The sequence below is a fragment of the Brenneria populi genome (assembly GCF_036016195.1).
Taxonomy (GTDB): Bacteria; Pseudomonadota; Gammaproteobacteria; order Enterobacterales; family Enterobacteriaceae; genus Brenneria; species Brenneria populi.
Map to the genome: position 1 here is coordinate 517531 of NZ_JAYWTM010000004.1, position 57671 is coordinate 575201.

Annotated in this window: 54 protein-coding genes (2 of these 54 only partly in view); 15 read left to right on the forward strand and 39 right to left on the reverse strand. The window is 57.7% G+C overall.

The window, feature by feature from the left end:
- The 6 genes from VSX58_RS07180 to VSX58_RS07205 all read right to left on the reverse strand — a co-directional run.
- Positions 1–410, reverse strand: the 5' end (the start) of a protein-coding gene (locus tag VSX58_RS07180) for an ABC transporter ATP-binding protein (RefSeq protein WP_327617482.1). 457 nt of this gene lie to the left of the window's left edge; the window shows 410 of its 867 coding nt (coding positions 1–410); its start codon is at positions 408–410; its stop codon lies beyond the left edge, outside the window.
- On the reverse strand, positions 403–1338 hold the full coding sequence (locus tag VSX58_RS07185) for an ABC transporter permease (protein WP_407654854.1): 936 nt from the start codon (positions 1336–1338) through the stop codon (positions 403–405). Before VSX58_RS07185 ends, VSX58_RS07180 begins: the two co-directional genes overlap by 8 nt.
- On the reverse strand, positions 1335–2408 hold the full coding sequence (locus VSX58_RS07190; protein WP_407654855.1) for an ABC transporter permease: 1074 nt from the start codon (positions 2406–2408) through the stop codon (positions 1335–1337). Before VSX58_RS07190 ends, VSX58_RS07185 begins: the two co-directional genes overlap by 4 nt.
- A gap of 14 nt (positions 2409–2422) precedes the next feature.
- Entirely contained in the window at positions 2423–4018 is a 1596-nt protein-coding gene (locus VSX58_RS07195; protein WP_327617483.1) for an ABC transporter substrate-binding protein, read from the reverse strand.
- A 30-nt stretch (positions 4019–4048) separates the two neighbouring features.
- Positions 4049–5476 carry an amidohydrolase gene (locus VSX58_RS07200; RefSeq protein ID WP_327617484.1) on the reverse strand — a complete coding sequence of 476 codons (1428 nt, stop codon included), beginning with the start codon at positions 5474–5476 and terminating at the stop codon, positions 4049–4051.
- A 412-nt stretch (positions 5477–5888) separates the two neighbouring features.
- A complete protein-coding gene (locus VSX58_RS07205; RefSeq protein WP_327617485.1) occupies positions 5889–6809 on the reverse strand; it encodes a LysR family transcriptional regulator in 921 nt (306 codons plus the stop codon).
- 821 nt (positions 6810–7630) lie between these two features.
- Here VSX58_RS07205 and mutS point away from each other — a divergent pair.
- The gene (gene mutS / locus VSX58_RS07210) at positions 7631–10195 is read left to right on the forward strand and encodes a DNA mismatch repair protein MutS (protein WP_327617486.1); all 2565 of its coding nucleotides are present in this window, start codon (positions 7631–7633) and stop codon (positions 10193–10195) included.
- An 81-nt stretch (positions 10196–10276) separates the two neighbouring features.
- Here the strand turns inward: mutS and nlpE are convergent, their stop codons facing one another.
- A complete protein-coding gene (nlpE, locus tag VSX58_RS07215) occupies positions 10277–10969 on the reverse strand; it encodes an envelope stress response activation lipoprotein NlpE (protein WP_327617487.1) in 693 nt (230 codons plus the stop codon).
- A gap of 78 nt (positions 10970–11047) precedes the next feature.
- A complete protein-coding gene (locus VSX58_RS07220; RefSeq protein WP_327617488.1) occupies positions 11048–11593 on the reverse strand; it encodes a YaeQ family protein in 546 nt (181 codons plus the stop codon).
- Positions 11594–11821: 228 nt separating this feature from the next.
- Between VSX58_RS07220 and VSX58_RS07225 the strand changes: the two genes are divergently transcribed.
- Together VSX58_RS07225 and rof are read left to right on the forward strand one after the other, a co-directional pair.
- On the forward strand, positions 11822–12022 hold the full coding sequence (locus VSX58_RS07225; RefSeq protein ID WP_327612657.1) for a YaeP family protein: 201 nt from the start codon (positions 11822–11824) through the stop codon (positions 12020–12022).
- Positions 12009–12269, forward strand: coding sequence for a Rho-binding antiterminator (gene rof / locus VSX58_RS07230; RefSeq protein WP_327617489.1), 261 nt, complete (start codon positions 12009–12011; stop codon positions 12267–12269). Before VSX58_RS07225 ends, rof begins: the two co-directional genes overlap by 14 nt.
- 44 nt (positions 12270–12313) lie before the next feature.
- On the opposite strand, the gene tilS is transcribed toward rof, so the two are convergent.
- Together tilS and VSX58_RS07240 are read right to left on the reverse strand one after the other, a co-directional pair.
- Positions 12314–13648 (reverse strand): tRNA lysidine(34) synthetase TilS, encoded by a 1335-nt coding sequence (gene tilS, locus VSX58_RS07235; protein WP_327617490.1) that lies wholly within the window; start codon positions 13646–13648, stop codon positions 12314–12316.
- Positions 13638–14027 carry a VOC family protein gene (locus VSX58_RS07240; protein WP_327617491.1) on the reverse strand — a complete coding sequence of 130 codons (390 nt, stop codon included), beginning with the start codon at positions 14025–14027 and terminating at the stop codon, positions 13638–13640. The genes tilS and VSX58_RS07240 overlap by 11 nt, the downstream gene beginning before the upstream one ends.
- A gap of 168 nt (positions 14028–14195) precedes the next feature.
- On the opposite strand from VSX58_RS07240, the gene VSX58_RS07245 reads away from it, so the two are divergent.
- From VSX58_RS07245 to VSX58_RS07260, 4 genes are all read left to right on the forward strand, one after another.
- The gene (locus VSX58_RS07245) at positions 14196–15728 is read left to right on the forward strand and encodes an L-lactate permease (protein ID WP_327617492.1); all 1533 of its coding nucleotides are present in this window, start codon (positions 14196–14198) and stop codon (positions 15726–15728) included.
- A gap of 99 nt (positions 15729–15827) precedes the next feature.
- Positions 15828–16547, forward strand: a complete 720-nt coding sequence (locus VSX58_RS07250) for a (Fe-S)-binding protein (RefSeq protein ID WP_327617493.1) — start codon at positions 15828–15830, stop codon at positions 16545–16547.
- A gap of 10 nt (positions 16548–16557) precedes the next feature.
- Positions 16558–17979, forward strand: coding sequence for a LutB/LldF family L-lactate oxidation iron-sulfur protein (locus tag VSX58_RS07255; protein ID WP_327617494.1), 1422 nt, complete (start codon positions 16558–16560; stop codon positions 17977–17979).
- Complete coding sequence (locus tag VSX58_RS07260; RefSeq protein ID WP_327617495.1) at positions 17979–18683, forward strand: LutC/YkgG family protein; 705 nt, start codon at positions 17979–17981, stop codon at positions 18681–18683. The genes VSX58_RS07255 and VSX58_RS07260 overlap by 1 nt, the downstream gene beginning before the upstream one ends.
- Positions 18684–18765: 82 nt before the next feature.
- Here the strand turns inward: VSX58_RS07260 and accA are convergent, their stop codons facing one another.
- The 17 genes from accA to rpsB form a co-directional block, all read right to left on the reverse strand.
- Complete coding sequence (accA, locus tag VSX58_RS07265; RefSeq protein ID WP_327617496.1) at positions 18766–19725, reverse strand: acetyl-CoA carboxylase carboxyl transferase subunit alpha; 960 nt, start codon at positions 19723–19725, stop codon at positions 18766–18768.
- A gap of 12 nt (positions 19726–19737) precedes the next feature.
- On the reverse strand, positions 19738–23220 hold the full coding sequence (gene dnaE / locus VSX58_RS07270) for a DNA polymerase III subunit alpha (protein ID WP_327617497.1): 3483 nt from the start codon (positions 23218–23220) through the stop codon (positions 19738–19740).
- Between the two features lie 186 nt (positions 23221–23406).
- Positions 23407–24006 (reverse strand): ribonuclease HII, encoded by a 600-nt coding sequence (rnhB, locus tag VSX58_RS07275; RefSeq protein WP_327617498.1) that lies wholly within the window; start codon positions 24004–24006, stop codon positions 23407–23409.
- Entirely contained in the window at positions 24003–25148 is a 1146-nt protein-coding gene (gene lpxB / locus VSX58_RS07280; protein WP_327617499.1) for a lipid-A-disaccharide synthase, read from the reverse strand. Before lpxB ends, rnhB begins: the two co-directional genes overlap by 4 nt.
- Positions 25149–25151: 3 nt before the next feature.
- Entirely contained in the window at positions 25152–25940 is a 789-nt protein-coding gene (gene lpxA / locus VSX58_RS07285; RefSeq protein WP_327617500.1) for an acyl-ACP--UDP-N-acetylglucosamine O-acyltransferase, read from the reverse strand.
- A gap of 4 nt (positions 25941–25944) precedes the next feature.
- Complete coding sequence (gene fabZ, locus VSX58_RS07290) at positions 25945–26418, reverse strand: 3-hydroxyacyl-ACP dehydratase FabZ (RefSeq protein ID WP_183092042.1); 474 nt, start codon at positions 26416–26418, stop codon at positions 25945–25947.
- Positions 26419–26607: 189 nt separating this feature from the next.
- Positions 26608–27630, reverse strand: a complete 1023-nt coding sequence (gene lpxD, locus VSX58_RS07295; RefSeq protein ID WP_327617501.1) for a UDP-3-O-(3-hydroxymyristoyl)glucosamine N-acyltransferase — start codon at positions 27628–27630, stop codon at positions 26608–26610.
- Positions 27631–27633: 3 nt separating this feature from the next.
- Entirely contained in the window at positions 27634–28131 is a 498-nt protein-coding gene (gene skp / locus VSX58_RS07300) for a molecular chaperone Skp (RefSeq protein ID WP_327617502.1), read from the reverse strand.
- Positions 28132–28333: 202 nt separating this feature from the next.
- The gene (gene bamA / locus VSX58_RS07305) at positions 28334–30757 is read right to left on the reverse strand and encodes an outer membrane protein assembly factor BamA (RefSeq protein ID WP_327617503.1); all 2424 of its coding nucleotides are present in this window, start codon (positions 30755–30757) and stop codon (positions 28334–28336) included.
- A gap of 35 nt (positions 30758–30792) precedes the next feature.
- The gene (rseP, locus tag VSX58_RS07310) at positions 30793–32148 is read right to left on the reverse strand and encodes a sigma E protease regulator RseP (protein WP_327617504.1); all 1356 of its coding nucleotides are present in this window, start codon (positions 32146–32148) and stop codon (positions 30793–30795) included.
- Between the two features lie 22 nt (positions 32149–32170).
- On the reverse strand, positions 32171–33028 hold the full coding sequence (cdsA, locus tag VSX58_RS07315; RefSeq protein ID WP_327612640.1) for a phosphatidate cytidylyltransferase: 858 nt from the start codon (positions 33026–33028) through the stop codon (positions 32171–32173).
- Between the two features lie 9 nt (positions 33029–33037).
- Positions 33038–33799, reverse strand: a complete 762-nt coding sequence (gene ispU / locus VSX58_RS07320; protein ID WP_327617505.1) for a (2E,6E)-farnesyl-diphosphate-specific ditrans,polycis-undecaprenyl-diphosphate synthase — start codon at positions 33797–33799, stop codon at positions 33038–33040.
- Between the two features lie 198 nt (positions 33800–33997).
- Entirely contained in the window at positions 33998–35194 is a 1197-nt protein-coding gene (ispC, locus tag VSX58_RS07325; RefSeq protein WP_327617506.1) for a 1-deoxy-D-xylulose-5-phosphate reductoisomerase, read from the reverse strand.
- A gap of 212 nt (positions 35195–35406) precedes the next feature.
- On the reverse strand, positions 35407–35964 hold the full coding sequence (gene frr, locus VSX58_RS07330; protein ID WP_327612637.1) for a ribosome recycling factor: 558 nt from the start codon (positions 35962–35964) through the stop codon (positions 35407–35409).
- Between the two features lie 137 nt (positions 35965–36101).
- On the reverse strand, positions 36102–36833 hold the full coding sequence (gene pyrH / locus VSX58_RS07335) for a UMP kinase (protein ID WP_327612636.1): 732 nt from the start codon (positions 36831–36833) through the stop codon (positions 36102–36104).
- A 151-nt stretch (positions 36834–36984) separates the two neighbouring features.
- Positions 36985–37842 (reverse strand): translation elongation factor Ts, encoded by an 858-nt coding sequence (gene tsf, locus VSX58_RS07340; RefSeq protein WP_327612635.1) that lies wholly within the window; start codon positions 37840–37842, stop codon positions 36985–36987.
- Between the two features lie 116 nt (positions 37843–37958).
- Complete coding sequence (gene rpsB / locus VSX58_RS07345) at positions 37959–38684, reverse strand: 30S ribosomal protein S2 (RefSeq protein WP_327612634.1); 726 nt, start codon at positions 38682–38684, stop codon at positions 37959–37961.
- A 359-nt stretch (positions 38685–39043) separates the two neighbouring features.
- Here rpsB and map point away from each other — a divergent pair, with 359 nt between their 5' ends.
- From map to VSX58_RS07365, 4 genes are all read left to right on the forward strand, one after another.
- Positions 39044–39832: a type I methionyl aminopeptidase gene (gene map, locus VSX58_RS07350; protein WP_327617507.1), complete on the forward strand. Its 789-nt coding sequence runs from the start codon at positions 39044–39046 to the stop codon at positions 39830–39832.
- 140 nt (positions 39833–39972) lie between these two features.
- Positions 39973–42657 carry a bifunctional uridylyltransferase/uridylyl-removing protein GlnD gene (gene glnD, locus VSX58_RS07355; protein WP_327617508.1) on the forward strand — a complete coding sequence of 895 codons (2685 nt, stop codon included), beginning with the start codon at positions 39973–39975 and terminating at the stop codon, positions 42655–42657.
- Positions 42658–42685: 28 nt separating this feature from the next.
- Positions 42686–43513, forward strand: a complete 828-nt coding sequence (dapD, locus tag VSX58_RS07360) for a 2,3,4,5-tetrahydropyridine-2,6-dicarboxylate N-succinyltransferase (RefSeq protein WP_327612631.1) — start codon at positions 42686–42688, stop codon at positions 43511–43513.
- 160 nt (positions 43514–43673) lie between these two features.
- Positions 43674–44063, forward strand: coding sequence for a DUF3461 family protein (locus VSX58_RS07365; RefSeq protein WP_327612630.1), 390 nt, complete (start codon positions 43674–43676; stop codon positions 44061–44063).
- A gap of 46 nt (positions 44064–44109) precedes the next feature.
- On the opposite strand, the gene VSX58_RS07370 is transcribed toward VSX58_RS07365, so the two are convergent.
- The 4 genes from VSX58_RS07370 to syd form a co-directional block, all read right to left on the reverse strand.
- Positions 44110–44571: a flavodoxin gene (locus tag VSX58_RS07370; RefSeq protein ID WP_327617509.1), complete on the reverse strand. Its 462-nt coding sequence runs from the start codon at positions 44569–44571 to the stop codon at positions 44110–44112.
- Between the two features lie 43 nt (positions 44572–44614).
- Entirely contained in the window at positions 44615–45388 is a 774-nt protein-coding gene (gene truC / locus VSX58_RS07375) for a tRNA pseudouridine(65) synthase TruC (protein ID WP_327617510.1), read from the reverse strand.
- A complete protein-coding gene (locus VSX58_RS07380) occupies positions 45381–45734 on the reverse strand; it encodes a YqcC family protein (protein WP_327617511.1) in 354 nt (117 codons plus the stop codon). Before VSX58_RS07380 ends, truC begins: the two co-directional genes overlap by 8 nt.
- Positions 45735–46370: 636 nt before the next feature.
- Positions 46371–46919, reverse strand: coding sequence for a SecY-interacting protein (gene syd / locus VSX58_RS07385; RefSeq protein ID WP_327617512.1), 549 nt, complete (start codon positions 46917–46919; stop codon positions 46371–46373).
- 71 nt (positions 46920–46990) lie between these two features.
- On the opposite strand from syd, the gene queF reads away from it, so the two are divergent.
- The 3 genes from queF to xni all read left to right on the forward strand — a co-directional run bounded on the left by queF (position 46991) and on the right by xni (position 50341).
- Positions 46991–47839, forward strand: a complete 849-nt coding sequence (gene queF, locus VSX58_RS07390) for an NADPH-dependent 7-cyano-7-deazaguanine reductase QueF (RefSeq protein ID WP_327617513.1) — start codon at positions 46991–46993, stop codon at positions 47837–47839.
- 277 nt (positions 47840–48116) lie between these two features.
- Positions 48117–49481: a nucleotide 5'-monophosphate nucleosidase PpnN gene (gene ppnN, locus VSX58_RS07395; protein WP_327617514.1), complete on the forward strand. Its 1365-nt coding sequence runs from the start codon at positions 48117–48119 to the stop codon at positions 49479–49481.
- A 95-nt stretch (positions 49482–49576) separates the two neighbouring features.
- Positions 49577–50341 (forward strand): flap endonuclease Xni, encoded by a 765-nt coding sequence (gene xni, locus VSX58_RS07400; RefSeq protein ID WP_327617515.1) that lies wholly within the window; start codon positions 49577–49579, stop codon positions 50339–50341.
- Between the two features lie 39 nt (positions 50342–50380).
- Here the strand turns inward: xni and VSX58_RS07405 are convergent, their stop codons facing one another.
- From VSX58_RS07405 to VSX58_RS07430, 6 genes are read right to left on the reverse strand one after another with little or no spacing between them, the layout of a single operon-like run.
- The gene (locus tag VSX58_RS07405; protein WP_327617516.1) at positions 50381–51031 is read right to left on the reverse strand and encodes an HAD family hydrolase; all 651 of its coding nucleotides are present in this window, start codon (positions 51029–51031) and stop codon (positions 50381–50383) included.
- Between the two features lie 11 nt (positions 51032–51042).
- Positions 51043–52035, reverse strand: coding sequence for an ABC transporter ATP-binding protein (locus VSX58_RS07410; protein WP_327617517.1), 993 nt, complete (start codon positions 52033–52035; stop codon positions 51043–51045).
- Between the two features lie 4 nt (positions 52036–52039).
- Entirely contained in the window at positions 52040–52825 is a 786-nt protein-coding gene (locus tag VSX58_RS07415) for an ABC transporter permease (RefSeq protein WP_327617518.1), read from the reverse strand.
- Positions 52826–52858: 33 nt separating this feature from the next.
- On the reverse strand, positions 52859–53698 hold the full coding sequence (locus VSX58_RS07420; RefSeq protein WP_327617519.1) for an ABC transporter permease: 840 nt from the start codon (positions 53696–53698) through the stop codon (positions 52859–52861).
- Positions 53695–54492, reverse strand: a complete 798-nt coding sequence (locus tag VSX58_RS07425) for an alkaline phosphatase family protein (RefSeq protein WP_327617520.1) — start codon at positions 54490–54492, stop codon at positions 53695–53697. Before VSX58_RS07425 ends, VSX58_RS07420 begins: the two co-directional genes overlap by 4 nt.
- Positions 54493–54507: 15 nt before the next feature.
- Positions 54508–55575 carry an ABC transporter substrate-binding protein gene (locus tag VSX58_RS07430; RefSeq protein WP_327617521.1) on the reverse strand — a complete coding sequence of 356 codons (1068 nt, stop codon included), beginning with the start codon at positions 55573–55575 and terminating at the stop codon, positions 54508–54510.
- A gap of 144 nt (positions 55576–55719) precedes the next feature.
- Between VSX58_RS07430 and VSX58_RS07435 the strand changes: the two genes are divergently transcribed.
- Positions 55720–56451, forward strand: coding sequence for a UTRA domain-containing protein (locus VSX58_RS07435; protein ID WP_327617522.1), 732 nt, complete (start codon positions 55720–55722; stop codon positions 56449–56451).
- A gap of 66 nt (positions 56452–56517) precedes the next feature.
- Here the strand turns inward: VSX58_RS07435 and rlmM are convergent, their stop codons facing one another.
- Both rlmM and VSX58_RS07445 read right to left on the reverse strand, forming a co-directional pair.
- Positions 56518–57618 (reverse strand): 23S rRNA (cytidine(2498)-2'-O)-methyltransferase RlmM, encoded by a 1101-nt coding sequence (gene rlmM, locus VSX58_RS07440; RefSeq protein ID WP_327617523.1) that lies wholly within the window; start codon positions 57616–57618, stop codon positions 56518–56520.
- On the reverse strand, positions 57611–57671 hold the final stretch of the coding sequence (locus VSX58_RS07445) for a DUF423 domain-containing protein (protein WP_327617524.1). It continues 335 nt past the right edge of the window; only the last 61 of its 396 coding nucleotides appear in the window; its start codon lies beyond the right edge, outside the window; the stop codon is at positions 57611–57613. The genes rlmM and VSX58_RS07445 overlap by 8 nt, the downstream gene beginning before the upstream one ends.

Genomic DNA, 57671 nt, shown 5'->3' on the forward strand with positions numbered 1-57671 from the left:
TCCAGCATCGCCAGCGCTTTTTCACGGGCGACCTTGTAACCGACGCGCGTATGCAGACGATAGGCCTCGGTGATCTGGTGGCCGATGCGCATCAGCGGATTCAGGGAAAATTTGGGATCCTGCAAAATCATCGAAATGCGATTGCCGCGCACGGCGCGCATCTGTTTTTCGCTGGCGTTCAGCAGATCGATCTCGCCGAAGCGGATCGCCCTGGCGCTGATGCGGCCGATTTTCGGCGTCAGCTTGAGCAGCGCGCGGCAGGTCTGCGATTTACCGGATCCCGACTCGCCGACAACCGCCACTTTTTCGCGCCCGACCTGAAAGGAGACGTCCCGCACCGCGTGGTTGTCCTCATGAGCGCCTTTAAACACAATATTCAGACCCTGTACGTCAAGCAGAATGTCACTCATGGCGAAGATCCATTACGTCGCGCAGGCCGTCGCCAAGCAGGTTGAAGGCCAGACTGGTGAAAAGGATGGCTAAACCGGGGATGGCGGCGATCCAACCGTTATTGAGCATAAACTCGCGTCCCGACGCCAGCATGGCGCCCCATTCCGGGCTGGGCGCCTGCGCGCCTAATCCGAGAAAACCAAGCCCGGCGGCGGTCAGAATGATGGCCGCCATATTCAGCGTCACCCGCACCACCACCGACGGCAGACACATGGGAATGATATGGAACAGAATAATGTGCCAGGAGGAGGCGCCCTGTAAGCGCACCGCCGCAATGTAATCCATCTTGCGGATCGACAGCGTTTCCGCCCGCGCCAGACGGGCGATAGGCGGCCAGGACGACAGGGAAATGGCGATAATCGCGTTTTCGATGCCCGGCCCGAGCGCGGCGACAAACGCCAGCGCCAGAATCAGGCTGGGAAACGCCAGAAAAATATCCACCAGGCGCATCAGCACCGTATCCACCCAGCCGCCGAGGTAGCCCGCCGTGGTGCCGATCGCCAGCCCCAAGGGCGTAATGATGACGGCGGTCAGCGCCGCGATATAGAGCGTGATGCGCGCGCCGTACAACAGCCGGCTGTAGATATCCCGCCCCAACTCATCGGTGCCGAGCCAGTTTTCCAGGCTGGGCGTTTGCAGACGATTGCCCAGATCCTGCGTATAGATGTCGTGGCTGGCCAGCCAGGGGGCGAACAGCGCGGCGAAAACGATGACCAATAGCACTATCAGACCGAAGAGAGCCGAATGATTGGCGCAAAAACGGCGCCATTGGATCCACATTTGCTGCATACGCGCCTGAAACGGCGTGGCCGGCGCCGGCGCGCTCAGCCAATTGCGCAGAGACGAACGGGATTGGGCGGCAGGCGATTTATTCGTCAAATCAGTCATTGGTCCTCCTGGCGCGTGCGGGGATCGAACAGGCGGTACAGTAAATCGCAAATCAGATTAAGCACGACGAAGATCGCGCCGGTTAACAGCGCGCAGCCCACCACCGCGTTCATATCGCCCGCCAGCAGCGCATTGGTGAGATAGCGGCCGAACCCCGGCCAGGCGAAAACGGTTTCGGTCAGTACCGCCCCCTCCAGCAGCCAGGCCCAGGAGAGCGCGACCACCGTCAGCGTCGGCACCGCGATATTGCGCAGCGCGTGCACCCAGACGCAGCGCGCCCAGGACAATCCTTTCACCCGCGCGGTGATAATGTACTCTTGGGATAACTGTTCGATCATAAAGCTGCGGGTCATACGGCTGATATAGGCCAGCGAACTCAGGCCGAGAATCGAGGCCGGCAGGATAATATGGCTGAAAACGTTCTTGAACATCGCCCAGTTACGGGCAAGCGCGCTGTCGATCAGCCAGAAGCCGGTGACCGGGCGCAGATCGAATTCATAGATAAAATCGATACGTCCCGGCCCGCCGATCCAGCCCAGCGAGGCGTAGAACAGCAGCAGCCCCATCAGGCCAAGCCAGAAATGCGGCGTCGAGTAGCTCAGCAGGCCGATAAAACGGATCAGATGATCAAACCAGGAATTGCGGTACATGGCGGACAGCACCCCGGCCGGGATGCCCAGTCCGGTGCCGACGATCGCCGCCAGCGTGGCCAGTTCCAGCGTGGCGGGAAACACGCGCGCGATATCCTGCGCGACCGGGTGGCTGGTGGTCAGGGCCGTACCGAAGTCAAGATGCGCCAGCTGCCAGAGATAATCGGCGAACTGTTTCCACAGCGGCTGGTCAAGCCCCAATTGGACATACATGGTGTCATAGGCTTCCTGACTGGCGTTGTCGCCAATCACCGCCACCACCGGGTCGATCGGCAGCAGCCGGCCGATAAAGAAGGTCAAGGCCGCCAGTCCCAGCAGCGTACAGAAGATGGAGATCGCGCCTTTTATCAGCCTCAGCAAGCGGCGATAGCGTAACGCCCATACCAGGTTCATCGGTTGTTGCGAACATACCTGCGACATTGACGCCCCTCCGGTTATTTGCTTGCCGCGTTGTACCAGACGCGGAAACCATTCCAGGTCCAGTTCTTCACCGCCGGGCTGACGCCGGCGGTGTTATACATCTGGAACATAATGGCCATCGGCCCTTCCTCCATCACTGCGCGCTGAAGCTCGGCGTACTTTTCAATCCGCTTGCTTTCATCCGCTTCCAGCAGCGCGGCCCCGACCTGCTTATTCAGCTCCTCGTTATAAAACGCGGCGCGCCAGCTGGGGTACTGCGTGGCGCGGGCTTCCTTACGGTTATCGGGGTTAAAGACCAGACGGGAGGCGTTGCCGTGCGCATCCGGCACGGCGGTCTGCCACGCCATCATGGCGCTGGAAAATTCGCGTCCGCGCGCCCGGCTAAACAGCTGCGCGTTCGCCATGCGCTCCAGCTTCAGTTGAACGCCGATTTTGGCGGCGTTCTGCTGAATGCTTTGAGCGATAGGCGCGGAGTGCGGCAAGGTGCCGAAAATCACGCTGGAGGAGAACCCGTCGGGATAACCGGCTTCGGTCAGCAGCCGTTTGGCTTTTTCCAAATCCAGCTTGAAAGGCTGCCCCTGTTTTTCATCCAGCGCGCCGAACGCGCCGAGCTGGACAAAGCTGGCGCGGGGAACGCCAAGGTAGGGCATCACATTTTTCGCCAGGCCGTCGTAGTCGATCAGATAGCGCATCGCCAGGCGGACCTTGGGGTTTTTGAAGATCGGATCTTCGCTATTGAAGGTCCAGAAAAACAGCTGGGGCTTCAGCACTTTTTCCACGCGCACCTTACCGCCTTCGTCGAGCGTTTTCAGATCGTCGGCGGAAAGATCGCGCGCCACATCCACATCGCCCTGCGTCAGCAACAATCGCTGGGTGCCCGTTTCCGCCACGTGACGAATCAGCACGCGTTTCAGCGCCGGCGGCGTCGACCAGTAGTTCTCCGTCGCCTGTAACACCACGCCCTCGCCCGCATTCCAGCGCATCAGCTGATAGGGGCCGACGCAGGCGGTGCGGGTGGAGAGATATTTATGGCCGAAGTCGCCGTTGACCGCCTCTTTTTCCAACAGCTTGCGGTTCAGCAGGGAGGAAACCACGTTCGCGGCGATGGCCTGCAACACCAGATTGGTGGGATAGGGTTTATCCAGCTTCATGACCAGCGTTTTATCGTCCGGCGCGGTGATGGTCTGGTCGACGTTCTCCTTATTGAAGCCGTAATCGGTAATCGCGGCGGCGTTGCCGTATCCCAGCTTCACCACGCGCTGCATCGACCAGGCGAGATCGCCGGCGGCGGCGGGCGAGCCGTCGGGGAATCGCAAATTATCCCGCAAATGAAAGGTGATCTGCCGATGATCCGCCGAGACATCCCAGCTTTCGGCCAGATTGGGCGCCACCTTTCTTTCGTCTGCGGCGTCAAATTTAACCAGCGAATCGCAGGTATTCAGCACAATCTCATTGGTGACCACTTCGCCAATCTGCGCCGGATCCCAGGTGCTGATAGCGTCAATATTCCAGGCCATCACCAGCGAGTCGGGCGGCGTAGCGGCGTGGCCGGCCGCGCTGATAAAACCGGAAAACACCCATGCTGCGGTAATCGTATTGAGTTTGATCATTGAACGAGCTCCAGCGTATTGAAAAGTGGATTAAAGGTTCTCCGGGCGCGGCTGAATCGGCGGTTGAACCTCGGCCGGAATAGGACAGCGGTAGGGCGTTTCCGCGGTCTGCTCGGCGTGGGCCGCCTTCGCCCGCGCCAGCAGCGCCGCGTCCGTCAACGCGTCAATAGCCGTGGCGGCCATGATTTTGGCGACATGCGCCAGCCCTTTATGCGCGGCGGGCATTTTCCCCTGGGCGGTCAACTGCCATGAATGGCCCGGCGTGCCGATGGCCATCGTCGGGACATGCGCCTGTACGGTGGGGATCACCCAGCTGACGTCGCCGACGTCGGTGGAGCCGATCATGATTTCACCCTGAACATCCAGCGGGATAAGGTAATCGCTGAGCGGCTTTAACTGCGCGGGCTTCATGCCGGCGCGGCGATAGTCGCTGGCGATCTCCTCCGGGCTTAACGTGGACTGAATTTCGGCGGCGAAAGCCATATCCTCGGCATCGAACGGCACCGGCCCCAGCGCTTCGAAATTGCGCTGCATCGCCTCCTCCAGCGGACGGTTGCCCAGCAGATTGGAAACGGCGCTCATAATGCTGATAGCCACCTGGGTATCCGTCATCATGGCGGCGCCGTTGGCCACGCGCGTCACCCGTTCGTTGAGATCGAACATGGTACGCACATCGCGGGCGCGAATGGCGTAACGAACGGCGGCCTTCGCCTGCACCACATTCGGCGCGATACCGCCGGAATCGAGCATCGCATAGTGAATGCGGCAATCCTGCGGCACATGTTCGCGCAGAAACTGAACGCCGACGTTCATCAGCTCGACGGCATCCAGCGCGCTGCGGCCCAGATGAGGCGAAGCGGCGGCATGGGAAGAACGCCCGGTAAAATGGAAATCCATCCGGGTGTTGGCCAGCGATCGCGGCTTCGCCACTTCATGATGGGAGTTGGGGTGCCAGGTAATGGCGACATCGACGCCGTCAAACGCGCCGGCGCGCGCCATAAAGGATTTGGCGGCGCCGCCCTCTTCGGCAGGACAGCCGTAATAGCGCACCCGTCCCGGCAGGCCGGTTTGCTCCAGCCACGTTTTGATCGCCGCGGCGGCCAGCATCGCCGCCGCGCCCAGCAGATTATGCCCGCAGCCGTGTCCGTTGCCGTTTCCCGGCAGCGGGCACGGTGTGGCGACGCCGGACGCCTGGCTAAGCCCCGGCAAGGCGTCATACTCGCCCAGAATGGCGATGACGGGGCCGCCCTCGCCCGCTTCTCCCATCACCGCGGTGGGAATATCGGCGACGTTTTCCGTCACGCGGAATCCCTGTTTTTTCAGCATCGCCGTGTGCTCGGCCACGGAACGATACTCCGCGTAGCAAATTTCCGGCATACCCCAGACGCGATCGCTCAAATCACAAAACTCAGCCTTGAGCTCATCCACCCATTTCCAGACTAACTCTTTATTTTGCATGACGATCCTTAGAATTTAGCGTTATGCGGAACGACGGGCGCATCGGGCCCCGGAGAGCCTCCAGAATGCGACAAAAATAATCCGCAATGCCAATGAGCAATTCACACCCCCTATTCCAAAAATTCATAGTTTGGCGCAGGTCATGCCCAGGAAGACGCCCCCCGGCCACCGCGCTGCCGTACGGCAACGTAGCGGCGCTCAGGCGCAGGAATCAGGAGAGAAAACGGAAAGGTTCTATACCCAAAATAATTCGAGTTGTAGGAAGGCGGCGACGCAGGGAATCCCCAGGAGCTTACCGCAGTAAGTGACTGGGGCGAGCGAGGAAAGCCAACGCACCTGTAGCTTGAAGGATGACGGGTATAATGCGCGCAGCCCTAAGCCGCGGCGGGATAAACGTCGGAAATGGGGCCGATTAACCCACGGCCAGCTCCGGCAGGACGGAAGCCGCCGCGAGTCGCCAGAACTCTTCACCTTGCCGGTTGCGCAGCGCCGGCTGTCGGTACAAACGGATATCCAGCGGCAGATCCCAATGGCTATCGCCCGCGCAGATCAGCTCGCCGCCGGCAAGCTCCTCCTTCACCAGGCTTTCCGGCAGCCAGGCGACCCCGGTGCCGGATAGCGCCATCGCCTTGAGATTGATCGACATGCTGTTTTCATAGATCGGCTCCAGCGGCAACGGTTTGACGAGCAGCATTTGCGTGAGCGCATGGGCAAAAAACGAATGTTTGCCATAGCTCAACCAGGGAACCGGATCGCGCGAAAATCCGATCGGATAGAGCGGACGCCCCCGGCCATCCGGGCGACAGACCGCAATCGCGCGCTCGCTCCCCAGCGTCAGCATGGGGTAAGCGGCGAGCTGCTTGATTAACGACACCGAATCATGGGCATAGGTCAGCAGGAAATCCGTCTCGCCGCCGTGCAGCAAAGAAATATGTTCGACAAACGTCGGCTTTTGATCGCACAGCCGTATGTAGCCCATACGCTGCTGGCGATTAACGTGCTTAAACCACTCGGGGAAAAACGTCAGCGACAGGGTATTCAGCATGGCGAAGCGCATAACCGCGGTGCGTTTCTCATAGCGCTGATGCATATTACTGCGCAAGTGCGCCATGGCGAACACGGTTTCATTGGCCGTGGCGAGAAACGCCTGGCCTTCCGGCGTCAAGGTCACGGGATAGGTTTTACGATCGAACAGCGGCACGCCGAGCCACTCTTCCAGCTGGCGAATACGGCGGCTCAAGGCGGATTGCGTGATATGGCGCTCATTGGCGGCGCGGGTAAAACTATAACAACGTGAGACGCTGAGGAAATCTTCAAACCATTTCAGCTCCATAGCAAGAAACCTCTGTCTGGACGAAAGGGAACAAAGTATTTTTCGACTAGGGGTTAACTTAAAAGCAATAATCACGCCATATTTAAAATTATAGAAAATCAGAAAGTTATCTGAAAATCGCGTCACTCCGCAGCACAAAAAACCGGCAGCAATGCACAAAAAAAGTGCGATACGACTCATTGTCGTAACGGCAACCCTTTGCACGCATTGCGCAGCGTAAATCGTTATCTTTCCGCGCATCCCGATATCAATGGCTCGCATATCGGCTCTCTCTGTCCGAATTCGACCACATTGATCTCTTTTCCGATCGCCTTCGGGCTGCGCTTCGTTTGCTTCATCGTCCGGGCAAGGCTGCGGGCCGTCTCGCATGCGCGAACGATATCGGCAAAATCAGATACATTTCCCATCGCGGCTCTGATAACTTCCCATCGTGCTTTACCGCCGTTCGTCGCCCGACACCCGCGCGGCGCTGGATGATGTAGATTTTTTCCGTATCACCGATTTTCACACCGAAGCCCGCGGGTGAATCGCGGTGGTCGTCGGTGATAAGATAGGATTTTCGTCCCAGGCGAGAAACATCGATGATACGCTCTTCGGGATCGCTGACCGACTTCACATCAACAAATAACTTATTGATATAATAGAATGATTGAGCGGTATTCTTATCTAAGCGTCCCAGATGCCTATCAGCCCGATAGGATAGCAGCCCATCCTATCCAGGATGCGCCCGGCATACCCATTTATGGATTCAGGCGGTTTTTGGGCGATGTATCAACGGCCGCCTGAGCTAACGGAAAGATTAAAAATCGAGTAAAATCAATATGACTGAAGCCACAGACAAGGACTTCACCGCCCACACGCCAATGATGCAGCAGTACTTCAAACTGAAGGCGCAGCACCCGGAAATTCTGCTGTTTTACCGTATGGGCGACTTTTATGAGATGTTTTACGACGATGCCAAGCGAGCATCCCAGCTTTTAGATATCTCGCTGACGAAACGGGGAGCCTCCGCCGGCGAGCCCATTCCGATGGCCGGCGTGCCCCACCACGCGGTGGAAAACTACCTGGCGAAGCTGGTGCAGCTGGGCGAATCGGTCGCCATCTGCGAACAGATCGGCGATCCCGCCGCCAGCAAAGGGCCGGTTGAGCGCAAAGTAGTGCGCATCGTCACGCCCGGCACCATCAGCGATGAAGCGCTGCTGAAAGAAAAACAGGACAATCTGTTAGCCGCCATCTGGCAGGACGGGCGGGGATTCGGCTACGCCACGCTGGATATCGGCTCCGGTCGTTTCCGCGTAACCGAACCCGGCGATCGGGAAACGATGATCGCGGAGCTGCAGCGCACCAATCCGGCGGAGCTGCTCTATCCCGAATCTTTTGAATCCATGTCGTTGATCGAGCATCGTCACGGATTACGCCGTCGCCCGCTATGGGAGTTTGAGCTGGATACCGCCCGCCAACAGTTAAACCTGCAGTTCGGTACCCGCGACCTCACCGGGTTCGGCGTTGAACAGGCGAAACTCGCGCTGCGCGCCGCCGGCTGTTTGCTGCAATACGCCAAAGATACGCAGCGTACCTCGCTGCCCCATATTCGCGGCATCACCATGGAACGCCAGCAGGACGGCATCATTATGGACGCCGCCACGCGGCGCAATCTGGAGCTGACGCAAAACCTGTCCGGCGGTACGGAAAATACGCTGGCCGCGGTGCTGGACTGCACGGTGACGCCAATGGGCAGCCGAATGTTAAAGCGCTGGCTGCATATGCCCAGCCGCGACATTGAGACGCTGACCCGCCGCCAGCGATCCATCGGCGCCTTGCAGGATCTCAGCGCCGAATTACAGCCCTATCTGCGGCAGGTCGGCGACCTGGAGCGCATTCTGGCGCGTCTGGCGCTCCGCTCCGCCCGCCCGCGCGATTTGGCGCGCATGCGTCACGCCTTCCAGCAGCTTCCCGATATCCGCGCGCTACTGGCGCCGCTGGAAACCGACTATATTCGCCAGTTGGTCGAGCAGATTGGACAGTTTGACAAGTTGCGCGATCTGCTTGAACGCGCGGTGGTGGAAGCGCCGCCGGTGCTGGTGCGCGACGGCGGCGTTATCGCCCCGGGCTACAGCGCGGAGCTGGATGAGTGGCGGGCGCTGGCGGACGGCGCCAGCGATTATCTGGACCGGCTTGAGATCCGCGAACGCGAAAAGCTGGGAATCGATACGCTCAAGGTCGGCTTCAACGGCGTGCATGGTTACTACATTCAGGTCAGCCGCGGCCAGAGCCATCTGGTGCCGATACATTACGTCCGCCGCCAGACGTTAAAAAACGCCGAGCGCTACATCATTCCCGAGCTGAAAGAGTACGAAGACAAGGTGCTGACCTCCAAAGGCAAGGCGCTGTCGCTGGAAAAAGCGCTCTATGATAAGCTGTTCGACCTGTTGCTGCCGCATCTGGCGGAGCTGCAACAGAGCGCCTCGGCCCTGGCCGAACTGGATGTGCTGGCGAATCTGGCGGAGCGCGCCTATACGCTCAATTATGTCTGCCCGACGCTCAGCGATAAGCCCGGCATCAACATCGCCGGCGGACGCCATCCGGTGGTGGAACAGGTTCTCAGCGAACCCTTTATTTCCAACCCGCTGTCGCTGTCGCCGCAGCGCCGCATGCTGATTATCACCGGTCCCAACATGGGGGGAAAAAGCACCTATATGCGTCAGGCGGCGTTAATCGTCCTGATGGCGCACATCGGCTGCTTCGTTCCGGCGGATCGGGCGGTGATCGGCCCGGTAGACCGCATTTTCACTCGCGTCGGCGCGGCCGACGACCTGGCCTCCGGCCGTTCGACCTTTATGGTGGAGATGACGGAAACCGCCAATATCCTGCATAACGCGACGGAAAACAGCCTGGTATTGATGGATGAAATCGGCCGCGGCACCTCGACCTATGACGGCCTCTCCCTGGCCTGGGCCTGTGCGGAAAACCTGGCCAACAAGATCAAGTCCATGACGCTGTTCGCCACCCACTATTTTGAATTAACCAATCTGCCGGAAAAAATGGAAGGCGTGGCGAACGTGCATCTGGACGCGCTGGAGCACGGCGATACCATCGCATTCATGCACAGCGTGCAGGACGGCGCGGCCAGCAAAAGCTATGGCCTGGCGGTCGCGGCGCTGGCGGGCGTGCCGAAAGATGTCATTAAGCGGGCGCGCAAAAAGCTCAAGGAGCTGGAGACGCTGTCGAACAACGCATCGACGAGCCATATCGACGGCGCGCAGCTGACGCTGCTGGGCAACGAAGAGCCGTCGCCCGCCGTCGAGGCCCTGGAAGCCATCGATCCCGACGCGTTGACGCCGCGCCAGGCCTTGGATTGGCTATACCGCCTGAAGAAAATGCTGTAATCCCCGGCGATAGGGCTACGCAAAGCCAAAAGGCGCCGAACGATCGGCGCCTTTCTTATTTACCTTATTACTTACTCACCGCTATTTCACCGCGCTATCGCACCCTTGCCGCGCATTCATCCGCACCGTAGCGCCGTCAGGCACCAGCGCTTTGCTCACCTTCCCATCCTCCATGGAAGGGATGACGGCGAAGTGCGCCGAAAACTCGGTAAATACCGGCGCGCCCGCCGCCGTCCTGACCTTCATATACTGCTGTTCCAGCATGACGTTATTCGCCACCGTAAACGTTTTTCCCGTGGCGCAATCGGCAAAGAGCGCGGCATCGGCCATATAACGATACATTCCCTTCATCGCCATCGGCGTATCCGGCAAGGCCAGCTCCGTGGCATTCAGCCGATAAGCGTGCGGCGAATCGATGGGAATGCCCTCTTGATCCAGCATCTCCAGATCCCTCCCCTGCGGACGGAAATAAAGTTTGTCGCCGTGGCTATCGGTCAGCACCAGTTTATCCGCCGTCCGCCGCCACTGACCATATTCAGCAAAGGTATTCGTTCCCTCACGCGTCGTTTGATAATGCTGCCGCAGAATAAACGTGCCATCTTCTGACAAAAACAGCGACGTATCAATGCCTTCGCAATCAGCACAGGGCAATATGCCACGATAGCTCTGCGCCATCGGTTTTAGGGGCTCTTCCTGCATCTGCGAACGAGTGTGACACCCGATCAGCACAGGTATTACCGCAACCAACAGCGCGCCAATCGCCAGTTTCTTCACTATTATTCTCCTGCCGGGGTCGGTTATTTTACTGATAAGTTATTCTACTGCTTATCAACCAGCGCATAATAATTCCTATTAACGCGCGGTTTGCCAGTCGGAAAATGTGATTTCCAGACTATTCTCGCTGTCGGACAACCAGATAATGCCTTCCTGTAAGGTAGCCTGTAGCGTCATATTTTTCTTTGCCAAAGCGGCGAGTTGGGCCAGTTGACGATCGTCCAGAAAATATATCGCCAAATTCTTATACCCCGAGACTTTGCCCGCAATATTTTGCCACCACACCTGCGCGGCGCGTTCGCCATAGGCGTAGAGAACGACTGAACGAGACAGGCTGCAGGCTTTCTTCAGCCGTTTTTCATCCGGCAACCCCAGTTCAATCCACTGTTCCAGCTCCAGCGTATCATTACGCAACCAAATTTCCGGCTCATCGTCGGCGCTCAGACCTTTCGTGAAGCGTAAATTCTCATCCGCATGGCAGATCCAGGCCAGTAAACGCAACATCATCCGCTGCTCCGTTTCTGAAGGGTGCTGGGCGATGGTCAGGTTAGCGTCATAGAAAAAATGGCGATCCATATCCGCGATATTGATCGCCGCCTTGTACACCGTTGCTTTTAATGCCATCTGTTACCCCATATTTATCCGCGGACAGTGTACTTGAGTTCCGGCTCTCCTCACAGCAAAGACGCGCGCGATAACGAAACAGAGAGATTGGAATACTGATAACCTATTTGCGCCTATGCTATAGTCGATTTGATGAATAGAGTTTATCTTCGTAGGCTTACAACATCCGTCGCAGTAACATGAGGATGCGCGCATGTCTACCGGGTTAGACTTTCAGGGGAGGATATAGTGCAAGAATACTGTGAATTAGTACGCCGCATATATGCGGAGATCGCCAGTGGCGATCTGGGCTATATACCCGACTCGCTGGGTTGCGTATTGAAAACCCTGGATGGCATCGCCGCCAACGACGAACTGCCATCCTCTGTCAGGGAACAGGCGGCTTACGCCGCCGCCAACTTATTGGTGAGCGATTATGTCAATGAGTAATGAATATCAACCCATCAACTGTGATGATTACGACAATCTGGAAGCCGCCTGCCAGCAGAATTTAATACTGACGCTGGAGCTGCGTAATGGCGAAACCGTTATCGGCAAAGCCAGCGACATGATCTCGCGTAAGCACGTTGAATACTTAGTGATCGAAGAGGCCGGCGCGACGCGCGAGCTGCGTCTCGACCACATTGTCAGCTTTAGCCACCCGGGAATCGGCAAAGTGGTGGTCAGCGAATCCTGATTCGTCCCGGTTCCCCTCAAACGGACAACAAAGGTTGTCCGTTTTCATTTCACCCAGGCAATATGCCAATCTGGCTCTCCCTCTTTCGCCTCGCCCTCCAGGGTGACGAACCAGCCAAGCGCCGCGATCAGCCGGTCATTATAGAAGAGCAGCGGCGTGCGATCGCGCCACCACGGCGGCACGCCCAGTTCTTGCCAAAGTTTTTTCATCGACCGGCCGCCGGCCCGCCCCACCCGATGCACGCGCCCCGCGGCGCTGAACCGAATGCTCACCAATTCCTGCGCGCGGGGCCGGCGAACTCGCGTGCCGTCCGCCGCCAGCGCCAACACGCCGGCCCCGTCGGGCAGCTCAAGCGGCCCGGCCGGCGGTCGCCAGGCTAATACGCGTTCTCTCAGCGATTGCATCAGCGGCAGCGCATAAAGATGCTGACGAAAACGCCTAATCTGCCACTGATTGAGCTGCAGCACCGGGTCGGCGTCCTGACGGCTGACGGCGACCTCATCCCACAGCCGTTGCAGTTGCTCGCGGGCCGGCATCTGCACGCCCCGTTCAGCCAGCCAGCGGCGCAGCAATGCGCAGCGCCGCGCCGGACTCAGCGGCGCCAGCCCGCCGATGCTCAGGGAGCCATCCGGCCGGCTCAGCGCCCGCAGTGATTCGGCCAGCAGCTCATCAAGCAACTGTTCCTGCTCGGCGCACAGCTGCGCGCTGCGCGCCGCCGCCGCCGGGAAATGCGGCCAGCGTTCGCGGAGCTGAGGAAGAATGCGCCGGCGCAGAAAGTTACGATCGAAGCGCTCGTCCCGGTTGCTGTCATCCTCAATCCAGGAGAGCCGGTGGGAACGCGCGTAGGTTTCCAGGCGCTGGCGGGAAAAACCGAGCAGCGGACGCAACAGCCGATGGCCGCCCAGCGTGGTTTGCGCCGCCATGGCGGACAGTCCGGCGGGGCCGCTGCCCCGTTTGAGCGCCAGTAAAAAAGTTTCGCTCTGATCGTCGAGATGCTGCGCCGTCAGCAAAACCTCATCATCCAGCAGATGTTCACGCAGCGCCCGATAGCGCGCGTCCCGTGCCGCGGCCTCAATGCCGCCGCGCTGGACGTCGACGGTCACGTCGAGCCGGGTAAACGGCACCTGCCACTGCCGGCATTGCCGCTCACAGTGTTCGGCCCAGCTATCCGCCTGCGGATTTAACCCGTGATGCACGTAAGCCGCGCGTAGTTCGATATGACGGCGCCGACGCAACGCCACCATCAGATGCAGTAGCACGCTGGAATCCACGCCGCCGCTGTAAGCCACCAGCGCTTTTCCACATCCCTCGATTTGCGCAACCAGAGAGGTTAACAGCGGATCGTCCGCAGCGGTCTGGTTCACGGCGCTACTCCTCATACAGTTCCAAGGGCAGCCCATCGGGATCGCTAAAGAAGGTAAACCGCCTTTGCGTTTCAGAATCGATACGCACCGGTTCACAGCTTACCCCCGCCAGAGCGAGCGCGGCGATAGCCTGTTCGACGCTCTCCACCGAGAAGGCCAGATGGCGCAGGCCGCGGGCTTCGGGGCGGCTAACGCGCGCCGGCGGATTGGGAAATGAAAACAGCTCAATGACGTAGCGTCCATTCAGCGCCAAATCCCCTTTCCAGGAATCGCGCTCGGCGCGATACACCTCACTCATCAGGGTAAACCCCAGAATATCGCAATAGAACCTTTTGCTGCGCGGATAGTCGGCGCTAACGATCGCAATATGGTGAACGCCATTCAGCTTTAGCATAACCCGTTCCTGCTCCCTCTCACAGATTGATCTATATCATTTGATGCGACGAATTTTATCACGCCTTTCGCTCAAAACGATTCACCTCTCAGACCGCCGGCCCCCGCTTGATAGTCTGTCTTAATGGCAGGCTCAGTCAATAAATCCAAATAAATGAAAGGAGTCGGTATGTTTGACCCGCAGATGTTTGTTTTGGGTAGTTCCCCGCTAATTGTTCTGATCGTCCTGATTCTTTGGTTAAAAACGCCTGTACATTATTCCATTCTCATCGCACTGGGGCTGACATTAGCGATTGCCGCCGGGTTCTGGCGGTCATCGCCTGCAGATCTGCTGCTGTCGTCGCTGTATGGCGCCGCAAAGGGACTCTGGCCGATTGTAATCGTGATACTCGGCGCAATCTACAGCTACAACCTGATGCAGAAAACCGGCGCCATGGAGGTATTGAAAAACACGCTGGCGGCCATTAGCGACGATCCGCGCATTCAGGTTTTGCTGATCGCCTGGTGTTTCGGCGGCTTTCTTGAAGCCGCCGCCGGATTCGGCACCGCCGTCGCCATTCCCATCAGCCTGCTGATTGCGCTGGGATTCGACCCGCTGAAAGCCGCCATCGCCTCGCTGGTGGCCAATACCGTACCGACCGCCTTCGGCGCCGTGGGCATTCCGGTATCGATTCTGGCGCAACAGACCGGGCTGCCGGTAACGGATCTCGGCGGCATGGTGATTATTCAGCTCGCGCTGTTCAATTTGCTGTTGCCGTTTGTCGTCGTCGCCATCACCAACGGCGGCATCCGCGCGCTGCGCGGCGTGGTGTTTATCACCCTGATGTGCGGCGTCGCCTCGCTGGTGCCGCAGTATCTGGCGGCGGCCTACATCGGCGCCGAGCTGCCCGCCTTCGCCGGCAGCCTAGCGAGCATGGCGGTGGTGATGTGGCTGGCGAAACGGCGTCCGCGGACGCGATCCGCCGCTCAGACGGCGCCCCGAACCACCTACGGCCGCGGGCAGATGTTACGCGCCGGCGCCATCTATCTGCTAACCTTTATTTTTATCCTGCTGTGTTCTCCGCTATTTCCCGCGCTGAAACGATTTGTCGGACTGATCTCCAGCCAATTCCCTTTGGCGCTGAGCAACGGGCAAACGCTGCTGCTGAAAATTGAGTGGCTGGGCACTCCCGGCGTGCTGATTATCCTGGCGACGCTGATCGGCGGCGCCGTTCAGGGCGCGCGGCCGGGCCTGATGCTGGCGGTGCTGTGGAGCACCGTAGCGCAGTTGAAAAAATCCATCATCGCCATTTGCGCCATCGTCGCCATGGCGACGGTCATGGACACCAGCGGCATGATCGGCGACGTAGCCAATTCTCTGGTGGCGGTCACCGGGCGCGGCTATGTGTTCATCGCGCCGCTAATCGGCGCGCTGGGCACCTTCGTCACCGGCAGCGATACCAACTCCAATGTGTTGTTCGGCAAACTGCAAACGACGGCGGCGCAGCAGATAGGCGCCGACCCGCTATTGCTGGCGGCGGCCAACACCTCCGGCGCGACGGGCGGAAAAATGATCTCGCCGCAAAGCATCTCGATCGCGGTTTCGGCGACGCGCATGGAGGGACAAAGCAGCGCCATTATGTCCGGCGTACTGCGCTACTGCCTGATCTACATTGCCATTCTCGGGGTGAAGGTGAGCGCACTGTACTATTTTTTCTATTGATATCAATAAAATAAAACCAATTAAGCTGGAAGATAGCATTAAAAACCAATTTATCCGTATGGCGGTTTTAATCGTTAGTTAGTCATGGAGCACATGTCGATGAACATTAATTTTTACGTCACCTGCCTTGGCGATGCCTTGAAGGCAAAGATGGCGCGTGACACGGTTCTACTGCTCGAGCAATTGGGCTGTAAGGTATTTTTCCCAGAAAAACAAGGATGTTGCGGCCAGCCCGCGTTAAACAGCGGCTATGTCGACGGCGCCAAACCCGCGATGAAATCGCTGATCGCGGCGCTGGAAGAGAATAATTATCCGATCGTTTCCCCGGCCGGCTCCTGTACCTATGCCATTAAAAACTATGCCGGCTACCTTAGCGATGAGCCGGAGTGGGCCCGGCGCGCGCAGGCGGTCGCCGATCGCATGCAGGATCTCACTTCGTTTATCGTTGATGTTCTCGGCGTGGTCGACGTCGGCGCCCGCCTGCCCGGTAAAGCGGTCTACCACCCTTCCTGCAGCCTGTCGCGCAAGCTCGGCGTCGTCGACGCGCCGCTGACGCTGCTGCGCCATGTCGCTGGGCTGGAGCTGGTGCCGTTCGAGCATGCGGAAACCTGCTGCGGCTTCGGCGGCACCTTCTCGGTCAAGATGGCCGAAATCTCCGGCGAAATGGTCAAAGAAAAGGTAAGGCACATGATGACGCCGCGGCCGGACTATCTGATTAGCGCCGACGTTAGCTGCCTGATCAATATCGGCGGCAGACTCAGCCGGGAAAAACATCCCGTCAAGGTGATGCATATCGCCGAAGTATTGATGAGCCGATAAGGGGAGCGACATGTACTTAAAAACCAGCAAAGTTGATTTCAGGCCACGCATCAGCGCGGAGATGCAGGACGAGATCATGCGGCGTAATGTCTCCATGGCGCAGGAGCGCATCGGCGCCAATCGACAAAAAATGGTGGAAGAACTGGGAAATTGGGAGCAGTGGCGCGATCAGGCGGAGGCAATCCGTAACCACGTACTGGAAAATCTCGACGCCTATCTGTATCAGCTGAGCGAGAAGGTGACGGAGAACGGCGGGCACGTCTTTTTCGCCCGCACCTGCGAACAGGCCACCGACTATATTCTGCAGGTCGCGCAAGCCAAACAGGCGAAGAAGATCGTCAAGTCCAAGTCGATGGTCACGGAAGAGATCGGCATGAACCATGTGCTGCAGCAGGCGGGCATCCAGGTGGTGGAAACCGACCTGGGCGAATATATTCTCCAACTGGATGAAGATCCGCCGTCGCATATCGTGGTGCCCGCCATCCATAAAGATCGCCGCCAGATCCAGCGCATCCTGAAAGATCGTCTGGGCTACGACGGCCCGGAAACGCCGGAAGCCATGACCTTATTCATTCGTCAGAAGATCCGCCAGGAGTTTCTCACCGCCGATATCGGCGTCACCGGCTGTAACTTCGCCGTCGCTGAAACCGGTTCGGTATGCCTGGTGACCAACGAAGGCAACGGGCGGCTGTGCACCACCCTGCCGAAAACCCATATCGCGGTGATGGGCATGGAGCGTATCGCCCCCAGCTTCGCCGAGGTCGACGTGTTGATTACCATGCTGTGCCGCAGCGCGGTGGGAGCCCGGCTTACCGGCTACAACACCTGGTTGACCGGCCCGCGTCAGGAAGGCGATATCGACGGACCGGAGGAGTTCCATCTGGTCATCGTCGATAACGGACGCTCCAAAGTTCTGGGCTCCGAATTCAGTTCGGTGCTGCGCTGCATCCGCTGCGGCGCCTGTATCAATACCTGCCCGGCCTACCGCCATATCGGCGGACACGGCTACGGCTCGATCTATCCCGGTCCTATCGGTTCGGTGCTCTCGCCGCTGCTGGGCGGCTATAAGGATTTTAAAGATCTGCCTTACGCCTGCTCGCTCTGCACCGCCTGCAACCAGGTCTGCCCGGTGAAAATTCCGCTGGCGCAGCTGCTGCTCAAGCATCGCCGCGTGATGGCGGAACAGGGAATCACCCCGAAAACGGAGCAGCGGATCATCAAAGTGTTCAACTATGCCAATGCCCACCCCGGCTTATGGAAAGTGGGGATGACCGCGGGCGCCAAAGTCGCCGGCTGGATGATCAAGGACGGCAAAATGCCGATAAACATCGGCGCGCTTGGCGCATGGACGCAGGCGCGCGACCTGCCGGAAGCGGACGGCGAAAGCTTCCGCAGTTGGTTCAAACGCCACCAGTCCGAGGGGAAAAAATAATGCTTAACCAACAAAACCGTGACGACTTTTTAGCGGAAATCGCCAGACAACTGGGGCGGGACGTACGCCATACGCCGATCGGCGCGCCGTCGGAAACCCCGCTGCTGGCGCAGACGCGCCTGACGGAACTGTCGGCGGACCAGCGCTGCCAGGCGTTTGTCGATTTCGCCCGCGCCACGCTGAAAGCCGACTGCGTGCTGACCTCCTCAGAGGCGCTGCTGGAAAGCCTGCTGGCGCTGTGCGAAAAATACGGCCAGGCTCCGGTGATCGTCAGCGGCGACGCGCGTTTGGCCGAGCTGGGCGTTACCGAGCGGTTGCAGCAGCGGTTCAACGCCCACGTCTGGCGCCCCGACGCGCAACAGGAGAATATCCGCCTGGCCGAGCAGGCGAAGATCGGCGTGGTCTACGCCGAAGCGGGGCTGACCGAGTCCGGCGGGGTAGTGCTGTTTTCCGCGCCGGAGCGCGGCTGCTCCATCAGCCTGCTGCCCGAAACCTCTATCTTTGTGCTGCGCAAAAGCGACATTCTGCCGCGCGTGGCGCAGCTGGCGCAGCGGCTGCGCGCGATGGCGCAAAACGGCGAGCGGATGCCCGCCTGCATCAACCTGATCGCCGGCCCCAGCTCCACCGCCGATATCGAGCTGATTAAGGTCATCGGCGTGCACGGGCCGGTCAATGCGGCGTATCTGATTATCGAAGATCGCTGACGCCGAAACGGACCGCGTCATAGAAAAGAAAAAGCCCGCGATCCTAAGGATCGCGGGCCCAGACGCCGGTAAGGATGGATATTTAGCAGTAGCCGTAATTCATCAGCCGCTGATAGCGGCGGTTAAGCAGCTCGTCTTCATCCAGCGCATCCAGATCTTCAAGATCGGACAGCAGCTGCGCCTTCAGCGATTCGGACATCGCCGCCACGTTGCGATGCGCGGAGCCCAGGGGTTCCGGAATAACGCTGTCAATCAGCTTCAACTCTTTCAGGCGCGGCGCCGTAATGCCCATCGCTTCCGCGGCCAGCGGCGCCTTATCCGCGCTTTTCCACAGAATAGAGGCGCAGCCTTCCGGCGAAATCACCGAATAGGTGCTGTATTGCAGCATATTGACCTTATCGCCGACGCCAATCGCCAGCGCGCCGCCGGATCCGCCCTCGCCGATAACGGTACAGACGATGGGCACGCGCAGGCAAGACATTTCCCGCAGGTTGCGGGCGATGGCTTCCGACTGGCCGCGCTCTTCCGCTCCGACGCCGGGATAAGCCCCCGGGGTGTCGATAAAGGTGATGATGGGTAATTTAAAGCGCTGCGCCATTTCCATCAAACGCAGCGCCTTGCGATAGCCTTCCGGCGCCGGCATGCCGAAGTTACGCCGGATTTTTTCTTTGGTCTCACGTCCTTTCTGATGACCAATAATCATCACCGGACGTCCGTCCAGACGCGCGATGCCGCCGACAATCGCCTTGTCGTCGGCATAGGCGCGATCGCCCGCCAGTTCATCAAAATCGGTAAAGATGTGTTTGATGTAATCCAGCGTATAAGGCCGCATGGGATGACGCGCCAGCTGGGCGACTTGCCAGGCGCCCAGATCGGAGAAGATTTTGCGCGTCAGTTCAACGCTCTTCTCACGCAGGCGCTGGACCTCTTCATCCAGATTAATATCTAATTTTTCGTCTTGACGGCTGACTGCGGTCAGCGAGTCAATTTTCGCTTCCAACTCTGCAATCGGCTGCTCAAAATCAAGAAAATTCAGACTCATAGTATTCCTATATTAGTCAAATTCCAGTTCCACCTGCTCATTACCCACTACGGTGCGCAGATCGTTCAGCAGCGCATCGGTCGGCGTTATCCGCCATGCCGCCCCGAAGCGTAGCCGGGCGCGCGCATCTTCGCGCTGATAATAAAGATGCACTGGGATCGTCCCCGATCGATGAGGTTCCAACGATTCGCGGAGACGGTTCAATAGCTGGTCATCAATTTGCCTGTCAGTCAGGGAGATAGCAAGCCCGCGCGCATATTTTTCCCGCGCTTCGCTGATATCCATTAACTCGCGGACGGTCATTTTAAGTCCGCCGCTGAAGTCATCAAAGCTGACCTGTCCACTGGCGATCAGAATACGGTCTTTTTCCAATAAATGCTGGTATTTTTCCAACGCATCGGTAAACAGCATTATTTCAAGGCGACCGGATCGATCGTCCAGCGTACAAACCCCAATACGGTTTCCCCGTTTGGTCACCATGACCCGCGCGGCCAGCACCAGTCCCACGGCGGTGGTCATTTTGCCCCGATCCGTCGGGTGCATATCTTTTAAACGTACGCCGCCGGCGTAACGTTCTATTTCCTTAATATATTGGGTTATGGGGTGCCCGGTCAGATAGAGCCCCAGCGTCTCCCGCTCGCCGTCGAGCACCACCTGCTCCGGCCACGGCGCCACCGTGCTGTAGGACTGTTCAACCTGCTCGGGCGCATCCGCCAGCACGCCGAACATATCCACCTGGCCGATGGCTTCCGCCTTGGCGTGCTGGTCGGCCGCCTTCAGCGCGTCGCCCAGCGAATTCATCAGCGCGGCGCGGTGCGGCCCCAGGCGATCGAACGCCCCGGACATGATCAGCTTCTCCAACACCCGGCGATTCAGCTTCTTAATATCGGTACGGGCGCAGAGATCGAACAGCTCTCTGAAGTAGCCGCCCTGATTGCGCGCTTCAATAATCGCCTCAATCGGCCCTTCGCCCACGCCTTTAATCGCGCCGATACCGTAAACGATCTCGCCGTCATCATTGACGTGGAAATGGTAAAGCCCGCTGTTAATGTCCGGCGGCAGAATTTTCAACCCCATGCGCCAGCATTCGTCCACCAGCCCCACCACTTTATCGGTGTTATCCATATCGGCGGTCATCACCGCGGCCATGAACTCCGCCGGGTAGTGCGCTTTTAGCCACAGCGTCTGATAAGAGACCAGCGCATAGGCGGCGGAGTGCGATTTATTAAAGCCGTAGCCGGCGAATTTTTCCACCAGGTCGAAGATTTTCATCGACAGTTCGCCGTCGACGCCGATCCTTTCCGAGCCCTCTTTAAACACCGAGCGCTGCTTCGCCATCTCTTCCGGTTTTTTCTTACCCATGGCGCGGCGCAGCATATCCGCGCCGCCCAGCGTATAGCCCGCCAGCACCTGGGCGATCTGCATCACCTGTTCCTGATACAGGATAATCCCGTAGGTCGGCTCCAGCACCGGCTTCAACGATTCATGCTGCCACTCGATATCCGGATAGGAGATGGCTTCGCGCCCGTGCTTACGGTCGATAAAGTTATCCACCATGCCGGACTGCAGCGGACCGGGACGAAACAGCGCCACCAGCGCGATCATATCTTCAAAGCAGTCTGGCTTCAGGCGCTTGATCAGATCCTTCATGCCGCGCGATTCAAGCTGGAATACCGCGGTGGTTTCCGAGCGTTGCAACATGTCGAAGCTCTTTTTGTCATCCAGCGGAATGGCGGCGATATCGACCGGCTCCAGCCCCTGCTTCGCCCGCCGGGCGTTAATCATCTCCAGCGCCCAGTCGATGATGGTCAGCGTACGCAGCCCCAGGAAGTCGAACTTCACCAGCCCGGCGTATTCGACGTCGCTCTTATCGAACTGGGTAACCGGATGATTACCCTCCGCATCGCAATAGAGCGGCGCAAAGTCGGTGATCTTGGTCGGGGAGATAACCACCCCGCCCGCATGCTTGCCCGCATTACGCGTCACGCCTTCCAGCTTACGCGCCATGTCGATCAGGGCCTTGACTTCCTCATCCGCTTCATAGATTTCGGGCAGTTGCGGTTCGGCGGCGAACGCCTTCTCCAGCGTCATCCCCGGGTCGGGCGGCACCAGCTTGGAAATCCGGTCCACAAAGCCATAGGGATGCCCGAGCACCCGGCCCACATCGCGGATCACCGCTTTGGCGGCCATGGTGCCGAAGGTAATGATCTGCGATACCGCGTCGCGCCCGTACATATCGGCAACGTGATCGATGACGCGATCGCGCTTCTCCATACAGAAGTCGACGTCGAAGTCGGGCATGGAAACGCGTTCCGGGTTAAGGAAACGTTCGAACAGCAGGTCGAACTCCAGCGGATCCAGGTCGGTAATTTTCAGCGAATAGGCCACCAGCGACCCGGCGCCCGAACCGCGCCCGGGCCCGACGGGGACATCGTTGTCCTTGGACCACTGAATAAACTCCATCACGATCAGGAAGTAGCCGGGGAATCCCATCTGGTTGATAACCTGAAGCTCGATCTCCAGGCGTTCGTCATATTGCGGGCGTTTGGCGGCGCGCTCCTGCTCGTCGGGGAACAGGAACGCCAGACGCTCTTCCAGACCCTCTTTGGCGCGCTTAACCAGATAATCCTCGGTGGACATGTCGCCGGTCGGGAACTGCGGCAGAAAATATTCGCCCAGCCGAATGGTCACGTTACAGCGTTTGGCGATTTCAACGCTGTTGATCAATGCTTCGGGGATATCGGCAAACAGCTCGCACATCTCGTCTTCGCTGCGCATATACTGCTGCGGGCTGTAGTTGCGCGGCCGTTTGGGATCGTCCAGCGTATAGCCGTCATGGATCGCCACGCGGATTTCGTGCGCCTCGAAATCCTCTTCGCTGATAAAACGCACATCGTTGGTGGCCACAACCGGCAGGTCGTATTTGGCGGCCAACTCCACCGCGGCGTGCAGATAGCTCTCTTCATCCGGGCGTCCGGTGCGGATCAGTTCCAGATAGTAGCAATCGGGGAAATATTGCCGGTAAAAAGCCAGACACTGTTCGGCCTGCGCCTGATTTCCACGCAGCAGGAACTTGCCGATATCGCCGTGACGGCCGCCGGATAGCAGCAACAAACCTTTGTTGTACTCAATCAGCCAGTCGCGATCGATAGTCGGGCCTTCGGCCCCGTAGCCGCGCTGATAGGCATGGGAAATCAGCAGCGTCAGATTCTGATAGCCTTCGTTATCCATCGCCAGGATGGTGAGCTGGGCGAGTTCATCGCCCAACTCCTCGCTCGCGACATAGAAATCGGCGCCGACGACGGGCTTAATGCCGGCGCCGTGCGCGCCGCCATAGAATTTGACCAGCCCGCAGAGGTTGGTGAAATCGGTAATCGCCAGCGCCGGCATGCCCAGCGCCGCCGTTTTTTTTACCAGCGGCCCGATCTTCGCCAGCCCATCGATCATGGAATAGTCACTGTGCACACGCAGGTGAACAAAACGTGGTTCGGCCATACCCAGATCCCAGAATTTATCGCTTGGTCAACGCATCGCGGCGTTGAGAGTTAATTGATGAGGTCAACAACGCCCCCGTTATCGTCATCCCCGCGCGGGCGGGGATCTCGCGAAGACAATATATTGTTTTCGGCAAGATTGCGGCCTTGGCAGCCGCGGCACAGGGACCGCTCCGCTGATGGTATGTTACGCCAATCCTAACGCCCGTTTAACCGGGGCGAAGCTCCGGCGATGGAACGCGGTGGCGCCCAGCGCCGCCAGTTTTTCCAGATGGAAAGCGGTCGGGTAGCCCTTATGCTGGGCAAAGCCATAATCCGGGAAAAGCTTATCCAGCTCGACCATTTCGCGATCGCGCGTCACTTTCGCCATAATCGACGCGGCGCTGATCTCCGCCACACGGCTATCGCCCTTCACCACCGCCTGAGCCGGCATCGGCAGCGCCGGACAGCGGTTGCCATCGATCAGCGCCAGGTCCGCCGTCAACGACAGCCCGGCCACCGCCCGCTGCATCGCCAGCATGGTGGCGTGCAGGATATTTAACCGGTCGATCTCCTCAGGCTCGGCGCGTCCCAAACTCCAGGAGAGCGCTTTCTCTTTTATTTCATCATAGAGCGCCAGCCGGCGTTTTTCACTGAGCTGTTTCGAGTCCGCCAGCCCGACGATAGGGCGGGCGGGATCGAGAATCACCGCGGCGGTGACGACCGCGCCCACCAGCGGTCCGCGCCCGACTTCATCAACCCCGGCGATACGGTAATACCCCTGCGGGTAGATAAATATATCACTCATGATTTCACCAATTCCAATACCGCCTGCGCCGCCTGCTCGTCGGCGTTGCAGCGAATCTGCTGGTGTAAATCCAGAAACGTGGCCTGCAGCGCGGCGGCCTTGCTCTCATCAGCCAGCCAGGGCATCAACGCCGCCGCCAGTTTATCCGCCGTGCAATCCGTTTGCAGCAGCTCCGTCACCAGTTCCCGCCCGGCCAGCAGATTCGGCAGGGAAACCCAGGGCGTTTTCACCAACCTGCGCGCCAGCCAGAAGGTGAAAGGTTTCATGCGGTAGCCCACCACCATCGGACATTTCGCCAACATGCACTCCAGCGCGGCGGTTCCCGAAGCCAGCAGGGCGGCGTCGCTGGCGATCATCGCTTCGCGCGCCTGCCCGTCCAGAAGATGAACCGGCAGATCGGACGCGACGCTCTCTTTTATCCGTTCAAACTGCTCGCGGCGTTTGGCGTTGACCAGCGGAACGACGATTTCCAGATCGGGAAAGCGCTGGCGCAGAAGGCGAGCGGCGTTCAGGAAGTCGGCGCTGAGCATCTCCACCTCAGCCCCGCGGCTGCCGGGCAGCAGCGCCAGACAGCGGGCCTCGGCGGGGATCCCCAGGGTTCTTCTGGCCGTCTGTTTGTCCGGGCGCAAAGGCATGTCGTCAGCCATGGTATGGCCGATAAAACGGCAGGGGACGTTAAAACGATCGTAAAACGCTTTTTCAAATGGAAGAAACGCCAGGACCATGTCGGTCGACTTACCTATTTTGAAAACGCGTTTTTGACGCCAGGCCCAAACGGACGGGCTGACATAGTGAACGGTGCTGATGCCGCGCCGTTTTAGATTGCCTTCCAGCGTGATATTGAAATCCGGCGCATCAATACCCACGAAGACATCGGGCTTCAGTTCGCTAAAGCGTTGCGTTAAGTCCCGGCGGATGCTGAGCAAGCGCGGCAAGCGTTCAAGCACTTCCACGATGCCCATCACGGCCAGCTCTTCCATTTCATACCAGGCTTCGCAACCTTCGGCCTGCATACGCGGCCCGGCGACGCCGACAAAGCGGGCGTCGGGCGCCTGTTTTTTTAGCGCGCGAATCAATCCGGCGCCAAGAATATCGCCGGAGGTTTCTCCGGCGACCAATCCGATTATCAGGGGTCGCGACATAGATTAACGGATGATGCCGCGGGTGGAGCGCGCGAAGAAATCAATAAACGCCTGTACCGCCGGATGTTGCCGCGCCAGCGCTTCAATTTCCGGTTTTACCTCGTCCAGCGTTTTACCGCTGCGGTAAATCAACTTATAGACGTTGCGGATGGCGTGCTGCGTCTCTTTCTCAAAACCGCGGCGCTTCAACCCTTCGATATTCAAACCGAACGGCGTGGCATGATTCCCCTGCGCGATGACGTAAGGCGGTACGTCCTGAGCGACGCCGGAGCATCCGCCGACCATGACGTGAGCGCCGATGATACAGAACTGATGCACCGCCGTCATGCCGCCGATAATGGCGAAATCATCAACGGAGACGTGGCCGCCCAGCGTCGCATTATTGGCGAGAATACAGCGGTTGCCGATAATGCAGTCGTGCGCGATGTGCGTGTTGACCATCAGCAGGTTATCGCTGCCGATTTTGGTCAACCCACCGCCTTGTTCCGTAGCACGGTGAATGGTGACACTCTCGCGGATACGGTTACGATCGCCGATCTCGACGCGGGTCGGTTCGCCTGCATACTTCAGATCCTGATTCACTTCGCCAATTGAGGCGAACTGATAGATTTCGTTATCGCGGCCAATTTTGCTGATGCCATTAACCACAACATGCGACTTCAATACGGTACCTGAACCGATCTCAACCTGAGAACCGATATAGCAGAACGGGCCAATATGTACGCCGGCGCCGATAACGGCACCGTCTTCAACGATCGAGCTAGGGTGAACAAAGGCGGTTTGATCAATCACGGTATCAGGCCTCCCGACGACGAGCACACATCATTGACGCTTCACAGGCGATCTCACCATCCACTTTAGCAACGCCTTTAAAACGCGCAACGCCGCGACGCTCTTTAATGAATTCAACCTCAAGGATCATCTGATCCCCGGGTTCTACTGGGCGTTTAAAACGCGCCTCATCAATTGCCGCAAAGTAATACAGTTCGCCAGGCTCAAGCTTGCCGACGCTTTTAAACGCCAGAATACCCGTCGCCTGAGCCATCGCTTCCAGAATCAACACGCCCGGGAAAATAGGTTTGCCCGGGAAGTGGCCTTGAAAGAAAGGTTCGTTAAAAGAGACGTTTTTCACCGCCCGTAAAAATTTTCCTTCTTCAAAATCAAGAACACGGTCAACCAGTAAAAACGGGAAGCGGTGCGGTAATAATTCTAAGATCTCTTCAATATGCAGAGTATGAGTGTCAGTAGTCAAAATACTCTTCCTGTCCATAAAACTGATGTCATCAACAACACGGCCTGCTCAGACCCTAAAAGGGGATCCTCAGGCAGGCCGCAAATAAGGATTAGTACACGGGTGCGCTAACGCTATTCAATTACTGAGCACGATTTTCTCACACCCGGACCTTTCATTTATACCCAGACAATGCGTTTTCACCTAAATCAGACAAAACGCCGGCGACTAGCTTTTATCGAGTTTTCGCTCAACGGCTTTTAACCGCTTGCTTATATCATCAATATTCATCACCAATGCGGCGGTCTTACGCCAAACTTTATTGGGCTGCAAAGGAATGCCTGAAGAGTATACCCCAGGTTCGGCGATCGGTCTCATCACCATGCCCATTCCCGTCACCGTCACTTTATCGCAGATCTCCATATGGCCGTTGATCACGCTGGCCCCGCCGATCATGCAATAGCGACCGATTTTCAAACTGCCGGCCATAATGACGCCGCCGGCGACGGCGGTATTGTCGCCAATCACCACGTTGTGCGCAATCTGACATTGGTTATCAATGATGACGCCGTTGCCGATAATGGTATCGTCCAGCGCGCCGCGGTCGATCGTCGTACTGGCGCCGATCTCGACCCGGTCGCCGATTTTAACCGAACCTAACTGCGGAATTTTCACCCAGTTGCCCCGGTCGTTGGCATAGCCAAAGCCGTCGGAGCCGATAACCGCGCCCGACTGAATCAGGCACTGTTCGCCCATCTCGACGTTGTGATAAACCGTAACGTTGGCCCATAGGCGGGTTCCGGCGCCGAGACGCGCATTTTTACCGATAAAACAGCCGGGGCCGATGCTTACGTTGTCGCCCAGATGCGCCCCGGATTCGATAACGGCATGCGCGCCAATGGAAACATTGCGCCCTAGCACCGCATCCGCCGCGATGACCGCGCTGGGCGCGATCTCCGTCGCCGGAGCCGGCGTGGTATCCATCAACTGAGCCATACGCGCGTACGTCAGATAAGGGTTTTTCACCACCAGCGCCGCAACCTGACAATAGGGCAAATCCGCTTCGGTCAGCACGACCGCAGAGGCCTTGGTCTGCGCCAGTTGCTCACGATAGCGACTGTCGGATAAAAAAGTTATCTGCCCGGACGTTGCTGAATGCATGGAAGCAATGCCTGTGACGACAAGGCCGCCGTCACCGTGCAATTGCGCATCCAACCGTTGTGCCAAAGCATCCAGTCGAATTGAAACCATGAATTATTTAACCTGTTTCAGTACATCGGCGGTAATGTCTTTCGCGTTTGCCGCATAAGCGACGGCATTGGCGTCAATCACCACATCATAGCCGTCTTTACTGGCGACAGATTTTACCGCGTCCTGAATACGGCTCAGGATTTTGTTGCGCTCTTCCATCTGGCGGCGACGGTTATCCTGGTCGAACGCCTGGGCTTTGGCGGAGAACCGATCGCGCTGGGCCATCAGGTCTTTTTCCATTTTGCTGCGGTCGCTCGCTTTCATGGTAGAACCATCGCGCTGCAACTTCTGCATTTTGGTTTGCAGATCTTTTTCCATCGATTGCAATTCGGACGCGCGCCCTTTGAATTCATTCTCCAGTTGACGAGCCACCGTTTCACGCTGCGGCAACTGTTGGAAAATACTGGATACGTTAACAACGGCAATTTTGTCGGCGGCCTGAACGCCGGCCGAAGCCGCCAACGCTAAACCGAGACTTGCAGCACACAACCACTTTTTCACTATAAACTCCTCAACCTAACCTGTTCGTGCCTGAGCACATATTGATGTGCATGGCGTAATCACGCTGGCAAAGCCATCAGCCTCTGAACATGACCTACGTCGATGCAACCTGCGATACCCGTCATAGTTCAAGTCGCATACGCGTTGCCTCTCCTGCGACTCGCATTATTTATGGGTATATATACGATCTGCCGACGTTACATTACCAGGTTTTGCCAATATTAAACTGGAACTGCTCCGACTTGTCTCCATCGTACTTTTTAACCGGCTGGGCATAGGAGAAGACCAGTGGCCCAAGCGGAGACATCCATTGCAGGGCGATACCGCTGGAGACGCGGAAATTGCCCGGCTTGCTATAATCGGGAATCCCCGCGGCAAGGGTCGCCGAAGTATTTTCCCAGTTGCTATCCCATACCGTGCCGCCGTCGACGAACAGCGAGGTGCGCACCGAATTGGCGTACTTCTCGCTGACAAACGGCGTAGGCACAATCAGTTCGCCGCTCAGAACCGCCATCGCGTTACCGCCCACCGCGTCATCCGACTTTTCAACCGGGCAGGACGAATAGGAGGTATCGCCGCTATTACACTTGTAATACGCCGCTTTCGGCCCGATGGTGTTCGACTGGAAGCCGCGCACCGTACTTGAGCCGCCCGCGTAGAAGTTGTCGTAGAACGGCACTTCCTTATCGCCCAGGCCATCGGCGTAGCCTGCACGGGCGCGGCCCATCAGCACCCAGTTGCGACTTTCGCTCAGCGGGAAATAGCTCGCGGAATCAAACGTCAGTTTATAGTACTCGTTATCCGAACCCGGCACGGTCACTTTGACATTCGCCGATACGCGGGAGCCTTCCGTCGGGAAGTAACCGCGGTCCAGCTTGTTATACACCCAACCGGTATTCAGGAAGAAATCATTCGCTTTATAACTGGCCTTGGCGTGCTCATCGGAAGTCACGATCTCCGGCTCGACGCCCACTTTATCCAGATAACGCCACATCGCCACCTGCGGCGACATATCGGAAACATCGTTGTGGACGTAATCCACCCCCAGACGCAGCGAGTTGTTCTCGTTGATCGGGAACCCTAGCGTACTGCCGATGCCGTAACTGGCGTTGGTGTAGTCGGACAGATCGGCATCGTAGGCTTCAAACTTGTTATAGAAAATACGACCGCCGAGGCTGACGCCATCAACCGTAAAGTACGGGTCGGTCATCGACAGTTCGACGTAGGTCTGATAGTCGTTTTTCGTTCCGCTGATACCGACGGAATTCCCGGTGCCCAGCCAGTTGTCCTGCTGCACGCCCGCCTGGAAGCTGACGCCGCTTTCCGTCCCGAAGCCGACGCCGAAGTTGAATGTTCCGGTGTTGCGCTCCTTGACTTTATAAATGACGTCGACCTGATCGGCCGTTCCGGGAACGCGCTGCGTTTCCACATCAACGCTCTCAAAGTAACCTAGCCGGTTCAGACGCTCTTTGCCCTGTTCGACCAAGTCGTTCCCTAACCATCCCCCTTCCATCTGGCGCATTTCACGGCGCAGCACGGAGTCTTTGGAGGTATCGTTGCCTTCAAAACGGATGCGGCGGACGGAGAAGCGATTGCCGGCGTCAACGTTGATATTCAGCTTAACCGTCTTATCGGCGTCATTGATTTCAGGCTGGGTCACCACGCGCGGATAGGCGTAACCGTAACGGCCCAGCAGCTTTTTGATATCTTCTTCCATACGGGTGACTTTGGTGCCGCTGTACAGCTCGCCCGGCTCGATTTTCGTCAGGCCTTCAATTTCCGCGGAGTGGCCGGCTAGATTTCCCTTCACGGCGACGCCGGAAAGTTTGTACTGCTCGCCTTCCGTCAAGTTAATCGTGATATAGATGCCCTTTTTGTCAGGCGTCAAGCTAACCTGCGTGGAGTCGATATTGAAGCGCGCATAGCCGCGGTCCAGATAAAAACTGCGCAGCGTTTCAAGGTCGCCGGAGAGTTTCTGCTTCTGATATTTACGATCGCCGACCAGGTTCCACCAAGGAACTTCGTCACGCAGTTGGAAGCGGGAGATCAGTTCGTCGGAGCTGAACGCTTTATTGCCGACGATATTGATTTGCTGAATCTTGGCGGAAACCCCTTCGGTAAACACCAGCTTCAAATCAACGCGGTTACGCGGCAGCGGCGTCACCACCGCTTTGACCGAAGCGCTGTATTTACCCACGCTGTAATAGAAATCCTCCAGCCCCTTCTCGATGCTGGAAAGCGTGGTGCGGTCCAGCGCTTCGCCGACCCGCACGCCGCTCGCATCCAGATTCTGCTTCAGCATGTCGTCTTTTACCGACTTATTGCCGGAAAACGTCAGGCTGGCGATCGTCGGGCGCTCCTTAACCTGCACAATCAGCGTTTCGCCGTCGCGCAGGACGCGGACGTCTTCGAAATTTCCGGTAGCGAACAAAGCGCGGATGGTATTACCGATATCATCATCGCTGACGGTATCGCCAACGCGGACTGGCATACTGAGTAATGCCGCTCCGACGGCAACCCTTTGCAGGCCCTCGAAATGAATGTCCTTCACTACGAACCCGTCTGCACCGTATACGGTGGCGCTGCTGAACAGCAGCGACGCTATGAGCAACTTTTTCATCGCCATCGTTGTTATGCGTTTTTCCTAACCTAATCCCACGCCTAGAGACGGGAGAAATCATTGAAAAGTGCGAGTCCCATTAACAACATCAGCAACACGGTGCCGATGCGGTAACTAAAGTCCTGCACACGCTCAGAAACCGGCCTGCCCTTCACTTTCTCGATCGCCAGGAAGAGCAGGTGTCCGCCATCCAATACCGGCAGCGGAAACAGATTGATAATCCCCAGATTGACGCTGATTAAGGCCAAAAACATCAGGTAATAAATCAATCCATAATCCGCCGACATTCCTGCTCCCTGGGCAATCGACACCGGACCGCTCAAGTTGTTCAACTTAACGTCGCCCGTAACCAGTTTCCCCAACATACTGACGGTCAATTTCATCAGCTGCCAGGTTTTATCTGTCGCCTGATAGATAGCGCTAAACGGCCCGTACTGGCGCACCGTTCGGTACTCCTCAGGCAGCGGCGTTACGCTCGGCATCACGCCGGCAAACCCTTCCATCCTGCCACTACCGACTGACTTACTATCGGGCGTCAACGTTAGCGGCAGTGTCGCTCCGCCCCGCTCTACGTCCAACGTAATGCTTTGACCGGGATTATCGCGCACGGCGATCACGAAAGCGCGCCAGTCGGTCAACACCCGACCATCGACTTTAACGATGCGATCCCCGGCCTGTAAACCCGCTTTTTCCGCCGCCGACCCCGGTTGAACCTGAGTCAGCACCGCCTCAATCTGCGGCCCTTTGGGCACTATCCCCAGAGAGGTCGCAGGGTCTTGCTTATCCGGCTCAAACTGCCAGTTACGCAGATCCAGCGTCTTCAGCACCACCTGATTCGAGCCCGGCGACACCGTACCGACCACCATCTCGTCGTCGCCGATTTTACCAATCAGCGCCAAACGCGCCGTATCCCAGTCAGGCGTTTCGATACCGTCAACCGACTTTAGTTCAATTCCGGCGGACATTTCCGCCTGAGAAGCGATGGAGTTGGGTAATATTTCACCAACCACGGGGCGGACGCCGGGAACCCCGATAATAAACACCAGCCAATACGCCGCTATGGCAAAAATAAAATTGGCGATGGGCCCCGCGCTGACGATTGCCGCACGCTGCCAAACCGTTTTATGGTTGAAGGCCTGGTGGCGAAATTCCGCAGATACGGTATCGACGCGCTCATCGAGCATTTTGACATAACCGCCCAGCGGAATCAGCGCGATAACGTATTCGGTGCCGAGGCGATCGCGCCAGCGCCATAAGGCGCGGCCGAACCCGACGGAAAAGCGCTCCACCTTGACGCCGCAGCGACGAGCTACCCAGAAGTGACCGAACTCATGCACCGTAATCAATACGCCCAGTGCGATGATAAATGCAGCCAAACTCCAGAGGAAATTCATCATAAATATTCTCTAATGTTCCATCCTAAACGGCTTTAAACATTAACAACATCAGGCAGGAAAACACCGGCACGGCGGCCGTCAGGCTATCGATGCGGTCAAGCACGCCGCCATGGCCCGGAATCAGGTGGCTGCTGTCTTTTATGCCCGCCTCGCGCTTAAACATGCTTTCAGTCAAATCGCCCAATACGGAGGCCAACGCCGCGACGACAGAGCAGATCAAGAGCGTTGACTGCGAAATCGCCAGAGGCGCATAGCGACTGAACAGCAAAGAAATCACCGCGGACGTGACCAGCCCGCCGATAAGCCCTTCCCAGGTCTTACCGGGCGAAACCTTCGGCGCCAGCTTACGCTTGCCGAACAGCCGGCCGAACATATAGGCGCCGCTGTCCGCTCCCCATACCAATAACATGACATACAATAGCCACCACGCGCCGCTAAAGGGATTGATATCATAGTTATACTGGCGAAGAGCGACCATGCCCCAAAAAAAAGGCACAATGGTCATCACCCCGAAAACCAGCCGCAGAATACGTGAATGACGCCATAGCGATGCGGAAGCAGGATAAAACAGGACCAAAAACAGAGCAACAGCCCACCAGACAAGAGAGATCCAGAGCGCCGCGCTAATTTGCGGTACATGTATGGAATAGTGATACGCCGGAAGCGTCAACAGCATGATCGCCAGTAGAAAACCGCACAGAATCGCCAGCCAGAGCCGTTGACCATATGAGGCGAACCCTGATAGCTGCCCCCACTCCCAGGCCGCCAGCATGCAAACGGCCAGGGTCACCAGGGTAAAGCCCAGGGGGGGCAACAAAAATAGAGCTGCAATAACGATCGGAATTAAAATCAAAGCAGTAATCAGGCGATACTTCAGCAAAAGTTCCCCCTAGGATGCATCTGCATCGATAGGCGTTGTTCTCCCGAAGCGACGCTCGCGTTGTGCAAATGCATTCAGCGCACCTTCAAAAACTTGTTCATCAAAATCAGGCCATAGAACATCGGTAAAATAGAGCTCGGCATAGGCAATCTGCCAGAGCAGGAAGTTACTGATGCGATGCTCTCCGCCGGTGCGGATCACCAAATCAACCGGGGCCAGGTCATTCAGGCAAACATATCGGCATAATGCGTCTTCATCGATACCATCGGGACGCAGCGTTCCCTCTTGTACCTGCTCCGCAAGCCGCCGGACTCCCTGAATGATATCCCAACGGCCGCCATAATTCGCGGCAATATTCAGCGTCAGGCCCGGATTATTTTTCGTCAGTTCTTCGGAGCGGCGGATACGCTCCTGTAAGCGCAGGCTAAAACGGCTGATATCGCCGATGATGCGCAAGCGGACTTTGTGCTTGTGCAGGCTTTTTACTTCGCTGTCCAGAGCCCGGACGAAAAGCTCCATCAGGGCGGTCACTTCCTGCGCGGGACGATTCCAGTTTTCACTGCTGAATGCGTAGAGCGTTAACGCCTCAAGTCCATGGCTGGCGGCGAAGCTTACCGCCCGGCGTACGGATTTCACACCAGCCTGATGACCGAAAATCCGCAGTTTTCCCCGGCTCTTAGCCCAGCGGCCATTGCCATCCATAATGATAGCGACATGCCGAGGCCCGGCGAATGACGGATTATCAGCTCTTTTTTGATTATCGGACGGCATAACGAATACTTATATCCTCAAACAAGAAATACCACAGTCCTTACGCAACGTCAGACCCTGTCAGCGCAAAAAAGCCGTGAACGATCACGGCTTAGCTTCACCGCTGGCGCAAGAGCCTCGCTTAGCCAGCCGTCGAGTGGCGCAGACTATACCACCTCAACCCCACATGAACAAATTGCGCCATGTGAATAACCCTGCCTAGCGCTCATAATACGTTAGCGCCTGCGCCGCGGCCTGCCTGGCCCAGCGATCGATGACCAGAACCTCATCGACGCTGGTCGGCTCCGGCAAGGCGAGTCGCTCAACCACCCGCTGATTCACCGCAGCGATCTCGGTAAAACGGATCTGCGACTGTAAAAACGCGGCGACCGCGATCTCATTGGCCGCGTTTAGCGCCGTCGTCGCCGCCTGGCCCTGGTTACAGGCGTCAATCGCCAATCGCAAACAAGGATAGCGGTCATAATCCGGCGCCGAAAACGTCAGGGCGCCCAACCGACAGAAATCCAGCGCCTGCACGCCCGACTTCACCCGGTGGGGATAGGCCATGGCGTGGGCAATCGGCGTGCGCATATCCGGCGTTCCCAGTTGGGCCAGCACGCTGCCGTCCGTATAGCGCACCATGGAATGAATCACCGACTGCGGATGGATGATCACTTCCATCTGCTCGGCGGACGCGTTAAACAGCCAGCGGGCTTCGATGTACTCCAGCCCTTTATTCATCATCGTGGCGGAATCCACCGAAATCTTGCGTCCCATCGACCAGTTAGGGTGCGCGCAGGCCTGATCCGGACTCATATCGGCCAACGCGGCTAGCGACGCGTCACGGAATGGTCCGCCCGAGCCGGTGAGAACAATACGCTCAACGCCATACTGTTCTAATGAAGAGTAGCCTAACTGCCGTTGAATTTGCTCAGGTAAACTCTGAAAAATCGCATTATGTTCGCTGTCGATAGGCAACAGTTGAGCGCTGCTTTGCACCACCGCGTCCATAAACAGGCGCCCGCAGGTTACCAGCGACTCTTTATTCGCCAGCAGCACCCGTTTGCCCGCGCGTATCGCGGCCAACGTCGGCAGCAGCCCCGCCACGCCGACGATTGCGGCTATCACCTGGTCGACGTCATCCAGCGCCGCCAGTTCGCATGCCGCCCGCTCGCCGGATAACACTTCGGTACGGCAGCCGTGTTGCGCCAGCCGTTGACGCAATAACCCGGCGCAGGCTTCATCCGCCATGGATGCATAATCCGGACGAAACGTTAGGCATTGTTCCAGCATCCGTTCGACATTGCGTCCTGCCGATAGCGCTTTCACTGAAAATTTATCTGGGTTTTTCTTAATGACCGCCAGCGAGCTGACGCCAATAGAACCAGTCGAGCCAAGAATAGTCAGTCGCTTCATTAAATCGCTCTGAATAACTGGATTTGATTACAGGAAGGTACACTAGTCTGAGACGATCGCCATAAAGTGTCTATGCCATTTATCGCAAAAACGCATGGCAAATTGATTCAACACCCAGGAAGACTGGCCTGCATCAAAAAACAAAGCGCCGCCGGCAAGGATGATGCGATAGGCATCATCCCTTTCCCGCGACGCTGTATTAAACGAGTTGATTAAAACTCCATCAGCTCGCTTTCTTTTTCCGCCAGCGCGGCGTCCACTTTTTTGATGTAGAGATCGGTGAGTTTCTGTATCTCGTCCTGGGCGCGGCGTTCTTCATCTTCGCCGATCGCCTTCTCTTTCAGCTGCGCTTTCAGCTTATCGTTGGCATCGCGGCGCACGTTGCGTACGGACACCCGTCCCTGCTCCGCTTCGCCGCGCACGATCTTGATCAGATCTTTACGGCGCTCTTCCGTCAGCGGTGGCAGCGGAACGCGAATAACCGAACTGGCGGAAGACGGGTTCAGCCCGAGATCGGAGGACATAATGGCTTTTTCCACCGCCGGGCCAAGCGTACGGTCAAATACCGTAATCGCCAGCGTGCGGGAGTCTTCCACCACAATGTTGGCCAACTGACGCAGCGGGGTCGCACTGCCGTAATATTCGACCTGAATACCGTCAAGAATGCTGGGCGATGCGCGGCCGGTACGAATCTTGCTGATTTGGTTTTTAAAAACCTCTACGCACTTTTCCATGCGCGTTTCAGCATCTTTTCTGATTTCATTAATCACGTTGTGAACCCTTGAAAACTGGTTGCCTGACAGGCCATGCCATCACATAGCCCGGTGAATAATTAATACCAGCGTTAGCTGGCGGTATATGGCAATACTGCTGGTTACCAGCAGCGGATATTACCCTATTTTTAGGGTTATCCGTTATTACTGATCAACGTGCCTTCTTTCTCGCCCATGACCACGCGGCGCAGCGCGCCGGGTTTGTTCATGTTGAAAACGCGGATAGGCAGGTTGTGATCGCGGGCCAGCGTGAAGGCGGCGAGGTCCATCACCTTCAGCTCGCGCTCCAGAACATCCTGATAACTCAGCGTTTCATGCAATATCGCGCTAGGATCCTTTACCGGATCGGCGGAATAAACGCCGTCCACTTTGGTCGCTTTCAGAACGACGTCAGCTTCAATTTCAATCCCGCGCAGACAGGCGGCCGAATCAGTGGTGAAGAAAGGATTGCCGGTGCCCGCGGAGAAGATCACCACACGATTATTGCGCAGCAGGCTGATGGCTTCCGCCCAGCTGTAATTATCGCACACGCCATTTAACGGGATGGCGGACATCAGCCGGGCGTTGACATAGGCGCGATGCAGCGCGTCGCGCATCGCCAGGCCGTTCATCACCGTCGCCAGCATCCCCATATGGTCGCCCACAACGCGATTCATGCCCGCTTTAGCCAGGCCTGCGCCGCGAAACAGGTTACCGCCGCCGATGACCACACCGACCTGAATGCCCAACTCAACCAGTTCTTTCACTTCCTGAGCCATGCGATCCAAAATGCTCGCATCGATACCAAAACCTTCGGTTCCCTGCAAAGCTTCGCCGCTGAGCTTAAGCAGGATTCGTTGATATACGGGTTTTGCATTGGTTGCCATGGTGTTTTGTCCTACAGACTGTCATCGTATTGGGAGTTGTTACTGTCGCACCCCATCGCGATTTACCAGGATGTAAACCGCAAATAAATGCGCTGAAATTATTTTGGCTGGATAAAAAGGAACCGCCAACTGGCGGCCCCTTTTTTTATTATTAAGATTGCTTACTCATCGCCGCAACTTCAGCGGCAAAGTCAACTTCAGCTTTCTCAATACCTTCACCCACTTCAAAACGGATGAAGCTGGTGACGTCGGCTTTGTGCTCTTTCAGCAGATCGCCGACGGTTTTGCTTGGGTCCATAACGAAATGCTGACCGGCCAGAGAGATCTCGCCGGTGAATTTACGCATACGGCCTTCAACCATTTTTTCCGCGATTTCGCGCGGTTTGCCGGACTGCATGGCGATATCCAGCTGGATCTGGTGTTCGCGGGCGACCACATCGGCCGGAACATCTTCAGCTTTAACGTATTCCGGTTTGCTGGCGGCAATGTGCATGGCGATGTGCTTGATCAGCTCTTCATCGGCACCCGTTGCCGCAACCAGAACCCCGATACGCGCGCCGTGCAGGTATGATCCCAGGATGTCGCCTTCCAGCGCGGCGACGCGGCGGATATTGATGTTTTCGCCGATTTTCGCTACCAGAGCGGTGCGTTGGTCTTCGAATTTCGCTTTCAGCGCGTCAACATCAGAGATGCGATCGTTCAACGCGGCGGCGGCGACTTCTTCGCCGAAGGCTTTGAAGCCGGCGTCTTTGGCGACAAAGTCGGTTTCGCAGTTCAACTCAACGATGACGCCATATTTTCCGTCTGCGGAAATATTGGTCAGAATGATGCCTTCGGCAGCAACGCGACCCGCTTTCTTGGCCGCTTTCGCCTGGCCGGATTTACGCATGTTGTCGATAGCCAGCTCAATATCGCCGCTCGCTTCGACCAGCGCTTTTTTACATTCCATCATGCCTGCGCCAGTACGCTCGCGCAGTTCTTTTACCAGGGCAGCGGTAATTTCAGCCATTATCTTTTCCTCGGTTATCTCGTGGGGGGAGATAAGTAAAAAAGGGGGCCTTAGCAGGCCCCCTAACCAACATATGTCAATACCTGGTTAATAAGGGCTCGGAGGAGCCAGACTTATTATTCAGCTTCAACTAAGCCTTCTTCCGCTTGTTCAGCCAGATCTTGCGAACGGCCTTCACGAACGGCGGCGGCAACAGCGTTCAGGTACAGGTTAACTGCACGGATTGCGTCATCGTTACCCGGGATGATGAAGTCAACGCCATCAGGATCGGAGTTGGTATCAACGATAGCGAATACCGGGATACCCAGGTTGTTGGCTTCTTTGATTGCGATGTGTTCGTGATCGGCATCAACAACGAACAACGCATCCGGCAAACCGCCCATGTCTTTGATACCGCCCAGGCTGTTTTCCAGCTTGTCCAGTTCACGGGTGCGCATCAGCGCTTCTTTCTTGGTCAGTTTGTCGAAAGTACCGTCCTGGGATTGCGTTTCCAGATCTTTCAAACGTTTGATGGACTGACGAACGGTTTTCCAGTTCGTCAGCATACCGCCCAGCCAGCGATGGTTCACGAAGAACTGGTCGCAGCTGTCGGCAGCTTCTTTTACCGCTTCGCTTGCCGCGCGTTTCGTACCGACGAACAGAATTTTGCCCTTGCGGGAAGCGATTTTGCCCAACTCGGCCAGCGCGTCGTTGAACATCGGTACCGTTTTCTCAAGGTTGATGATATGCACTTTATTACGAGCGCCGAAGATGAACGGCTTCATTTTCGGGTTCCAGTAACGGGTCTGGTGACCAAAGTGTGCGCCAGCCTTGAGCATATCGCGCATGGAAACAGTTGCCATGATTACCTCTATTAATTAAGTATGGGGTTATGCCTCCACGTATCCCATCGCGCCGACCCCGCGGGCTTTATGCCGTTGGAGCACCCCGGCGAATGTGCCGATACGTGTGTGTTATATACACAAAGTGAGTTTTGGTTGATTTAGCCGGGCGGTATTCAAAGGATAGCACCTGAAATCAGCCGGCCGAATCACCGGCGCGCTTTATACCATAATTCCCGGCGGCACACCAACTTTTGTTGCTCGCGCCCGCGGCGCCAAATGATAATTTGGCAAGCCAACGGCCGGGCTGATAACATACGTTATCAATTAATGACCCACTCTAATTCGTCGTTTAATTCGACACCTGCGGACAATATTCAATGGCAATATCAATAAAAACCCCTGAAGATATCGAGAAAATGCGCATAGCCGGCCGACTGGCGGCCGAAGTATTGGAAATTATCGAACCCCATGTGGTTCCCGGCGTCAGCACCGCCGAACTGGACAGAATCTGCCACGACCACATCACCAATAAACAGCATGCGATTTCCGCCTGCCTGGGATATCACGGCTTCCCGAAGTCGGTCTGTATTTCCGTCAATGAAGTGGTGTGCCACGGTATTCCCAGCGAAGAAAAAATCCTGAAAGACGGCGATATCGTTAACATCGATGTCACCGTCATCAAAGAGGGATTTCATGGCGATACCTCAAAAATGTTTATCGTCGGCAAACCGACGATCCTTGGCGAACGCCTGTGCCGCATTACGCAGGAGAGCCTGTATCTGGCGCTTAACATGGTGAAACCCGGCATCCGCCTGCGTTCGCTGGGCAAGGAAATCCAGAAATTCGTTGAGGCGCACGACTTCTCCGTAGTGCGTGAATACTGCGGCCACGGCATCGGCGCGGGCTTCCATGAAGAGCCGCAGGTCCTGCACTATGATGCCGACGACGGCGGCGTGGTGTTGCAGGCGGGGATGGCCTTCACCATCGAACCGATGGTCAATGCCGGCGATTTCCGCATCCGCACCATGAAAGACGGCTGGACGGTAAAAACCAAGGATCGCAGCCTGTCGGCTCAGTACGAGCATACTTTGGTGGTCACCGAAAACGGCTGTGAGATAATGACGCTGCGCAAGGACGACACCATTCCCAATATCATCACGCATTAATATGATATTGGGCCTGTTGAGATGACTGGCCAAGGCTGACTATCCGCCGTCCCCGCGGCAGCAGGCGGGAACGGCGCGGATGAGGCCTGCGTCAGTTCGCACGTCGCCGTTATTTACCGCAATTTTTATGGGCTGCGCATATGATCGACAAAAACCTTTCGCAAGACACGCCTGCCGACGCCCCCGCGGTCGCACAGCCCCCTGATTCGCCGCTGAATTACGGCGACGACATGCTGAATTGCCAGACGCTGAAACAGCGGCTGGAGCAATTCCAGATCTGGCTGGGGAGCGAGTTTACATCGGGCGTCAGCGCGGAAGCGCTGATCGAGGCCAGAACGCTATTCATCGATCGCCTGTTGCAGCGGCTGTGGCTTTTCTATGGCTTTGAAAATATTACGCAGACGGCGCTGCTGGCCGTGGGCGGCTATGGGCGAGGCGAACTGCATCCGCTCTCCGATATCGACGTTCTGGTGCTCAGCCAGGAAAAACTCAGCGCGCAGCAATCGCAGCGCGCCGGCGAGTTCATTACCCTGCTGTGGGATCTCAAGCTGGAAGTCGGCCATAGCGTCAGAACGCTGGAAGAGTGTTTGCAAGAGGGGCGCGCGGATATTTCCGTCGCCACGAACCTGATTGAGTCGCGCATGATATGCGGCGACGTCGCGCTCTTTCTCCATCTGCAAAAACAGGTGTTCAGCGAAGCGTTCTGGCCCTCGGCAAAATTTTTCCCGGCAAAAATCGCCGAGCAGAACGAACGCCATCAGCATTACCACAGCACCAGCTACAACCTCGAACCCGATATCAAAAGCAGTCCCGGAGGATTGCGGGATATCCACACCCTGCTGTGGGTCGCCCGCCGCCACTTCGGCGCCACCTCGCTGGATGAAATGGTCGGTTTCGGTTTTCTGACGGAAGCGGAGCGCAAAGAGCTGAATGAGTGCCAAAGCTTCCTGTGGCGCATCCGGTTCGCGCTGCATCTGATACTGACGCGCTACGACAATCGCCTGCTATTCGACCGTCAGTTGAACGTGGCTCAGCTTTTGCAGTATCAGGGGGAAGGCAACGCCCCGGTAGAACGGATGATGAAAGATTTCTACCGCGTTACGGTGCGCGTCAGCGAGCTGAATCAAATGCTACTGCAGCTATTCGACGAGGCGATTCTGGCGCTGGAGGCGAATGAAAAACCCCGGCCGATTGACGACGAGTTTCAGTTGCGCGGCAATCTGATCGACCTGCGCGACGAAACCTTATTCATCCGCAATCCCGTGGCGATCGTACGCATGTTTTACCTGATGGCGCGCAACGAAGAGATCGCGGGAATTTACTCCAGCACGCTGCGCCAGATTCGCCATGCGCGGCGGCATCTCTCCGGTCCGCTCTGCGCCATACCGGAAGCCCGCGAACTGTTTATGCGTATCCTGCGCCACCCGCACGCGGTAAAACGCGCCCTGCTTCCGATGCATCGCCACGGCGTGCTGTGGGCCTATACGCCGCTGTGGGGCAATATCGTCGGGCAAATGCAGTTTGATCTCTTTCACGCCTACACCGTCGACGAACACACGCTTCGGGTGCTGCTGAAGCTGGAAAGCTTCGCCGACGAGAAGAATCGTACGCGCCACCCGCTGTGCGTGGAGCTCTATCCGCGCATTCCCCAGCCCGAACTGCTGCTGCTGGCGGGTCTGTTTCACGATATCGGCAAAGGCCGCGGCGGCGATCACTCGACGCTCGGCGCGCAGGACGCGCTGGAGTTCGCGGCCTTGCACGGCCTGAACTCGCGGGAGGCCCAGTTGGTTTCCTGGCTGGTGCGCCACCATCTGCTGATGTCGGTTACCGCGCAGCGCCGGGACATTCAGGATCCGGCCATTATTCAGCAGTTCGCCATGGAGATGCAGAGCGAAATCCGCCTGCGTCATCTGGTTTGCCTGACCGTCGCGGATATCTGCGCCACCAACGAAACCCTGTGGAACAGCTGGAAACAGAGCCTGCTGCGCGAGCTCTATTTCGCGACGGAAAAACAGCTGCGGCGGGGCATGCAAAACACGCCGGATCTGCGCGAACACGTGCGCCATCATCGTTTACAGGCGCTGGCGCTGTTGCGTATGGAGAATGTTGACGAAACGGCGTTGAGCAACATCTGGAGCCGCTGCCGCGCCGACTATTTCCTGCGCCACTCGCCGAGCCAGCTGGCCTGGCACGCCCGCCATCTGTTGGAGCACGACATCAGCAAACCGCTGGTGTTGATCAGCCAGCATGCCTGCCGAGGCGGAACGGAGATCTTTATCTGCAGTCCGGACAGACCTTACCTGTTCGCCGCGGTAGCGGGCGAGCTGGATCGCCGCAACCTGAGCGTGCATGACGCGCAGATCTTCACCAGCCGCGACGGCATGGCCATGGACACCTTCATCGTGCTGGAGCCGGACGGCAGTCCGCTGGCGCAGGATCGTCACGAAATGACGCGCTACGCGCTTGAACAAGCGCTGACGCAGCGGGATTATCAGCCGCCGCGCGCGCGTCGATCTTCGCCGAAATTGCGCCACTTCAGCGTACCGACCGAGGTTAATTTCCTGCCGACCCATACGGACAGGCGCAGCTATATGGAGCTTGTCGCCCTCGACCAACCGGGGCTGCTGGCCCGCGTCGGCGAAATCTTCGCCGACCTTAATCTGTCGCTGCACGGCGCCCGCATCTCGACCATCGGCGAACGGGTCGAGGATCTGTTTATTCTGGCGGATAGCGATAGACGCGCCCTGAAACCGGAATTACGCGTTAAACTACAAGAACGGTTGACAGAAGCCCTAAACCCAAACGATAAAGTACCATTGAATTAATTTTCACAATCAGGAAAGAGAAAACAGGATGCATCAACAACTACAAAATGTTATCGAGAGCGCTTTCGAGCGGCGCGCCGAAATTACGCCGGCAAACGTAGATACCGTGACCCGCGAAGCGATCAATCAGGTTATCGCCCTGTTGGATAGCGGCGCGCTGCGCGTCGCGGAAAAAATCGACGGCCAGTGGGTTACCCATCAATGGCTGAAAAAAGCCGTGCTGCTCTCTTTCCGCATCAACGATAACCAGGTTATGGAAGGCGCCGAAACGCGCTATTACGATAAGGTGCCGATGAAATTCGCCGGCTACGACGAAGCGCGTTTCCAGCGCGAAGGTTTCCGCGTGGTGCCGCCCGCCAGCGTACGCCAGGGCGCCTTTATTGCCCGCAACACCGTGCTGATGCCTTCTTACGTCAACATCGGCGCCTATGTCGACGAGGGTTCGATGGTGGATACCTGGGCGACCGTCGGCTCCTGCGCGCAGATCGGTAAAAACGTCCACCTGTCGGGCGGCGTCGGCATCGGCGGCGTTCTGGAACCGTTACAGGCGAATCCGACCATCATCGAGGACAACTGCTTTGTCGGCGCGCGTTCCGAAGTGGTCGAAGGGGTGATCGTCGAGGAAGGTTCCGTTATCTCTATGGGCGTCTTTATCGGCCAGAGCACCAAGATTTACGATCGCGAAACCGGCGAAGTGCATTACGGCCGCGTGCCGGCGGGTTCCGTCGTCGTTTCCGGCAACCTGCCGTCCAAAGATGGCAGCTACAGCCTATACTGCGCGGTTATTGTTAAAAAAGTGGATGCGAAAACCCGCGGTAAAGTGGGTATCAACGAATTATTGCGCACCATCGACTAAGCGGTATGCGGCGGGCTATCGCTAGCCCGCCGTTTTTATCCCCAGCCGTCGCAGGCGGTTATTTTGTATGCGACCCCGAAAAATCGCGGGCTGTCACGGATGAACCCGGTCGTTTAACCGTATGCTGGCTGACTTATTTTAACATCCAAAAGGTCGCACTATGTATGACAATCTGAAAAGCCTCGGTATTGCCAACCCGGATGATATTGATCGCTATAGCCTGCGTCAGGAAGCCAGCAATGACATCCTGAAGATTTACTTTCGCAAGGATAAGGGAGAATTCTTCGCTAAAAGCGTCAAATTCAAATATCCGCGTCAGCGTAAAACTATCATGGCGGACAATTCAGGACAGGGTTACAAAGAGATCAATGAAATCAGCCCTAACCTGCGTTACGTCATCGATGAACTCGATCAAATCTGTCAGAACGAACAGACGGATGTGGATCTGAAACGAAAAATCCTCGACGACCTGCGTCATCTGGATAGCGTGGTGTCGAATAAGATCGCCGAAATTGAAGCCGATCTGGAAAAGCTGACGAAGAATCGCTGATCGCGGCTGAAATGATAACGGGAGCGGATGCGCTCCCGTTTCCTATTCAGGCGTGGCTGGCTTCGATCAGCAACGCCCACTGCTCCACCCACGGACAGGAAATCACTTCCGGCTCCGGATGTTCGATGGCGTCAATTTCCAATATCTCGCCAATGCGTTTGGCGCCGATCTCCTGCAACAGCGCGTCAAACCGGCGCCCCCCGCCGCAGAAGTTTTCGTAGCTGCTGTCGCCGAGCGCAATCAGCCCATAGCGCAGCTCCGGCTGATAGCCCCCCAGCTCGCGCAACGCGGCGTACAGCGGCGCGATGGCGTCGGGAAGGTCTCCCTGCCCCGTTGTTGACGTTACCACCAGCACATCGTGCTCGCGGTAGCTCAGAAACGACTCCAGCGACGCGTCTTCGTAAACCTTAACCTCATGCCCGCGCTCTCTGAGGATATTTTCCGCTTCTTCGGCCACCAGCAATGCATTTCCGTAGACCGTGCCGACAAAAATACCAATCTGCGCCATGATTCCCGACTCCCTTTTTCTATATACACGACCTGATAAAAGACTATTCGCTATCCTGACCCGCCGCCGCCGGAAACTCAACCCTTTCAAAATCGGGGAGAATCCCCTGCCAGCCGAACCGCGTCATCACGCCCTGCCAGGGCGCATCCCAACGCGCCTGTAACCTGAGTTCCTGTTTGCTCACCGGGTGCGTCAGGCTCAGACTGCTGGCATGCAGCATCAGCCTGCTGCAGGCGAAGTGCGCGCCCATGCCGCGATTCTGCCGCAGATCGCCGTGCGCGCTGTCGCCGATAATCGGATGGCGAATATGGGACAGATGGCGGCGTAACTGGTGTTTGCGCCCGGTTTGCGGCGCCAGCTCCAGCAGGCTATAGCGCGATGTCGGGTAGCGTCCGATGGCCACCGGCATCTCCGCCTGCGCCAGCGCGCGATAGTGGCTCACCGCGGGCTGCGGCGCCTTATGCGGATTGGCGTATTTATCGGCGATTTTATCCAGCTCTTCGGTCAGCGCGTAATCAATCACGCCATCATCCATCACATAGCCGCGGACGACGGCATGATAGGTCTTGCGCATCTGATGCTGCTCAAACTGCTGCGACAGCGAACGTGCCACATCGCTGGATAGCGCCAAGAGCAGCACGCCTGACGTCGGCCGATCCAGGCGATGAACGGTATAAACTCGCTGGCCGATCTGATCGCGCACCGTCTGCATCACCACCACTTTCTCTTTACGATCCAGCCAACTGCGATGCACCAGCCAGCCGGCGGGCTTATTGACCGCGACCAGATGCTCATCCTGATAAATAATCTCAAGCATCGCCGTCGCCGTCAGTTGAATTGAGGTTATCGCCGAATAGCGCGTCAAGCCGCGCTATCCGCATCAGAAGCGGCTCAATATCAGACGCATCGCCTTGCAGCGCCTGTTCAAAATAGGGCGACAGCGAAAATTTCGTCGGCAGCGGCGCGCCGCTATCAAGCAGCGCGCGCATGCGGGGCAGCAGAACCCACTGCAACCACTGCTCGGCGCGCATGGTATCAATGCAGAAAGGCTCATTACTGGCGAAAGCGGAGGCCTCCGGCGGCGATAGCTGCCAGAAAGGACCGTTTTTTAACTCGCGTTCGACGTCAAACAAAGCGTGACGAACCTGATCTTGCAAACTCATGCCTTTTCTCACCATTGAAGCCGTTAACCGTTGGCGGCAAAGCATAGCATTGATAATAGTTTTGCCCAAAATCGGCATTCCGGCGCGCCGTACGGAAAAAAATGGGGGTACTGATTGCTCAGTACCCCCGATTCGTTTTATAGCGATCCCGCTACACCTTTGCGTCCCTGCTCATCCGTGAAAACTTTTCCCTGGTGGTCTTCCTAACCGACAATCCTTGCTGGCGTCCCACTTTCTTCCTGACTTATCCATCCTGTGCCATCCGTGACTTAATCCCTTTAGGCTCCTGCCCCACCAGAACATCCTGCCCGGCTCCCAATCTCCTTCCTGGAGGTGTCCCCGATCTCATCCTGAAAGCGTTTTATCCTTTGAGCGGCGCCCGATAATCAGGCTGCAATCTCAAGCAACCGTTCACCAACTTAAGTAATAAGATGTATTAATTGTTTGGATTCAGCAAGGGGCAAGTGACAACGTTTATCAATCGTCTTTCTGGAAAGAGAAAAGGTTTAATGTTAATTAACTAATTAATAATGAAAAAATAAAAAACAGGCCCGATATGCAGACGAAAGATGAGAGATATCTCACAGCAAATGTAAGAGATCTCTCACAAAGCGAAAAGTGAAACACGATTAATGATTAATGCGCCGACGGCCGTAACCGGGCAAGAAAATCAGCCAGCGTCGGCGCCAGCACCTGCTGCTTCCGGGTGCCGAACTCCTCCAGAATCACCTGCCCGGAAATATTGGCGAGCGAAACCATCGTCATATCGCTGTCGGTGGTCGCCAGAAACAGCGTCGGGGGCAGTTTTAAACGCTTTTGCGTCAGCAGGTGGCCGATCAGATTCTCCTGCATACGGGTAAAATCATCCTCGCTCCAGACCTGCAATAAAACGCACGAAATCGCCTCGAATCGCGCCGCCATATCGCCGGCGTACTGGGAGGTATAAAAAGCGTGGGCATCCGGATGCAGGCTGATATCCAAGGCGCGCTCCACCCCGTCCAGCATGGCGCCGGGCGAAAACGGCCGCGGCAGCCAGTAGACTTCGCCGTCGCGGCTCTCGGTAATACAGGGGGAAGGAACGCCGTACAGCGCTTCGCTTGCGGGCGGATGTCCCGTTTCCTGCCGCCATAATTCGACATAGCGCTGGGTAAAGGCGGCCAACGCCTGAGGAATATCATAATCCATAATTTTTTCTCATCATTATGTTAGTCGGGTTACACTAGGCGCCATTCGTTCTTTTTCATCGGGGTAGCCGTATGTCCGCTTACGACAAACACCAGGCGCTAAGCAATCTGACGCTCGGGAAACCGACACCTTATCACGATCGCTACGACGCCGGTTTATTACAACCGGTGCCACGCGGCCTGAACCGTGAACCGCTCGGCATCTTTGCGCCGAATTTGCCGTTTCATGGTGAAGATATCTGGACGCTTTATGAGCTCTCCTGGCTGAATAAAAATGGCGTGCCCCAGGTCGCCGTAGGCGAAATGCATCTGGATGCCACCAGCCTGAATCTGATTGAATCCAAAAGCTTTAAACTCTACTTAAACAGCTTCAACCAGACGGTATTTGACAGCTGGGATCGCGTACGCGCCGCGCTAATCAACGATCTGAGCCAATGCGCCCAGGGCCGGGTCGACGTAACGCTATTCAAACTCGGCGAGCTGGAAGGCCAGCCCATCGTCGGACTCCGCGGCGAATGCATCGACGATCAGGATATTGTCATCGACAGCTACGCCTTCAATGCGGACTATCTGGCGGCACAGGATAACGATGATACGCCGGTGGAAGAGACGCTTGTCAGCCATTTGCTTAAATCCAACTGCCTGATTACCCACCAACCGGACTGGGGGTCGGTACAGATTCATTATCGCGGCAAACGCATTAACCGGGAATCGCTGCTGCGTTATATCGTCTCATTCCGCCACCACAATGAATTTCACGAACAGTGCGTCGAGCGGATTTTTAACGATCTGATGCGTTATTGCCAGCCCGAACGGCTAAGCGTCTACGCTCGCTATACGCGCCGCGGCGGGCTGGATATCAATCCGTGGCGCAGCAATGTTCCTTTCACCGCGCCGGTCGGACGTCTGCCGCGTCAATAAATGCGTGACGCTGCGCAACTTCCGCCGCCGGCAGCCATCATTCATTGGAAAAAATAATGGCTGCACGCTAAGGTGTGCACGAGAAAGAATTAAGGTCCAACCTCGCCGCATGATGCGGATGCCGCGTGTCGACATGTATCAACCGACGAGCGCGCTTGGACGTTCTCCCGACCGGGAGTCCCGCTTCCACGGCATGGGCTGTGGCCGTCAAACAGACGGTCTCCTGCCCGCCATGCGCCGGGAAGATTACGGGTATACTGCGCTTAAAGGAGCAAAATTGATTACACATATCAGCCCGCTAGGATCTATGGATTTGTTATCGCAGCTGGAAGTGGACATGCTGAAAAGCACCGCCAGCAGCGCTCTCTATCGACTGTTCCGCAACTGTTCGCTGGCCGTATTGAATTCCGGCAGCCAGACGGATAACAGCAAGGAGCTGCTGTCCCGTTACGAAGACTTCGACATCAACGTGCTACGCCGCGAGCGCGGCGTCAAGCTGGAGTTGGTCAATCCGCCGGAAGACGCTTTTGTCGACGGCTATATCATCCGCTCGCTTCAGGCCAATCTGTTCGCCGTACTGCGCGATATCCTGTTTGTTAACGGGCAGATAGCCAACGCCGGCCACTATCACCATCTGGATCTGGAAAACTCCTCCCATATCACCAATCTGGTGTTCTCTATTCTGCGCAACGCCAAAGCGCTGCACGTCGGCGAAGAGCCCAATATGGTGGTGTGCTGGGGCGGACACTCGATTAATGAGACCGAATACCTTTATGCCCGGAAAGTGGGAAGCCAGCTGGGTCTGCGCGAGCTGAATATCTGCACCGGCTGCGGCCCCGGCGCCATGGAGGCGCCGATGAAGGGCGCCGCCGTCGGACACGCCCAGCAGCGCTACAAAGACGGGCGTTTTATCGGTATGACCGAACCGTCCATCATCGCCGCCGAGCCGCCTAATCCGCTGGTGAACGAGCTGATCATCATGCCGGACATTGAAAAACGCCTGGAGGCGTTTGTGCGCATCGGCCACGGGATTATCATCTTCCCCGGCGGCGTGGGGACGGCGGAAGAGTTCCTGTACCTGCTGGGGATTATGATGAACCCGGAGAACAGCGAACAGGTATTGCCGATCGTTCTTACCGGACCGCAGGAAAGCGCCGATTACTTCCGGGTTCTGGATGAGTTTATCGTCGCTACGTTAGGCCGTCAGGCCCGCCGCTACTACTCTATCGTCATTAACGACGCGGCGGAAGTCGCCCGCCAGATGAAAAAAGCGATGCCGCTGGTTAAGGAAAGCCGTCGGCATACGGGCGACGCCTACAGTTTTAACTGGTCTCTGCGCATCGCCCCGGACCTGCAAATGCCGTTCGATCCCAGCCATGAAAATATGGCCAATCTGAATCTGCATTTCGATCAGCCCCCCGAAGAGCTGGCCGCCGCCCTGCGCCGCGCCTTCTCCGGAATCGTCGCCGGAAATGTGAAAGAGGTCGGAATTCAGGCCATCGAGCGGCTGGGGCCTTATAAGATCCACGGCGACATACAGATAATGAAAAACATGGATCGGCTGCTTCAGGGGTTCGTTGCCCAGCAGCGCATGAAACTTCCGGGCAGCGCCTACATCCCCTGCTACGAAATCTGCGCCTAGCGTAAGGCAGGAGTTCGTCGGTCGGCCGGCCGAAAACCAACGCGGGGAAGCGCGCCTTCCCCCTACGACATGGATGACATCTCAGGAACACGCCTATGCCGGTACATTTGCTGATTGTCGATGCGCTCAACCTAATACGGCGGATTCATGCGGCAGGCGGTTCTCCCTGCGTCACCGCCTGCCAACATGCGCTAAACCAATTGCTGCAGCACAGCCGCCCAAGCCACGCCGTCGCCGTATTTGATGACGAAGATCGCGACGCCAGCTGGCGTCATCATCTATTGCCCGACTATAAAGCCGGGCGCGCGCCGATGCCGGACGACCTGAAGCAGGAACTGGCGCAGATTAAGGCCGCGTTTGCCGCCATGGGCGTCGCAAGCTGGCACTCGCCCGGCAACGAAGCCGACGATCTGGCGGCGACCCTGGCCAGTAAGGTAGCGAAATCAGGGCATCAGGCGACGATCGTCTCCACCGACAAAGGCTACTGTCAGCTACTGGCGCCGACGGTTCGCATCAGAGATTATTTTCAAAAACGCTGGCTGGATCTGCCCTTTGTTCAGCAAGAGTTCGGCGTTTCGCCGCAACAGCTTCCCGACTACTGGGGATTGGCGGGCATCGGCAGCAGCAAAATTCCCGGGGTGAGCGGCATCGGCCCCAAAGGCGCGCTGCAGCTGCTGCAACAGAGCGGCAGCCTGGATGCGCTGTATCAGCAGTTGGAGCAGGTGCCGGAGAAGTGGCGCAACAGGCTGGAACAGCAGCGTGAAATGGCGTTTATCAGCCGCCGGGTCGCAACGCTCAAAACAGACCTCAAGCTGCACGGCAATCTTCAGCAACTGCGTCTGACGCCCGGCGCGCGCTAAACGCCCGGCGCACCGCTTCCACGCCAACGCGCCGGAGGCTCACCAGCGCAGCACCGGCCATCCCGCCTCGCGGGCGTGGCGCAACAGCGCGGCATCGGGGTTCACCGCCTGCGGAAACCCCACCGCCCGCAGCAGCGGCAAATCATTGGCGGAATCCGAATAGAAGCAGGCGTCGTCCAGCCGCTCCCGCTCATCGTTCAGCAAATGCAGCAAACGCGCCACCTTGCCTTCACGGTAAGTCATCACGCCCTGCGTGCGGCCGCTATAGCGCCCGTCCCTGACTTCGAGCGCGATGCCGAGGCTTTCCGGAATGCCGAGACAGTCGGCGATGGGCGTCACCAAATGCTCGCCGGTGGCGGAGATAAGAATCAGGCGATCGCCCTGCCGGCGATGCCGTTCAAGGCATTGCACGGCGGCCGGACGGATAATCGGTTTGATCGCCTCATCGATAAAGCGCGCCGCCTGCGCGGCGACCTCCAGTGTGGTGCGGCCGGCCAGCGGCGCCAGCGTAAAACGCATGTACTCTTCCATAGAGAGGGAACCCGCGGCGTAGCGCCGCATCATCGCCTGCTCCGCTTCAATAAACCCCGCATCCTTCACCCAGCCCGCGTGAGACATGAACGCCCCCCAAAGGCTGGCGCTATCGCCGCCGATCAGCGTGTCGTCCAAATCGAATAGGGCCAGTTTCATGCCATCTCGCTTCATGCCACCTCGCATAGCGTCGTCAAATCCAGCCGCAGGCCGACGCGGCACCCATCCGCCAGCATAGCGGACGCCGAACGATTCAGCACGTCCACCTGCAGCTCGACGTCCAGGGAACGGACGCGATAGCGGATCACATTGCCTAACAGGCTGTGTCCGATCACCGTGGCGGGAATGCCCTGCCCTTCCGGCAGCAGCGCGATGGACTCCGGCCTCACCGCTACCCGGCTGCGATAGCCGCCGTCGGTCAACAGCGCGGCCTGCTCGGCGCTCAGCATATTGTAATTGCCGATGAAACCGGCGGCGAACGCGCAAACCGGACGCGAATAGAGCGTTTCCGCCGTACCGTGCTGCACAATCTTTCCCTCATTCATCAACACGATGCGATCCGACATGGTCAGCGCCTCCTCCTGATCGTGGGTGACGAACACCACGGTCAGATGCAGCTCCTGCTGGATGCGGCGGATCTGTTCGCGCAGGTGTTTGCGAATACGCGCATCCAGCGCCGACAGCGGTTCATCCAGCAGCAGCAGCCGCGGGCGGGTCACCAGCGAACGCGCCAGCGCCACGCGCTGACACTGCCCGCCGGACAGTTGGTGAGGATAACGCCCGGCATAGTCGCGCAGCTCCACCAGATCCAGCGCCTGCTCCAGACGCGCGCGCACCTCCCGCGCCGGCAGCTTCTGCATTTTCAGCCCGAACGCCACGTTGCCGGCGACGGTCAGGTTGGGAAACAGCGCATAGCTCTGAAACACCATGCCGACGCCGCGCCGCTGAGGCGGCAACGGCGTCAGATCGCGTCCGTCCAGTACGATACGCCCGCCGTTGACGTCGGTCAGTCCGGCCAGGCAGCGCAGCAACGTCGATTTGCCGCAGCCGCTCGGTCCCAGCAAGGTGACGAATTCACCCTCTTCGGCGTCGAAATCGATCTCTGCGAACACCGGCGTCGCGCCGTAGCTTTTATGCAAGTTTTGCACGCTCAGATAAGACATAGCGTTACCTTTTATCCCGGTTAAAGGCGTTGGCGACAAACGTCAGCGCCAGCACCACCATAAAATAGGAGATCACCAGCGCGCTGGTGAAATGGCCGCTTTCACTGCGCATGTTATACAGATAGACCTGTAGCGTTTCATAGCCGCCGCCCACCAGTAGATTGGCGAACACGAACTCGCCGATAAGAAAAGAGAACGACAGCAGCAGCGCCACCATGCAACCTTTGCGCAGGTTGGGCAGCACCACGCTCAGCGCCGCCCTGAAGGTGCCGGCGCCCAGCAGTTGGGCGGCGTCCATCAGATCGCGCAGGCGAATGGCCTGCATGTTGTTGGTCATGGCGCGGTAGACGAATGGCAGGGCGACGGTGAAATAACAGCCGAGCAGAATCCAGGGCGTCCCCGTCAGCGGCAGCGGCCCTTCGGCGTAAATCTGCAACAAACCGACGGACGACACGATGGGCGGCACGGCGAACGGCAACAGGATCAAAATATCCATCGCCGCTTCCAGGCGCGGGAAATAGTAGGCGATAACGAATATCAACGGCAGCGTCAACGCCAACGTCAGCCCCAGGGCGCCGGCGCAGAGCAACAGGGAACGGCCAAGCGCGGCCAGAAAACGTGCGTCCTGCCATAGCCGCGTCATCCAGGCCAGGCTAAATCCATCGGGCAGAATCGTCGCCCCCCACTGGCTGGAAAAGGCGTAAATCAGCGTCGCCAGCAGCGGCAGCAGCAGTATCAGCCAAATCAGCGACACCACGCATTGATGATAGCGGCGTTCCGAGCGTGTCATATTCTCATGCCTCTCAGGTTGCAGAAATCCGCGTTAGCGGCGCGCATGCTGATATCCATGCCTGGCGATCCACCGGTGCGCCGCGGTAATCAGCGCCATCAGCGCCACCAGCAGCATCCCCAGCGCGCCGGCCATATTGGGATCGAGATAGAGATCGCCCGCCACCAGCGCCGAGATGCGAATCGGAATGGCGTTGAAATTGCCGCCGGTCAGCGCGAACAGGGTGGCGTAGGCGCCCAGCGCGTTGGCCAGCAGAATCACGAAGGTGCCGGCCAGCGCCGGCATCAGCACCGGCAAACCGATATGACGCCAGTAGCGCGCCGCGCCGGCGCCCAGCAGCGCCGCGGACTCGCGCCACTCTTCGCACAGCGCCTCAAACGCCGGGTAAAGCAGCATCACGCCGAGCGGAATTTGAAAATAGGTGTAAATCAGCACCAGCCCGGATTTCGAATAGAGCGAAAAATCATTCATCAGCCCGAACTGCCGCATCAGCAGCGTCAGGCAGCCGTTGGCGCCCAGCAGAATAATAAAGGCGAAGGCCAGCGGCACGCCGCTGAAATTGCTGGTCATATTGGTGAACGACAGCACCATGTCGTGCAACTTCCCCCGCCGTAAACGGAACAGAGAGTAACTGCCGACCAGCGCGATCAGCACGCCGAACAGGCTGGACCAGAAGGTAATATGCAGCGAAAAAAAGATCGCCTGCCGGTAGAACGGCGAGGTAAAAATTTCCCGGTAGTTGCCGAATCCCCAGCCCTCCATTTCGCTGTTGAAACTGTGCACCGCCATCCATATCAGCGGCGCTATCTGAAAGGCGAAAAACACCAGGGCGAACGGCAGCATCACCAGCGCCGCCAGAAGCCTACGCCTCATACCAACAACTCCCGGCACGCCGGTTTATCGTGCGCCGCGCCCAGCAATTCGCACACCGTGCCGCACAGCATCGTCTGCCGCGGCCGTGCCGGCGCCAGGCTGAACCCGGCGCCGAACACGAACAGCGGCACCTGCCGCTCCTCCGGCAACGCGCCGCCGTGGCTGCGATCGTCATTCATGCCGTGATCGGCGGTAACCAGCACCTGCACCCCTTCCGCCAGCCAGCCGGGCATATAGCGGGACAATAGTGTATCCGCCGCGCGGGCGCTGTTGCGGTACTCGCGCGAAGAGAGCCCCCAGCGATGGCCGGCGTCGTCGATATTCATCGGATGAATCAGCAGAAAATCGGGCCGGTAGCGCAGACGCAGGCTTTCGGCATCTTCGAACAGGTGCGAGTCCGGGTAATGGTCGGCGTGATAAAAATGGCCGTACTGAATGGGCAGATCCGGCGCTTCCGTATGGCGATCGCGCGCCGCATCGAACGGCGTGCGGTTATACAGCTCGGATACCCAGTGATAGGCGGCGGCGGCCGTCGTCAAACCGGCGGCCCTGGCGTAATGAAATACGCTGCGCTGGTCGGACAGGCGGCTGACGCCATTGTGCACCACGCCGCTGCGTACCGGCGGCACGCCGGTGAGGATGCATTCATACAGCGGGCGGGACAGCGAAGGCAGCTCGCACGTCAGTCGATACAACCGTCCCCGCTCTTGCTCGCATTCGCCCAGCAGATATCCCATCGCCGTCTCGGCCACCGAATAAGTCAGGCCGTCCAGCACCACCAGCACCGTTTTCATCACGCCCCCTTAGCCTTACTGCTTCATCGCTATAATCACGTTTTCCTGCCACAGCCGGGGCAGCAGTTTGGCGCTCTTTTCCCACGCCTGCGGATCGGCGATCGGATGGGCGTTTTTATACTGTTCCACCGGCAGCAGTTTGGCCTTCACATCGTCCGGCAGGATCAGATTCTCTACGCGAATGGGCCGCGCGTAACCGCGCGCCAGGTTAATTTGCCCGGCATCGGAGAAAATGTACTCACGCGCCAGTTTGGCGGCGTTGGGGTGCTTGGCGTATTTGTTGATGATGGTGGTATAGCCGGACGTAATGGTGCCGTCGGACGGAATCAACACTTCAAAACGCCGCGCATCGATCTGATCGCGATAGTTAAGGCCGTTGAAATCCCAAACGATGCCCACTTCGATCTCGCCTTTTTCCAGATTGGCGATGGTGGGATTGTTCAGCCCCAGACGCCCCGACTCCGCCAGTTTGCGGAAAAACGCCAGTCCCGGCTTAAGGTTTTTTTCATCGCCGCCCTGGGCGTAAGTGGCCGCCAGCACGCCGTTGACCGCCTGCGCCGCGGTGCTGACGTCGCCGATGCTCACGCGATAGTCGCCGTTCAGCAGATCGGCCCAGCTATGCGGCACGTTTTTGACCACGTCTTTGTTGACGATAAAGGCGATAGAGCCGGTATAGGCCAGCGCCCAGTGACCGTCTTTGTCCTTGGCCCAGTCCGGCACCTGCGCCCAGGTGGTCGTCTTATAGGGCTGGGTGACGCCCTGCTCCACCGCTATCGGCCCGAAAGAGGCGCCGACGTCGCCGATATCGGCGCTGGCGTTGCTTTTCTCCGCCTTGAATTTGGCGATCTCCTGAGCCGAACTCATATCGGTGTCGCTGTGTTTCAGACCGTATTTTTCAGCCAGATCGCTCCAGGTGCCTTTCCAATTAGCCCAGGAATCCGGCATGCCCACGCTGTTGACCTGCCCTTCCTGACGGGCGGCCTGCTCCAGCGCCGCCAGATTCGCGTCGGCGGCCAGCGCCGACTGCCCGGCCAGCGCCATCGCGCCGGTCAGAGTGAATACAGTAGCAAATAAACGTTTCATTATTCGCGATGCTCCGGTTAAATGAGAGAAGGAACTTGCTCTGGTCTAGTCCACAAGTGCCAGGCTAATTTAACGGAACAATATGAATCTTTTATGTCGGCGATAGGCCGCGCAACGCGAGAGGGTAAATTGGAAAAAGGACGCATGGAAAACGCCGCAAGCGGCCTGCCGGCGCGCGGCACCGCGGTTACCGCCATCAGTCAGGCTATCGCCAACTGGCTGGAAACAGGGACATTGGGCCATAACGCCCGTTTACCCGCCGAGCGCGAGCTTAGCGCCCATTTCGCCACTACGCGCATCACCCTGCGCGAAGCGCTCGGCCATTTGGAGGCGCAGGGGAAAATCTATCGGCAGGAACGCCGCGGCTGGTTCGTCAGCCCGCCGCGCCTTGATTATAATCCGCTCAGCCGCAGCCACTTTCACGCCATGGTGCGCGAGCAGGGATTCAGGCCGGCCACCCAGGTGCTGGACGCCGAGGAGATGCCGGCGCCCCCCGCCGTCCGCCGGCATCTGGCGCTGGCGGACGGCGCCGGCGTTTATCGCATCCGCCGCGTCAGGCGTATCGACGGCCGGGCGGTGCTGTACGTGGAGCACTATCTGAACCCCGCCGTTTTCCCCGGGATTCTGGCGGAAGATCTCACGCGCTCGCTGAGCGAACTGTACGCGCGGCGCTACGACATCCGCTACGGCAAAGTGTGGTTCGGCATGCTGCCCACCACCTTTCCCACCACCGCCGCGCGGGCATTACGCACCGGCAAAAACAGCCCGGCGCTTTTCATCACCCGCATTAACCGCGACCAGCACGGCCGCATCATCGATTGCGATTTGGAGTATTGGCGTTACGACGCGCTGCATATCAGCGTGGAGGCGGGCTGACGCGCGGCGTCGGCCCGGCGGATAGCGGAAAAAACCGCGCCCTGCGGCGGCGTTGCCGGCGTCCGATCAGCGCTCGTCGCGCCGCCCCGGCACCGCGGACCAGAAGCGGCGGGCGTGGACGGTAACCTCTTCGCGGTCGTGATAAAGCTGTTTGGCATGCACTTCCCCATTAACGCCATGCTCCGCCAGCCGCTCGCGCAGTAGCGCCAGATTGTGGGAAACCTCCTCGTAGCGTTTCTTCATCGGCAGTTTCAGGTTGAATATCGCTTCCCTGCACCAGCCTTTTACCAGCCAGTCGGCCATCAGGCTGGTGACCTTAGCCGGTTTCTCCACCATATCGCAGACCAGCCAATAAACATTGTTACGCGGCGGTTCGAAACGAAAACCATCGGCCTGATGATGGATAACCTGCCCGGTTTCCATCAGGCTCGGCGCCATCGGGCCGTTATCCACGGCGTGAACCATCATGCTGCGTTTTACCAACTGATAGGTCCAGCCGCCGGGGCAGGCGCCCAGATCAACGGCGTACATGCCGCTGTCAAGGCGTTCATCCCACTCCTCGGCCGGAATAAATACGTGAAAAGCCTCTTCAAGTTTTAACGTTGAGCGGCTGGGCGCATCGGACGGGAATTTGAGACGGGGAATCCCCATATAAAACGGCGAGTTGTTGTTGCTGTAGGAATAGCCCGCATAGCAACAGCCCGGCGCGATAAACAGCACGTGCAGCACCGGCCGATCGGCCTTCTCATGACGCAGCAGGATCTTATTTTCACGCAGCGCGGCGCGTAAGGGTACGGTAAACTTGCGGCAGAACTTCATCAGCTCTTTGCTTTCATTGGTATCCGGAACCTCAACCCGCAGATCGCCGGCCCGCTCAACCACGCCGGTCAGCATGCCGACGATCGGCGTGATGCGATCTTCCGGCGCCAGATCGCGCAGCAGCTCACCGCCGACAAACATTTGGCGGGTAAAAATCAGCTCGTGAAACGGCAACTCTTTTATCAACCGATCGGCATCTTCATGCTGATAACACTCAAAGATCACATAGCCGCTGTTCTCTTTCACCCGCACAAAACCATAGGCGTTGTGCTGCGCGGCCTTCTCCGCGATCTCCGCCGCGCACTCTTTTTCAAAGCCCGGGCGGCAGTACAAAATAACTTTATTCATGACGTTCGGCCTTTCTCTTCAGACGCAATGCGCCAACCAACATTAACAGCCAT

Coding starts and splice junctions, on each gene's coding strand:
- dapD (WP_327612631.1), top strand. CDS start 42,686: ATGCATCAACAACTACAAAATGTTATCGAGAGCGCTTTCGAGCGGCGC.
- dnaE (WP_327617497.1), bottom strand. CDS start 23,220: ATGGCCGAACCACGTTTTGTTCACCTGCGTGTGCACAGTGACTATTCC.
- rnhB (WP_327617498.1), bottom strand. CDS start 24,006: ATGAGTGATATATTTATCTACCCGCAGGGGTATTACCGTATCGCCGGG.
- VSX58_RS07185 (WP_407654854.1), bottom strand. CDS start 1,338: ATGACTGATTTGACGAATAAATCGCCTGCCGCCCAATCCCGTTCGTCT.
- glnD (WP_327617508.1), top strand. CDS start 39,973: ATGATCGACAAAAACCTTTCGCAAGACACGCCTGCCGACGCCCCCGCG.
- ispC (WP_327617506.1), bottom strand. CDS start 35,194: ATGAAGCGACTGACTATTCTTGGCTCGACTGGTTCTATTGGCGTCAGC.
- rof (WP_327617489.1), top strand. CDS start 12,009: ATGTCAATGAGTAATGAATATCAACCCATCAACTGTGATGATTACGAC.
- VSX58_RS07415 (WP_327617518.1), bottom strand. CDS start 52,825: ATGACACGCTCGGAACGCCGCTATCATCAATGCGTGGTGTCGCTGATT.
- ispU (WP_327617505.1), bottom strand. CDS start 33,799: ATGCCGTCCGATAATCAAAAAAGAGCTGATAATCCGTCATTCGCCGGG.
- lpxD (WP_327617501.1), bottom strand. CDS start 27,630: ATGGTTTCAATTCGACTGGATGCTTTGGCACAACGGTTGGATGCGCAA.
- VSX58_RS07195 (WP_327617483.1), bottom strand. CDS start 4,018: ATGATCAAACTCAATACGATTACCGCAGCATGGGTGTTTTCCGGTTTT.
- map (WP_327617507.1), top strand. CDS start 39,044: ATGGCAATATCAATAAAAACCCCTGAAGATATCGAGAAAATGCGCATA.
- VSX58_RS07435 (WP_327617522.1), top strand. CDS start 55,720: ATGGAAAACGCCGCAAGCGGCCTGCCGGCGCGCGGCACCGCGGTTACC.
- rpsB (WP_327612634.1), bottom strand. CDS start 38,684: ATGGCAACTGTTTCCATGCGCGATATGCTCAAGGCTGGCGCACACTTT.
- VSX58_RS07200 (WP_327617484.1), bottom strand. CDS start 5,476: ATGCAAAATAAAGAGTTAGTCTGGAAATGGGTGGATGAGCTCAAGGCT.
- tilS (WP_327617490.1), bottom strand. CDS start 13,648: ATGAGGAGTAGCGCCGTGAACCAGACCGCTGCGGACGATCCGCTGTTA.
- VSX58_RS07405 (WP_327617516.1), bottom strand. CDS start 51,031: ATGAAACTGGCCCTATTCGATTTGGACGACACGCTGATCGGCGGCGAT.
- VSX58_RS07240 (WP_327617491.1), bottom strand. CDS start 14,027: ATGCTAAAGCTGAATGGCGTTCACCATATTGCGATCGTTAGCGCCGAC.
- xni (WP_327617515.1), top strand. CDS start 49,577: ATGCCGGTACATTTGCTGATTGTCGATGCGCTCAACCTAATACGGCGG.
- VSX58_RS07370 (WP_327617509.1), bottom strand. CDS start 44,571: ATGGCGCAGATTGGTATTTTTGTCGGCACGGTCTACGGAAATGCATTG.
- VSX58_RS07410 (WP_327617517.1), bottom strand. CDS start 52,035: ATGTCTTATCTGAGCGTGCAAAACTTGCATAAAAGCTACGGCGCGACG.
- VSX58_RS07425 (WP_327617520.1), bottom strand. CDS start 54,492: ATGAAAACGGTGCTGGTGGTGCTGGACGGCCTGACTTATTCGGTGGCC.
- VSX58_RS07420 (WP_327617519.1), bottom strand. CDS start 53,698: ATGAGGCGTAGGCTTCTGGCGGCGCTGGTGATGCTGCCGTTCGCCCTG.
- bamA (WP_327617503.1), bottom strand. CDS start 30,757: ATGGCGATGAAAAAGTTGCTCATAGCGTCGCTGCTGTTCAGCAGCGCC.
- VSX58_RS07365 (WP_327612630.1), top strand. CDS start 43,674: ATGTATGACAATCTGAAAAGCCTCGGTATTGCCAACCCGGATGATATT.
- pyrH (WP_327612636.1), bottom strand. CDS start 36,833: ATGGCAACCAATGCAAAACCCGTATATCAACGAATCCTGCTTAAGCTC.
- VSX58_RS07205 (WP_327617485.1), bottom strand. CDS start 6,809: ATGGAGCTGAAATGGTTTGAAGATTTCCTCAGCGTCTCACGTTGTTAT.
- syd (WP_327617512.1), bottom strand. CDS start 46,919: ATGGATTATGATATTCCTCAGGCGTTGGCCGCCTTTACCCAGCGCTAT.
- rseP (WP_327617504.1), bottom strand. CDS start 32,148: ATGATGAATTTCCTCTGGAGTTTGGCTGCATTTATCATCGCACTGGGC.
- VSX58_RS07255 (WP_327617494.1), top strand. CDS start 16,558: ATGTACTTAAAAACCAGCAAAGTTGATTTCAGGCCACGCATCAGCGCG.
- VSX58_RS07260 (WP_327617495.1), top strand. CDS start 17,979: ATGCTTAACCAACAAAACCGTGACGACTTTTTAGCGGAAATCGCCAGA.
- VSX58_RS07380 (WP_327617511.1), bottom strand. CDS start 45,734: ATGAGTTTGCAAGATCAGGTTCGTCACGCTTTGTTTGACGTCGAACGC.
- VSX58_RS07245 (WP_327617492.1), top strand. CDS start 14,196: ATGTTTGACCCGCAGATGTTTGTTTTGGGTAGTTCCCCGCTAATTGTT.
- queF (WP_327617513.1), top strand. CDS start 46,991: ATGTCCGCTTACGACAAACACCAGGCGCTAAGCAATCTGACGCTCGGG.
- lpxB (WP_327617499.1), bottom strand. CDS start 25,148: ATGTCGCGACCCCTGATAATCGGATTGGTCGCCGGAGAAACCTCCGGC.
- mutS (WP_327617486.1), top strand. CDS start 7,631: ATGACTGAAGCCACAGACAAGGACTTCACCGCCCACACGCCAATGATG.
- VSX58_RS07430 (WP_327617521.1), bottom strand. CDS start 55,575: ATGAAACGTTTATTTGCTACTGTATTCACTCTGACCGGCGCGATGGCG.
- truC (WP_327617510.1), bottom strand. CDS start 45,388: ATGCTTGAGATTATTTATCAGGATGAGCATCTGGTCGCGGTCAATAAG.
- rlmM (WP_327617523.1), bottom strand. CDS start 57,618: ATGAATAAAGTTATTTTGTACTGCCGCCCGGGCTTTGAAAAAGAGTGC.
- tsf (WP_327612635.1), bottom strand. CDS start 37,842: ATGGCTGAAATTACCGCTGCCCTGGTAAAAGAACTGCGCGAGCGTACT.
- VSX58_RS07220 (WP_327617488.1), bottom strand. CDS start 11,593: ATGGCATTAAAAGCAACGGTGTACAAGGCGGCGATCAATATCGCGGAT.
- VSX58_RS07250 (WP_327617493.1), top strand. CDS start 15,828: ATGAACATTAATTTTTACGTCACCTGCCTTGGCGATGCCTTGAAGGCA.
- fabZ (WP_183092042.1), bottom strand. CDS start 26,418: ATGGACAGGAAGAGTATTTTGACTACTGACACTCATACTCTGCATATT.
- VSX58_RS07190 (WP_407654855.1), bottom strand. CDS start 2,408: ATGTCGCAGGTATGTTCGCAACAACCGATGAACCTGGTATGGGCGTTA.
- accA (WP_327617496.1), bottom strand. CDS start 19,725: ATGAGTCTGAATTTTCTTGATTTTGAGCAGCCGATTGCAGAGTTGGAA.